We start from the raw sequence: 57,671 nt of genomic DNA, 5'->3' as shown, positions 1-57,671 counted from the left end.
TTCAATGACTCGCAGCTCATCTGAAAATGGCGTTCTAGCTCTTCGGTTACCACAGGAATGCTGGCGCCCTCGCCCATCAGCCAGATCCCTGAGATAGGTTGCTGCGCATTTCCCGAAGAATAGAGCTGCAATTGACGCTTGAGCTTCTCAATTAGGTTAACAATGAATTGATGAGTCTCTTCCATAGTACCGAACACGCTCTCGATATCACTCGGGTCATCTGAGCTGCGAAGATCTTGAGTGCCAAAGGTGATGTCTTTATAGAAAGGCGACGAATTCTGTGGGATAACCCCTAGCGACGTTTGGTCGACTCCAACATCCACCAGCAACCAGTTTTTCTTTTCGGGATACAGACGCGAGGCCAATTGCCAGATATTAAGTAGTCCATGCGCCTGTGTATCCACCACCACAGGTTTAAAGCCAGCCTTAGTTAGTGCATCCGCTCGGCTATCCACCACTTCCTTTCGAGTGGCGTATACCTGATAACTGCTTGTCGAACCTTTACCAAATCGTTTGTCTTCCAGCTTTACAAAATCTAAACTCAGCTCCTCGATAGGAAAGGGAGATTGATGGGCGAAGGTTTGATAGATAGAAAACTCTTTCTCTCTGTCTTCTAACTCACTCTCTATTTGCAGTACTTTGCTGATCACTGTGTTATCAGGTACCGAAATGGCGACGTTGCGACAGCCAAAAGGCAGTCCTTTCCTAAGTTCTTTAAGTTTCTTAACAGTTTTCTGATACTCCAAAGTATGGTTAGCTGTAAAAATGTCGTCCGAAATCGGCAGCTCTTTGTATCCCACTAGGGCATACAACTCCCCCACGGGTTTTAGTACCACAGCTTTGATGCTGTGATGATTTATATCTATACCTGTAATTAATGATGAACCCATGTGACCTAGCTCCTGAAGTGCCAAGCATTTCGTTGATTATCTAGGGGTTGTGATTATTAGTTAAATAAGCGTTAATAAACGAAAGCTAAGTTTTTAGCCTAGAGTACAAGGGTTTGCTGCTTATCAGCCTTAACTAATCAGGGATTATCCGGTGAAGTTCATAAAGCGATTATTCATATTTACATTGATTTGCATGATTCTTGGAGTCAGTACAATTTTCGGGTTTTATTATTACGTAAAACCAGAGTTGCCTGATGTTGCCACTTTGCGCGACGTAGAACTCCAAACGCCGATGCAAGTCTTCAGTCAAGACGGTAAGCTGATCTCTCAATTTGGTGAAAAGCGTCGTAATCCAGTGACTTATGACGAGATTCCTCGCCACTTAGTTGAGGCTCTGATTGCCACCGAAGATAGCCGTTTCTATGAACACCCAGGTATTGACCCAATCGGTATCACACGTGCCGCACTCGTGGTTGCCATGTCGGGTTCAGCAAAACAAGGTGCGAGTACTATTACTCAGCAGCTTGCGCGTAACTTCTTCTTATCTAATGAGAAAAAGATCATGCGTAAGATCAAAGAGATCTTCATTGCGATCCACATTGAGCAGCTTTTGAGTAAAGAAGAGATCATGGAGCTTTACGTCAACAAGATTTTCCTTGGTCACCGTTCGTATGGTTTTGGCGCGGCAGCACGTGTTTACTTCGGTAAGGATCTTCCTGATCTAACGCTAAGTGAAATTGCGACGCTTGCGGGTATGCCAAAAGCACCTTCGACAATGAACCCTATTTACTCTGTTGAGCGCGCGACTAACCGTCGTAACGTTGTATTGCGTCGTATGTTAGACGAGAAATACATCACTCAAGCAGAGTTCGATGACGCTCGTAGCGAAGAAATCATCTCGAAATACCACGGTGCAGAGATCGAACTAAGCGCACCCTATGTTGCTGAAGTTGCACGTGCTTGGATGGTAGAACGCTACGGTGAAGAAGCTTATACATCAGGCATGAAGGTCTACACGACCGTTGATTCGAAACTGCAAAAAGCAGCGAACCAAGCAGCGATTAAGAACCTACTTGGCTACGATGAGCGTCACGGCTACCGTGGTGCTGAAAAAGTATTGTGGCAGACTGCACAATCAGCGTGGGATCAAGAACAAATCGTTAAACACCTTAAGTCTCAACCAACCTACGGTGACTTAGTCCCTGCTGTTGTTACCGCAGTTGATTCGAAAAGTGCTCAAATTTGGGTTAAGAACCAAGGTGAAGGCACTATCGAATGGCAAGGCATGAACTGGGCGCGTAAATTCCTAACAGATAACCGCCAAGGACCAGCGCCTTCTCAAGCGAAAGAAATTCTGGCGGTTGGTGAACAAATCTGGGTTCGCCATGAAGCCGTTACCGGCGATGAAGTCTCTGAAGAGCCGACAGAAGAGTCAGTGACTGCAGAATCAGAAACACCGATTGTATGGCGACTAAGCCAAGTGCCGAATGCGAACACCGCATTTGTTGCAATGAACCCGAACAACGGCGCAGTATTGTCGATGGTGGGTGGCTTTAACTTTGTTCACAACAAGTTCAACCGTGCAACGCAATCTATTCGTCAGGTAGGTTCTGGTATCAAGCCATTTATCTACTCAGCAGCGATTGAGAAAGGCTTAACTCTAGCCTCACTGATCAACGATGCACCAATTAACCAATGGGATAAGAGCCAAGGTACAGCATGGCGACCGAAGAACTCACCACCGACTTATGTGGGTCCAACTCGTTTACGTATTGGCTTAGCTCAATCTAAAAACGTAATGGCGGTACGTGTACTGCGCGAAGTAGGCCTAGATGATACTCGTAACTACCTAACTCGATTTGGTTTTGATATTGACGAAGTACCGCGCTCTGAAACCATTGCTCTGGGTGCTGGCAGCTTAACGCCAATGAAGGTAGCTCAAGGTTACTCAGTATTCGCTAATGGCGGCTACTACGTTGAACCTTTCTACATCAGCCGCATTGAAACACCATTTGGTGAGACTGAATTTGAAGCGACACCGAAAGTGGTTTGTAAAGACGATTGCCAACAGCAAATGACCACAGACCCAATGGCGGACGAGTTTGCAGAGCAAGATGTGGATGCCAAAGTACAATACGCACCTCAAGTTATCTCTGAACAGAACGCATTCCTTGTTCGTGAAATGATGTACAGCAACATCTGGGGTGGCGGTGATTGGAGCGCAGGTACTGGTTGGAACGGTACAGGTTGGCGTGCACAGCCGTTGAAGCGTCGTGACATTGGCGGCAAAACGGGTACCACCAACGATTCGAAAGATACTTGGTACAGCGGTTACGGCCCTGGCATGGTTGCAACGGTATGGGTTGGTTTTGATAACCACAACCGAAACCTAGGCAGAACTAAAGCGAACTCAAACCTTGGTAAGAATCAGATTACTGGTGCAGAAGCTGGCGCGAAAACAGCAGAACCTGCATGGGTTGATTTCATGGGTACGGCGTTAGCGGGCGTTCCTGCTGAGCGTAAAGAGATTCCAGAGAACATCGTCCGTGTTCGCATCGACCGTGAAACTGGCTTACTGACCAACAAGTTCGATAGCTCATCAATGTTCGAGTACTTCGAAAAAGGCACTGAGCCAACCGAGTACATCACAGAACGTTTCAATGACGACATCTACTCAACCTCATCAGGTGAAGCAGTAGAAGAACTGTTCTAGCTAGGGTTTGTTGAACCTAGTAAGTTGAACCAACAAAAAGGGTTGATATGAATTCATATCAACCCTTTTTTTATATCTATACCTTACCAGCTTGGGCTCTGAGATCGAGTGTTAAGCTGTTTTCGCCAGTTGAGTTCGGATAGTCTCAGCCAATTGCTCGAAACGTCCCTTCAATGGAGAACCCGGACGGTAAGCCACGACAATTCTACGTGAAGGCGTTGGATTCACCGCAGGTACGTAACACACACCATCTTTCTGCTTCTCTTTCGGCACCGATAGCTGAGGAAGCAAGGTAATACCCGCCCCCGCCGCAACCATGTTACGCAGAGTTTCTAAGCTAGTCGCCTTAAAGCGCTCATCGTCTTTGGCGCCCGCAGCAAAACAGAAACCCAAGGCTTGGTCTCTTAAACAGTGACCGTCACCTAGCGCCAGTACGGTTTGTCCATTTAGCTGCAGCATATCGACAGTGTCTTGCTGCGCCCACTCGTGGTCACATGGAACAGCAACACTTAACGGCTCGTCATACACATCAATCTCTTTAAACACCGCCGTTTCATCAACCGCAGCCAGTACCAGGCAATCAAGCTTGCCGTCTTCAAGTTGACTCACTAACTGGTGGGTCTGAGCTTCATGCAGGTAAAGCTCAAGATCTGGGAAGCTCTCTTTAAGATGAGGAACAATCTTAGGCAAGATGTAAGGACCCACGGTTGGAATAAAACCAATGTGCATTGGTCCCGTCATCGCTTCACCGTGCCCACTCGCCATATCTTTAAAAGTTTTCACTTCATTGAGAATACGCTTGGCTTGTTCAACAAGTTGTAACCCTGATTCTGTAAATATTACCTTCCTTGGGCTACGCTCGGTTAACTGAAGTCCAATTTCATCTTCGAGTTTGCGTATTTGACCGCTTAGTGTCGGCTGACTGACAAAGCACGCTTCTGCCGCTTTTCGGAAGTGTTTATGCTCTGCGAGCGCCACCAAGTATTCAAAGTCACGAATGTTCATGATCAGTCTCTTACCTCAGGTTTTAATAAGAACAAGGGTTCTAATAGAAACATTTAAAAGAAAAATGCTCTTGATAGAATTTACCTATCAAAACCATAACATCAAACGATTAGAGCTATCAAAGGATTTATCTAATAATGGGCTCAACGAAACGAAACAGAGCAAAGAAAAACGTTAAGCTCTGATAGAACAAAATTAAAAATACTATTTAAGGAAATCAATATGTTTGCATCTAAAGAAGGTCAATCAATCCCTCAAGTAACATTCCCAACTCGCCAAGGTGATGCATGGGTTAATGTAACGACTGAAGAGCTATTCAAAGACAAGACAGTTATCGTATTCAGCCTACCAGGTGCGTTTACGCCAACATGTTCTTCAAGCCACCTTCCTCGTTACAACGAGCTACACTCTGTATTCAAGGAAAACGGTGTTGATGACATTCTGTGTGTTTCAGTAAACGACACATTCGTAATGAACGCTTGGAAAGCAGACCAAGAAGCGGAAAACATCACATTCATCCCAGATGGTAACGGTGATTTCACAAACGGCATGGGTATGCTAGTTGAGAAAAACGACATCGGCTTCGGCAAACGTTCATGGCGCTACAGCATGCTGGTTAAAAACGGCGTGGTAGAAAAAATGTTCATCGAAGAAGACGTACCAGGCGACCCGTTCAAGGTTTCTGATGCTGATACTATGCTTAACTACCTTGCTCCTGAGCACAAAGAGCAAGAGTCAATCACAGTATTCACTAAGCCAGGCTGTCCTTTCTGTATGAAAGCAAAACAGAACCTAATCGACAAAGGTCTGAACTACGAAGAAGTGGTTCTAGGTAAAGACGCAACAACAGTAAGCCTACGTGCAATCTCTGGTCGCACTACCGTTCCTCAAGTATTCATCGGTGGCAAACACATCGGTGGTAGCGAAGAACTAGAAACTTTCCTAGGCTAATCACTTCATCGCCGATATAGGCTTAGAAGTATAAGCTAACCCACCCTCTTGTGGGTTAGCCATTCCAAACACTCTTATCTGAGTTTTGGGAAAAAGAATATAGCTGGTGACTCGCCTGTCTTTTACTAACCTATAGTTAGCAATAAAAGCAGAGTCACAAGCTAAACCTAATAAAACAGAATCACAAAACTGACCCACTATCCTGACTCTCAAGAAATCACCAGAGTTGGAGGGGTTCGTTCAAACTAAATTTAGCCATTGCGAGAAAATTATTATGAAACAAGTCAATGTAGATGTAGCAGTTATCGGGGGCGGTACGGCAGGTTTAGGTTCTTACCGCGCTGCAAAAGCACACACTGACAGTGTCGTGATGATTGAAGGCGGCCCTTACGGTACAACCTGTGCTCGTGTTGGTTGTATGCCATCTAAACTGCTTATTGCAGCAGCGGAAAGCGTACACCAAATCGAGAAAGCTCCGGCTTTTGGCGTTCACCCACAAGGTGATATCGTGATTAACGGCCGTGAAGTGATGGACCGAGTGAAGTTTGAACGTGACCGTTTTGTTGGTTTTGTTTTAGAAGGTGTTGATGAAATTCCAGAGCAAGACAAGATCTCTGGCTACGCAAAATTTTTAGACGACAACACACTACAAATTGATGACCACACGGTTGTCACCGCTAAACGTATTGTTATCGCGACCGGTTCTCGCCCTGCTTACCCTGCTGTTTGGAATGAGCTTGGTGACCGTTTGATCATTAACGACGACGTGTTCAGCTGGGATGATTTACCAGAATCGGTTGCGGTATTTGGCCCTGGTGTTATTGGTCTTGAGCTTGGCCAGTCACTGCACCGCTTAGGTGTAAAAACCAAACTGTTCGGTTTAGGTGGTCAAGTGGGCCCAGTAACCGACCCAGAGATCATGGCTTACGCAGATAAAGCCTTCAATGAAGAGTTCTATCTAGATGCCGACGTGAAAATCGAAAGTATGAAGCGCATTACCACTGAATCGGGTGAGGCTCGCGTCGAAATCAAGTTCATCAATAAACAAGGTGAGCTAGAAACTAACATCGTTGAATACGTACTGGCAGCAACAGGCCGTCGCCCAAACACTGACAAGCTTGGCTTAGAGAATACCTCTCTAGCACTTGATGAACGTGGTGTGCCAATCGCAGACCACTACACGCTACAAACATCGCTACCATCAGTATTTATCGCTGGTGATGCGAGTAACCAACTGCCTCTACTGCATGAAGCAGCAGACCAAGCGCGTATTGCGGGTGACAATGCAGGTCGCTTCCCTGAGATTCGAGCAGGCCTACGCCGCTCTAAAATCTCGGCAGTATTCTCTGACCCGCAAATAGCGATGGTTGGTGAAACCTACAAAGAGATCACCACACGCTTAGGCACATGTGGCTGTTTCGCAACGGGTGAAGTGTCTTTCGAAAACCAAGGTCGTTCACGAGTGATGCTACGCAACAAAGGTATTCTGCACGTTTACGGCGAGCAAGGTACAGGCCGCTTCCTTGGTGCTGAAATGATGGGACCAAACGCAGAACACTTGGCGCACTTGTTAGCATGGGCACACCAGAAAAAGATGACGGTTTCTGAAATGCTAGACATGCCATTCTACCACCCAGTAATCGAAGAAGGTGTGCGAACAGCGCTACGTGACCTCAATGCAAAACTGCACCTAGGTCCAGAGATGGTGAAACACTGTCTGGATTGTGGCCCAGGTTGCTAATATCAGAATATTCTTAGGCAGTAAGCAAACGCTAGATACTAAAAAGGAAAGCCATTGGCTTTCCTTTTTGTTTTTGGCAACGAGCAAATAACAGGTTCCCGACTACGCTCCTTCGTCGCTATCGGGAATGACGCCGCTTTTAATACTGAGCAAATCCGAAGCCCAATAAGAACAACGCATAAACTAATCCAAGCTTTAACTCGTCATTCCAGAACTGAGGGACGAAGTATCTGGAATCTCAGCACACAAACAGAGATTCCCGATTACGCTCCTTCGTCGCTTTCGGGAATGACGCTGCTTTTAATACTGAGCAAATCCGAAGCCCAATAAGAACAACGCGTCAACTAAACCAAGCTTTAACTCGTCATTCCAGAACTGAGGGACGAGGTATCTGGAATCTCTTGAAGCAATTACCGGTTGTTAAAGACTTAGCTATTACTTCTCAGCAGCAATCACAGAGATCTCAACAAGTAGCGCTTCACGAGCCATGTCGCCAGTCACACATGCGCGAGCTGGAGCGCGACCTTCTGGAACCCATGCATCCCAAACTGCGTTCATTTCTTGGAAGTCTTTCATGTCTTTCAAGTAAATCGTTGCTGACAGCATGTGCTCTTTGTCGCTGCCAGCTTGCTCAAGTAGGGCTTCTACTTTATCTAGCATCGTTTGTGTTTGCTCAGTGATGTCTTTGGTTGCATCAGCACACACTTGGCCACATAGGTAGATAGTGCCGTTGTGTTTCACAATACGGCTCATGCGTTGTTTGGTTTCTTGGCGCTCAATCATCGACTTTCTCTCTGTGTCACCGTGATCCAATATCTTGTGACGTGTTATTATCAGGGCAACAAGCATAACGCGAATCAAACCCAAGATGACATGCATTCATTGCAATAAAAGTGAAAAAATCCGTAACAAGCTCGGTCGTTGCCAGCGTTGCATGAATCAGCTGATGGTGTTGTCGATTTTGAGTTGGGGAGTATGGTGGCTATTTTTCAGAGAAGACCCAAAAACCATCAATGCCATCGCTTTGATGATGGCCGCTTTCGCATTCAGTGGCTTGCTGTCGCTGCATTGGGTAATGAAGTTTGTGGTGCTGCCTTTAAGGAACAAAAAGCGTTAACAGAGAGACGTTGCTAGATAAGTGATAAAGGTTAGATAAGCGATAAAGGCTAGATGTCCAATTAAATAACTCGCCTTAGCAAGCCATCATTATTTCCCCAAACAGCAGATAGAAAAAAGCCCCAGAACCAATCGATTCTAGGGCTTTCTTAGAAAATTCTAAGAAAAAGCAGTGGTACTTTAATAGACCGGGCTTTTCTTAGTTTGTTCCCAAAAAAGATCATATTTTTGATCTTTTTTTTAGGGACTATAAAATCAATGCCTTATGCAACATTAACCTTAGCAATGATCTGCTCTACCAAGTTCACTTCCAACGCCACTTCATCACATGCATGTTGACGAGGACACTGGTCACAGTCTTTCAGTACCTTCTCTGGCAGTAGAGATTTCGATGTTGGTAAGAAATCATGCTTCATGAAGAACTCTGGTGTACGAGTCAGCACAAACACCTTCTTAATGGCCATTTGTCGCGCTTTCTCAACCAAATGCTGCACAATCGCGGTACCCTGCCCTTGACCTTGCCAGCCAGCCTCAACACCGAGCGAGCGAATCTCCGCTAAGCCAGAGTCATACACATAGAGTGATGCACAACCTGTCACCTCACCATGATGCTCTGCGACCGCAAACGAGCCAATATCACGCACCAGTTCATTACGAGAACGAGGTAGGTTTTCACCCATGTTCGCCCAGTAAGCGACCATGCCTTCCAACGCTTCAATATCGGTCAGACGAGCAGGACGAACCTTGACGATGGAAGTGTCACGCTGTGATAAACGTTTCTCAGCTTGGTCAACCGCGTAAGCCACTTGCTGTGGAGATACGCCACCTAGCGCGCTACGTTTTTCAAGACACGATTCAATGGTCAGGATGTCATACACATCCTCTTCAATCACCTCAGAGAACTCTTTCATCTCTGCGATGGTTAATTCTTCTAATGCACAGCCTTTAGCAATCGCCGCCACTACCGTCACACCAACAATATGGTGAGCTTCACGGAAAGGAATCCCTTTCGCTACTAGGTAATCAGCCAGTTCAGTTGAGTTCGCGTAGCCTTGTTTCGCGGCTTCAAGTGTACGTTCGCCGTTCACTTTAATGCCGTCAAAACAAAGTGCAGCCATTTCCATACAATCATTCCAAGTGTCTAAAGCGTCGAACAGACCTTCTTTATCTTCTTGCATGTCTTTGTTGTACGCCAAAGGCAGAGCTTTTACTGTCATCATCATTGCCGCTAATGAACCGTAAACACGGCCAGTTTTGCCACGAATAAGCTCTAGCGCATCTGGGTTTTTCTTTTGTGGCATCAGAGATGAACCTGACGTCACGGTATCCGCTAACTCGATGAAGTTTGATTCACCTGAGTTGTAGAAAATCATATCTTCTGCAAGACGCGAAAGGTGAAGCATAGAGATAGAAGCAATCGACATTAGCTCCATCACATGGTCACGGTCAGAAACTGAATCTAGAGAGTTGCGCGTTGCACGACGGAAACCTAAGTTGTGAGCTAACTCTTCACGGTCCATCGGGTAAGCTGTTCCTGCAAGGGCACCAGAACCCAGCGGACATGTATCTAGACGCTTAATCGCATCATTCAAACGTGAATAGTCACGCTCAAGCATTTCAACGTAAGCCAAGCACCAGTGAGCAAAAGTTACCGGCTGAGCACGTTGTAAGTGAGTGTAGCCAGGAAGCACGGTTTCTTGATGCTGAGAAGCAACGTTCACCATTTGGCTTTGTAGGCGATCCAGTGCCAGTAGCAGTTGGTTACCTTGCTGACGACACCATAGTTTCAGGTCGGTCGCCACTTGGTCGTTACGAGAACGGCCAGTGTGAAGTTTTTTGCCCAAGTCACCGACTTTGCCGATAAGTTGCTGCTCAACCCAGCTGTGAATATCTTCTGCATCAGAACGTAGAATCTGTTCAGGATCTTCCATCACCTCAAGTTTTAGCTCATTCAGTGCTAACTCAAGCTTCTGTTGCTCTTCTTCTGTTAATACGTTGACCGACAGTAGAGCTTTAGACCAGGCAATTGAGCCCACAATGTCTTGCTCAGCCAATCGGTAATCAAAACGAAGAGAATCGTTAAAATCTTTGAACCGGGTGTCTGCTGCTTGGGTAAATCTACCGCCCCATAATGCCATTGTGTATCTCCTAATTGCACAGTGCTCACTGTTTTTGCAAATGATAATTCTGATTAAGATTCAGTATTTTTCTGATGGTTTAAACTTACGGCAATTCAAAATGAAAATAAAGTATTAATTCATTATTTTCACATATTTATTCACCAACAGTTCAATCCATTGATTATTTTTAGCGTGGAGCGCGAATTATATGCCATCCGATAGGAAAAACCGAAGCTGATTTATTAGGCAAATAGAAAGTAAAAAGCCCACTCACTAATCAATAGTGAATGGGCTTTGCATAATAATGTCTGTTTACTGGCCTTCAACCTTTCGCTAAAGGCTAGCTCGCTAACTCATTGTTAGGATTACTTTTGGCTATTCAGAGCACGGATACGGCTTGATAGCGAGTAAAGACGGATGAAGCCTTCAGCGTGGCTTTGGTCGTAAACTTCATCTTCACCAAAGGTTGCAAACTCTTCTGAGTACAGGCTGTTGTCAGAACGCTTCTGAGTCACCGTTGCATGGCCTTTGTAAAGCTTGATAACCACTTCACCATTCACGTCTTGTGTTAGCTCTTCTGTCGCGGCAAGGATTGACTTACATAGTGGAGTGAACCAACGACCATCGTATACAAGGTGAGAAGCCTTAACACCTAGCTCTTCACGGAATTCGAATGCCGCTTTATCAAGAACCAGTTGCTCTACTGCACGCAGTGCTTCCATCATGATTGTGCCACCCGGAGTTTCGTAACAACCACGAGACTTCATGCCAACAAGACGGTTTTCTACGATATCGATACGACCAACACCGTGCTTAGCACCCTTCTCGTTTAGGTAAACCAGTGCGTTGTATGGCGTCATTGTTTCGCCATCAACCGCAACCACTTCGCCTTTTTCAACTTTAAGTGTCACTGTTTCAGATTCGTTTGGCGCTTGCTCAGGGTCTACAGTCCAAGCCCAGCAATCTTCGTTAGGTGCATTCCATGTGTTTTCTAGAACGCCGCCTTCTGTTGAGATGTGCCATGCGTTTGCATCACGCGAGTAAATCTTAGTAAGAGAAGCCGTACAAGGGATGTTACGCTCAGCTAGGTAATCTAGACACTCTTCACGACTCACTAGATCCCATTCACGCCATGGTGCAATTACGTGTAGATCAGGTGCGAGTGCAGCAAATGCGCCTTCAAAACGAACTTGGTCGTTACCCTTACCTGTACAACCGTGACATAGAGCGTCTGCACCTACTTTACGTGCAACTTCAACCTGTGCTTTCGCAATGATTGGACGAGCCATTGATGTACCTAGAAGGTATTTACCTTCGTAGTAAGCGCCAGTTTTTAGCGTTGGGTAGATGTAATCTGCCACCATCTCTTCTTTAAGGTCAGCGATGTAACACTCAGACGCACCAGAAGCTTTTGCTTTCTCTTCGATACCAACCAACTCTTCGTCGCCTTGACCAACATCCGCAACAAACGCAACCACTTCACAGTCATAGTTCTCTTTCAACCATGGAATGATTACTGATGTGTCTAGACCGCCAGAGTAGGCTACTACAACTTTCTTTACGTTAACTTTGCTCATTTTCTTTCTCCTAGTTTCCATACTGCACATGGCGGTCAGCGTTGGAAATGACTTCATAATTATATGTTTATTTAATTTGTCTAAATTCTTTAAGTAGTGACTCGTTGTGAGACCTACTGAGGTAAAAACTGTGTTCCTATGCTTTTACCTGAAAACAGTTGTGTTAGCTTTTCTGGGTATCGCCAAGTGGCAACTTCGATTGGTCGTCCAAGGTCGTTAGCGGCTTCTAGTGCAGCTTGAACCTTAACGATCATGCCGTCGGTAATCACTTTGCCGGCAATAAGGTCATCGGCTTGTTGTTGGTTAAGGCTTGGAATGAGGTGGCCTTTGCCATCCAACACACCACTTACATCAGAAAGCAGTACCAGTTCAGCATCAAGTGCGCCCGCAACGGCAACCGCAGCTTGGTCGGCATTGACGTTCATCAGTTGGCCTTGCTCAGTCAGACCAATTGAGCTGATGATTGGCAGTGCGCCCGCATTAAGAATCGCTTGCAGGACGGTTGAGTCGCCCGGCTCCGCTTTTCCTACCGCGCCCAGTTCAGGGTTCAGTTCGCTCACTTTGCATAAACCACCGTCAGCAAGGCTCAAACCAACGGCATTGATTCCGTCTTTAATTGCCTGACCTTGAAGTAGTTTATTGGCCGTGCCCGCTAGTGCACCAGCGATCACTGGGATCTGATCATAAGGAGTAACACGTAGCCCTTCTTTCTTAACGGTTTCGAGGTTCAACTTATTCATCAAATCATCAACAAGGTAACCGCCACCGTGAACAATCACGATTGGTCGTTGTGCCTGTTGTTGGTAAGCAGAGATAGCACCAAATAACTTGCTAAGTGTTTCACCACAAGATAGCGCAGCGCCACCTAACTTGATGATTAATGGTTGATTATTAAGGCTCATATCTAGGTTCCCTTACACTAACGCAGTTAATGGCGCAAAACCATAACGTAAATTTAAACACTGCATCGCTTGGCTAGATGCACCCTTTAATAAGTTGTCAATCGCTGAAACAACGATGATGTGCTGACCTTGAACCTTCCAACCTAAGTCGCAGAAAGGCGTCTGTTCTACATCTTGAATTCTTGGCAATGTATCTTCGAGTAGTCTCACTGCAGGTTTACCTTGGTAAGCTTGCTCGAAGGCATCTTGTATATGTTGTTCTGTCACGCCTTCAGCCAATTTCATGGTGATGGTCGCCAAAATACCGCGCTTAAAGTTGCCGAGGTGCGGAGTGAAAATTACATCGCATCCTAAATGTGCGGCCATTTCAGGTTGATGACGGTGATTGAATACGCCATAAGCTTGCAGGCTCACTTCGCAGAAGCTGTTAACCATCGTCGCCTTGCGGCCTGCACCAGTCACACCACTAGTTGCGTTAATCACTGGCCATTGGTTTTCATCCAGTAACTTGGCTTCAACCAAAGGTTTAATCGCCAGTTGTGATGCGGTTGGGTAACAACCCGCTACCGCAACAAGCTGAGCTTCTTTAATTTCTTGTTCGTTCCATTCCGCTAAACCGTAAGCCGCTTTGTCTAGCCATTGTTCGTGTTGATGTTCAAAACCGTAAAACTCTTGATAGAAGTTTTCGCCTTTAACTCTGAATGCACCCGATAGATCGAAGACTTGGCAATCGTTCTCTAGAAAGATTGGCGCTAGGTCATGACTGACTTCATGTGCCGTTGCTAAGAAAATCACATCAGACTGTTTAGCTACTTCTTCCGGATTTGTTAAAGGTTGTACTGGCATATCAATCAAACCAGCTAACTTACCGTGCAGTGCCGCAATAGGTTTACCTGCGTCTACACTATTGGCTGAGACATATAAACCTGATAGCGTGAGCTCAGGGTGTCTGTTTATCATTAGAGCCAGTTCTGCTCCTGTGTAGCCGCTTGCGCCAATGATCGTGGTTTTCAACATCTCAACACATCCATTTCTGAGGTAAGTTACATTTCAAATTTGACTATTCATACTTAATTTTTAGCTTTATTTGATTTCTTATGCATTAAATATGATTTAATATGTGTTTTACCGACTTATGGTTTTCCTGTCAATAGTAGAAGTGAAGTTATTATGCAATTACCGAGTTTTCTTGAGGTCTACAAAGGCCTAATTTCCACAGACTCTATTAGCTCGACCGATCCAAGCTGGGATCATGGCAACGAGAAAGTGATCGAAAAAATGGCTCAATGGTTTAAAGACGTAGGCTTTAGCGTTGAAGTCGTGGAAGTCGAGCCCGGCAAGCATAATATGGTCGCTAAGATGGGATCGGGCGAAGGTGGCTTGCTACTCGCAGGACACAGCGACACAGTGCCATTCGATGAAGGACGTTGGAACTTCGACCCTCACGCACTAACAGAACACAACAATCGCTTCTATGGATTAGGCACAGCCGACATGAAAGGCTTTTTCGCTTTCGTTTATGAAGCGGCAAAGAAGATGGATTGGAGCAAACAGACCAAGCCGCTATATGTATTGGCAACCTGTGACGAAGAGACCACCATGCTGGGTGCGCGTCATTTCACTGAAAATGCACCGTTTAAACCGGATTACTGCATTATTGGTGAGCCAACCAGCCTTGTGCCGATTCGTGGTCATAAAGGCCATGTTGCTAATGCTGTGCGAGTAACGGGTAAATCAGGTCACTCTTCTGATCCTGCATTAGGTGTCAACGCCATCGAGATCATGCATGAAGTGTTGTTCGCTTTAATGCAGCTGCGTGACAAGCTAGTCAAAGAGTATCACCACCCGGGTTTCGCAATTCCAAGCCCCACTCTAAACCTTGGCCATATTCACGGTGGCGACAGTGCCAACCGTATCTGTGGTTGCTGTGAGCTGCACTATGATGTGCGTCCTTTGCCAGGTATCAGCCTAGATGGCTTGGATAACATGCTGCGCAGCGCACTCAAAGAAGTGGAAGCAAAATGGCCGGGCAGAATTGAGATTACACCTTTGCATGAGCCTATCCCTGGTTACGAGTGCCAACACGACCATCCATTTATCGGTGGCATGGAATCAGTTTGTGAGATTGAATCACAAACCGTGAACTACTGTACTGAGGCACCTTTCCTTCAAGAACTTTGCCCAACCTTAGTTCTGGGTCCGGGCTCAATCGACCAAGCTCACCAACCAGATGAGTTCTTAAGCTTCGATTTTATCGATCCAACGATTGATGTTCTGGGTAAATCGATCCGTAAATATTGTTTCTAGTTATTACTTTTCTTCCAATATTTTCGTATAAAAGCCACCCAAAAAGGTGGCTTTTATTCTGCCATCCCTGACACAGCCTGATCTTGTAATTAAATTTCACTTTAATTCCGAACTATTGGAAAATTTACTTCTCCCGCATTTCGAAAACTAATAATTGCAAACTTAGAATGCTTTATTTGACTAGATACAGCACTTTTCGCTAGATTGTGTACTTAACAAGGAACAATGGATGTAATTTTTTTACGAGGCAGGATGACAATGAACGAGAAATACGCCGCTCTCAAGAGTAACGTAAGCATGCTGGGACGCTTGCTAGGTAACACAATCCAAGATGCACATGGTGACGTTATCTTAGAGAAAGTGGAGACTATCCGTAAACTTTCCAAATCCGCCCGCGCAGGCAACAAAGCTGACCGTGACAGCCTAGTTGAAGAAATCAAAAACCTGCCGAACGAACAACTCACTCCTGTTGCTCGTGCATTTAACCAATTTCTCAACCTCACCAACATGGCAGAGCAGTACCACACCATCTCTCGCCACTGTGAGGAGCATGTTTGCGAACCAGACGTGCTGCAATCTCTATTTTCCAAATTAAACCAGAATGACATCAGCAAGCTAGATGCGGCTCAAGCCGTTCGCGACCTGAACATTGAACTCGTTCTGACTGCACACCCAACAGAAATCACTCGTCGCACCATGATCAACAAGCTCGTTAAGATCAACGAGTGTCTGTCTAAATTAGAATTAAGCGACCTATCACACAAAGAGCGCGTGAAAACAGAACGTCGCCTAGAGCAACTTATCGCTCAAGGTTGGCACTCAGATGTGATTCGTCAGCAACGCCCTACGCCACTTGATGAAGCGAAATGGGGCTTTGCGGTTGTTGAAAACTCACTTTGGGAAGCTGTGCCAGATTTCCTACGTGAAATGGATGGCCGACTAAAAGGCTACCTTGGTGAAGGCCTGCCAATTGATGCGCGCCCGGTACACTTCTCATCTTGGATGGGCGGCGACCGCGATGGTAACCCATTCGTAACGCACACCATCACCAAAGAAGTGCTGCGCCTATCTCGCTGGAAAGCCGCTGACCTTTACCTAGGTGACGTAAACGAGCTGATTACCGAACTGTCGATGACTAAGTGTAATGATGCCGTTCGTGAACTAGCGGGTGATGAGCATGAAGCTTACCGTGCAATCCTAAAAAGCCTACGTACTCTGCTGAACAACACGTTAGAAGTGCTTGATGCAAAACTGCATGATGCTGAAGTACCGAAGAAAGAAACACTACAGAACATCGACCAACTTTGGACACCGCTGTACGCGTGTTACCAATCGCTGCACGAATGTGGCATGGGCGTAATCGCAGACGGCTCTCTACTTGATACCTTGCGCCGCCTAAAAGCATTCGGTGTACACCTAGTGCGTCTCGATGTTCGTCAAGAAAGTACACGTCACTCAGATGTGCTGTCTGAACTGACTCGCTACCTAGGCATTGGCGACTACGACCAGTGGAGCGAGCAAGACAAGATTGCTTTCTTAACCAATGAATTAAGCTCAAAACGCCCACTACTTCCTCGTGATTGGGAGCCATCTGAACAGGTTAAAGAGGTTTTAGACACCTGTAAGGTCATTGCTGCTCAACCGCGTGAAGCCTTCGGTGCTTACGTAATTTCTATGGCTCGTACTGCATCGGATGTACTGGCTGTTCACTTGCTTCTGCAAGAATGTGGTTGCCCGTACCGCATGGACGTATGTCCACTGTTCGAAACGCTAGACGACTTGAACAACTCAGAAGCGGTAATGAAGCAGCTAATGAGCATCGACTTGTACCGTGGCTTTATCCAAAACCACCAAATGGTGATGATTGGATACTCTGACTCAGCGAAAGATGCTGGCGTAATGTCTGCAGGCTGGGCTCAATACGATGCGATGGACAAGCTGGTTAAGGTTTGCGACGAAGAAGGCATTGAACTGACTCTATTCCACGGTCGTGGCGGTACAGTTGGTCGTGGTGGTGCTCCGGCGCACGCAGCCCTACTTTCTCAGCCACCGAAGAGCTTGAAAGGCGGCTTACGTGTAACTGAGCAAGGCGAAATGATCCGCTTTAAGCTTGGCTTGCCAGATGTTGCCGTAAACAGCTTCAACCTATACGCAAGTGCGATTCTAGAAGCGAACCTTCTGCCACCACCAGAGCCTAAACAAGAGTGGCGCGACCTAATGGAAGTGCTGTCTCAGGTCTCTTGTGAGGCTTACCGTAACGTGGTTCGTGGTGAAGAGAAGTTTGTACCTTACTTCCGTCAAGCGACGCCTGAACTGGAGCTAGGTAAACTGCCTCTTGGTTCTCGCCCTGCGAAACGTAACCCGAATGGCGGCGTAGAAAGCCTACGTGCAATTCCATGGATCTTCTCTTGGAGCCAAAACCGCTTGGTGCTTCCTGCATGGTTAGGCGCTGGTGAAGCGATTCAATACTCAGTAGACCAAGGCCATCAAGCGCTACTTGAAGAGATGTGTCGTGAGTGGCCATTCTTCTCAACTCGTCTGGGTATGTTGGAAATGGTGTACTCGAAGTGCAACATGGAAATCGCTAAGTACTACGACCAGCGCCTTGTTGATGAAGAGCTATTACCTCTGGGTGAGTTACTGCGTGAACAGCTACAAAAAGACATCAAAGCGGTACTGAATGTAGAAAATAACGAGAACTTGATGCAAAGCGACCCTTGGGGGCTTGAGTCAATTCGCCTACGTAACATCTACGTTGAGCCACTAAACATGCTTCAAGCAGAACTGCTTTACCGTACTCGTAAGTGTGAAACACCACCAGCAGAGCTAGAAGAAGCACTAATGGTGACGATTGCAGGTATTGCAGCAGGTATGCGAAACACTGGCTAATTAGTGATTCCTACTATAAAAAGAACAAAAGGTCGCCACGTGCGACCTTTTTATTTCGCAAAATGACCACTAATGAGTATTTTGTCAGTTTTTTGGGTTATTTTGTCCATGTATTCTACTTTATGCTTATTATTTAGATATACTACTGCTCCGCTGCGGAAGCACTCCAAAAAAATAATCTGCAGCAACTTGACCAATAAACTGGTCAACCTAGGTGATAAACGGCTTTGTAAGGTGACATAACCAACCGATGAGTTGGTGCTACTTAAACATAACCAATATAACGTGCCATTAGAAGCACACTTGTTGTTTAAGTATTTGTTTACTGTTTACCATTTGGATTTCAGACATGTCATTACCACACGTAATTCTAACCGTTTTAAGTACACGCGATGCTACTGGTTACGATATCACAAAAGAATTCTCCGCAAGCATTGGTTACTTCTGGAAAGCTAGCCATCAACAAGTTTACCGCGAGCTAAATAAAATGGCTCAGAACGACCAGGTAACTTGCGTGCTTGAGCCTCAAGAAGGCAAACCTGATCGTAAAGTTTACTCTATCACTGATGCTGGCCGTGGCGCGCTAGGTGAATGGTTTGAACAACCAACTGCACACCCAACCATTCGTGACGAGTTCTCAGCTAAGCTAATGGCTTGTGCTGTACAACCTTCTGACGCTTACCGTGTACAACTTGCTGAGCTAGTAGAAGAGTCTCGCAAACTGGTTTCTCACTACAAAGAAATCGAAGCAGCTTACTACGCAACGCCATCAACTCTAGACAAGCAAGCACGCCTTGAGCGTCTAACACTTCGTCGTAACCTACTTATCCGTGAAGCATGGATTGTATGGGCTGAAGAAGTACTGCTTGAACTTGGCGCTCTAGCTTAAGTTAAGCTAGAAGCTAGAAGCTAGAAGCTAGAAGCTAGAAGCTAGAAGCTAGAAAAGCAAAAGGCTTGAACTCTATGAGTCCAAGCCTTTTTTGTATCTATAGGATTTGAAATGTTACTGCCAGAGGCTTTTTACAAGCACTTAGGCTTTACTTCTTAGACTTTGCTTACAGCGCAGCGACTTGTGGACGAACACCTAGCGTATGGCAAAGTGCGTAAGTCATTTCTGCACGGTTTAGCGTGTAGAAGTGGAAATCTTTCACACCTTCACGGCTCAGCGTACGAACCATATCAATCGCTTGGCTAGCACCTACTAGCTGACGAGTGGTTGGATCATCATCCAAGCCTTCGAACTGCTTCGCCATCCAGCCAGGTACTTTTACGTTGTTCATCGCTGCAAAGCGCGACGCTTGCTTGAAGTTAGAAACCGGTAAGATGCCCGGTACAATCTCAACATCCACACCTGCCGCTACACAACGGTCACGAAAACGTAGGTAGCTTTCTACATCAAAGAAAAACTGAGTGATTGCACGGTTAGCACCCGCATCCACTTTACGCTTTAGGTTAATAAGATCAGATTGAGCGCTTTTTGCTTCAGGGTGAACCTCAGGGAATGCTGCAACTGAGATATCAAAATCGTGGCGAGATTTAAGTAGCTCAACCAAATCAGATGCGTACATCTCTGGCGCGCCGCCGCCTGCTGGAATGTCACCACGTAGCGCAACAATACTCTCGATACCATTTGCCCAGTAATCGTCGGCAATTTGAATCAGCTCTTCGCGACTCGCATCAATACACGTTAGGTGCGGTGCAGCCACTAGGCCAGTTTGGTTCTTAATTTCTTTAATGATTGAGTGGGTACGGTCACGTTCGCCCGAGTTTGCACCGTAAGTTACCGATACAAATTTTGGTTGAAGTGTTTTAAGACGGTGAACAGAGTTCCACAGGGTCTCTTCCATCTTCTCACTGCTCGGTGGAAAAAACTCAAATGACACATTGATGTTGTCAGAAAGCTCAGCGATATTCTGATTTAAAGCGTCGATATGACTAGCGTGTGTGTATCCCATCTTACTCTCCCTGTGGCAAAAGCAACCACTAAAAACTCAAATCCTTAAACGACGTTTAGACGTCTATATGTCTGTAGAATGTATTGAATACGATTTAATGTCAACAGATCCATTATGAATTTTTCTCAAGTAGATCGTGAGTAAAACTCAAGTCGTTAGGTGGGTCGCAAAGCAGAAATAATGTAGAAAAAAGGCTGAAAAACACATCGTGCTTTCAGCCTTATTTATCTTAGTGAATAGTATGCTATTTACGCGCTAAAACAATTGATCTGAGTATTAAACCAATCGCTCTGAACATCAAAACAGGCTAGACATTCTGTTTAAGTCAGATTGAATTGCGCCAGCAGTGACTTCACGTCCTGCACCTGGACCACGAATCACCAATGGATTATCTTTGTACCATTTGCTCTCAATCGCAAAGATGTTGTCGCATGGCAACAAGTTCGCCAGAGCATGTTCTTTAGACAGTGCTTCAACGCCTACGGTTGCCTTACCGTTCTTCTCCAAACGCGCTACGTAACGCAGAACTTTCTGTTGAGAGTGCGCTTTCTCTAAACGCTCAGCCAGCTCTTCGCTTAGAACAGAAGCTTTGTCGAAGAAGTCATCCACTGAAAGTTCTTGCAGCTCTGCAGGTACGAGAGATTCCACTTTTACGTTTTCAGGTTCGATACCTAAACCGGATTCACGCGCTAGAATCACCAGCTTACGCATGACATCTGAGCCATCTAGGTCAGCACGCGGGTCTGGTTCAGTCAGCCCTTGCTGCCACGCTAAGTCGACCAACTCACTGAATGGCACGGTGCCATCAAACTGTTGGAACAACCAAGACAAAGTGCCAGAGAAGATACCTGACAACGCAATGATGTCATCGCCGCTCTCACGCAGGTCTCGCACAGTGTGGTTGATAGGTAAACCAGCACCTACTGTCGCGTTGTACAACCAATGACGACTGATCTTCGCGAAAGCATCTTGTACTTGATGGTAATACTCGCTCGATGCAGAACCAGCCACCTTGTTCGCCGAAATCAGGTGGATACCTTGTTGTGCGATTTGCAGGTACTTTGCTGCAAGCACAGGGCTTGCGGTGACATCGAGTACCACAGCTTCATCGTAACCCTGAATAGAACCCAAACGCTCTAACCAGTCGTTACCATTGTTGGCAATCGCTTCATCGTCAAAGCGCTTGCTCACTGAGGTCGCATCAATGCCTTGATCGTCGAACCAATAGGTTTGACTATCAACCACCGCAACCAATTCAAAGTTCATTCCACGGCGCTTTTCAAGTTCCGCTTTTTGTTCAGCAAACAGACTTAACCAACTTGAACCAATGTTGCCCTTACCACACAAGGCAATCGCAACACGCTTCTGCGCTTGGAACAGTTGAGAGTGAATGCCTTTCACTAGGCTTGATGTTTCACTCTTACGAATCACAGCCACCAAGCTTAAGCCAGAGTTCGCTTCTGAGATGAACTCAACCGGCGAGCTCTTAAGCTGCTGGTAGAAACCGTAGCAATGGTTCGGGTTCTTAGTCACACCTGCACCCACTGCAGCAATCAGAGAGAAACCTTCTTTTAGCTTAATCTCAGCTTCAATCGCGTGGTCTTGTAGATATTCTAATGCACCACCAGCGATCTCTTCCGTGTAGGCAAGACGCAAACAGTGTTGATCCGGTTCAAGCTCATAAGCCAGTGGCTCAAGTTGAGCACGCTTAAGCCCTTCAAGCACTTCACTCTCTAAACGGTCGAAATCATGGCCGTGACCAAAGGTCAGCTGAACGATAAGCACTTCATCCAAAGAGGTTATGATTTTTGCGCCACGACCCGATGCCAGTACACGCTCTATCTGTGTAGAGCCCGCCTCCGGCTGATAGCTGCAGCGTAAGCTGAGATCCATAGCACTTTGAGCCACAGGCTGTAGCGTTCGGCTATGAAGCACTGGTGCGGCAAGGCGAGCCAATTCACTCGCTTCATCAAGGCGAAGTAGAGGCAATAGACACGCATCTGAAACCAGACGAGGGTCAGCGCTGTAAACGCCCGCCACATCACTCCAAATCGTCACACGTTCAACTTCAGCCAAAGCACCAATCACGGTTGCTGAGTAATCCGAACCGTTGCGACCAAGCAGTACCGTTTCACCCTCGCAGTTCTGAGCCATAAAGCCCGTAATCACCACGCGGCAATGTGCATGCTGCGCCAGAGCTTCTTTGATCAGAGGGTAAGAACGTGCGCGGTCAACTTCAGGCTGAGCACCCACTTCTGCACGTAAAAAAGCACGCGCATCTTGAGCAACGGCTTGTAAATCATGCTGGCACAACAAAGCCGCGAGTAGACGTGAAGACCAAACCTCACCATGTCCAAGCACTTTTGCTTTTTGTGCTTCGCTCAAGGGAGCCGTTAGCTCACCCAAAGCGGTAAATTCTTGTTGAATGGTTGCAGTAAGTTGTGCGGCTGATTCACCCTCAAGCAGTGCTTCAATCAGATCGAGTTGGAACTGACGAAGTGCTTGTAGGCATTCATGGGCAATACGACCATCTTTGTCGAGCGCTTCAACGAACTCAATTAAACGGTTAGTTGTTTTGCCTGCTGCCGATACCACCACCAAATCAGTTGCTGATGAGTATTCTCTAAGAATGTTGACCACGCGTTGGTAACATTCAGGGTTTGCTAAACTGCTGCCACCAAATTTATGTAGCTGGCGAAAGGTTGCCATTATTAACCCTCCCCTTCAGCGATAAAGCGCTGTGTTCTTTCAAACGCTTGCTTGAGGTCATCGATTAGGTCTTCTGCATCTTCCAGGCCAACAGATAGACGCAGTAGTTGCTGAGAAACACCCGCTTCTGCTAATGCTTCTTCGCCCATCGCGCGGTGAGTCATCGACGCAGGGTGACAAATCAGGCTTTCAACACCGCCCAATGATTCTGCCAAAGAAAACAGCTCTAACTTATCAACAAAGTATTTAAGCGCCTCGAATGAGCCCGCAAACTCAAAGCTGAGCATTGAGCCAAAGCCCGATTGCTGTTTCTTCGCGATATCATGACCCGGATGTTCAGGAAGGCTTGGGTGGTAAATAGTGCCGACGAGATCTTGTTGCTGCAGAGACGCTAGAATCTCACGTGAGCTTTCTTCGTGAACTCGCATACGCGCACCTAGCGTACGAATACCACGTAAAGTCATGTAGCTATCAAATGGTGTGCCGGTCGCACCAATACAGTTGCCCCACCATGCTAGCTCTTCAGCGTGCTCTTCTGTCTTAGTGACGACAACTCCACCAATGACATCTGAGTGTCCATTGATGTACTTGGTTGTAGAGTGGATAACAAAATCCGCACCCAGCTCTAAAGGCTTTTGGAACACAGGTGTCAAAAACGTGTTGTCGACAGCAACCAGAGCACCAACCTCTTTCGCTTTGCGGCAAGTTTCTGCAATATCAACCACACGAACCAGTGGATTCGATGGGGTTTCAATTAAGATCAACTTTGGCTTAAGCGCGATCGCCGCATCCAGTGCCGCTTGATCCGATTGATCAACGAACAGAACTTTGAAGTCACCTTTTAGCGAGCGAGTGTTAAACAGACGGTAAGTACCGCCGTAGCAGTCGTGCGGTGCAATAATAAGATCATCGCCGCCTAAGAAAGCCGAAACCCATAAGTTAAGCGCCGAAGTACCGCAGTTAGTCACAACCGCGCCTTTGCCTGATTCAAGCTCAAACAGTGCCGTCTCTAATAAACCGCGGTTTGGGTTACCAGAACGGGTGTAATCGTACTTTGGCACTTCACCAAAAGCGGGAAACCCATAGTTAGTCGAAAGATAAATGGGTGGGACAACGGCATGGTGTTGCGTGTCTGACTCGATACCAGTACGTACTGCGATTGTTGCTGGCTTCCGGCTGCTCATAGGTGCTTCCTTACAAGTTTTGCGTCTGAGAATCACAGCTGCTTGTCGGCATTTTGCGGCTGTGTTAGATATATGTTATTCACTTTACTTTCATAAACGTGAGACGTCAACACTTCTAGACGTCTATATGTCTTTGCTTATGGCAGTAAATCCCGCTAAAATCACCACTATTAATTTATTCTAACAACTAAAGTGATGAAGGTACGCAATGGCCGACTGGAATGGTGAATACATAAGCCCATATGCTGAGCATGGAAAGAAAAGCGAACAAGTAAAGAAAATTACAGTTTCTATCCCTCTAAAAGTGTTAAAGGTTCTTACTGACGAGCGTACTCGCCGCCAGATTAATAACCTACGCCATGCAACAAACAGTGAGCTACTGTGCGAAGCCTTTCTACATGCGTACACAGGCCAACCACTACCAACGGATGAAGACCTTCGTAAAGATCGTCCTGACGATATCCCTGCTGAAGTGAAAAAACTGATGACAGAAATGGGTATCGAGTTCGAAGCGTTTGACGAAGAATAAAAACAACTCAGTCACTGCCTTCATTATTGATTCGCTATAGCTGACCCTATTTATCACATCACGCATTGCGTTTTTATGACTGCGCTGTGAATGATAGACATAAAAAAACCGACTCCAGATGAGTCGGTTTTTTATTATCCTTTTTCGCTCAATAGAGCAACAGCTATTAAGCCATATAGTTAGCAGGCATCTCGATACGAGCTACGCCAGATTCAACAGCCGCTTCCGCAACTGCTCGTGCTACGCGAGGAAGTAGACGTGGGTCCATTGGCTTAGGAATGATGTAACCCTTACCGAACTCCAGTGCAGTCTCGCCCGCAGCTGCTAGTACTTCAGCTGGAACTTCTTCTTTCGCTAGTTCACGAATCGCTTTAACCGCCGCCAGCTTCATTTCGTCATTGATTTCGCTCGCACGCACGTCTAGTGCACCACGGAAAATGAATGGGAAACAAAGTACGTTGTTTACTTGGTTAGGGTAATCACTACGGCCTGTACCCATGATTAGGTCAGAACGAACTTCGTGTGCAAGCTCAGGCTTGATCTCTGGATCTGGGTTTGAACATGCAAACACAACAGGCTTATCAGCCATCAGCGTTAGTGCTTCAGCAGGCAGTAGGTTAGGACCCGATACACCCAAGAACAGGTCAGCGCCTTCGATAACATCTTCAAGCGTGCGCTTGTCAGTGTTATTTGCGAACAGCTCTTTGTATTCGTTTAGGTCATCACGACGAGTGTGGATCACACCTTTACGGTCAAGCATGTAGATTTTTTCACGCTGAGCGCCACACTTAATCAGCAGTTCCATACAAGCAACCGCTGCTGCGCCAGCACCTAAACAAACGATCTTACACTCTTCAAGTTTCTTACCTTGAAGCTCGATCGCGTTCAGCATACCCGCTGCAGTTACAATCGCTGTACCGTGTTGGTCATCGTGGAATACCGGAACATCACAACGTTCAATCAGGCGACGTTCAATCTCAAAACAGTCTGGTGCTTTGATGTCTTCTAGGTTAATACCGCCGAATGTATCTGCAATATTCGCAACCGTATCAACGAACTCATCGATTGTGCGGTGTTTTACTTCAATATCGATAGAATCTAAACCAGCAAAACGCTTAAACAGGAGCGCTTTACCTTCCATAACTGGTTTAGAGGCAATAGGGCCAAGGTTACCTAGGCCAAGAATCGCTGTACCGTTAGAGATAACTGCAACCATGTTGCCTTTACCTGTGTACTTATAAACGTTATCAACGTTCTGTGCGATCTCGCGAACAGGCTCAGCCACGCCTGGGCTGTATGCAAGTGCTAGGTCTTCTGCAGAGTTTGCAGGCTTCGTCAGTTCTACGGCAATTTTGCCTGGAATTGGGAACTCATGGTAATCAAGAGCTTGCTGACGGAATTGTTCTTGAGGTGATAATTCTTGAGAGGATTGAGCTTGGCTGCTGTCTTCAGACATAGGTGTAGGTTCCTAGGATATTATTATTTGGGGGATCTTGTTCATGTTAATGGATGTACTTCAAAGTTCCTAGGTGGTTGAAGCCTCTGTCTCATTAAAAAACGAGATTTCACTACTAATAAGACCAGTGAGCAGTTGAAATTACTATCGCTTGTTGAACTTTCGAGCTGAATTTTGGTGCAGAGAGATACGCAAGGAATTGCCCTGCAATAGAAAGGTCGGAAACTTATCGTTAGGCGGGATTGAAGCTTGAATGAAAGTCAGTGCTTTCTCAAATTGCAGGCAACAAAAAAGGACACCGAAGTGTCCTTTTTCATGTCTAAATAGCGAGAATTACTTCTTGCTAGAAAGAGCACCGAAACGCTTGTTGAAGCGATCAACACGGCCGCCAGTATCTACGATACGTTGCTTACCAGTGTAGAACGGGTGACATTTATCACATACGTCTAGGTGGATTGATTCTTTTGCTAGCGTTGAGTTGAACTCAAATGTGTTGCCGCAAGAACAAGTTGCAGTAACTGCTTTGTATTCTGGGTGGATTCCAGCTTTCATGGGATAACCTCAAGTAGGCCGTGTCGCTATACGATTCTAAGCCGCACACCACACGTAGTTTAAAAAAAGAAATAAAGACACCGCATCGACACAAAAGAGTGATGAAGCCATACCTTTAAGGCGCAGTATAGTAATGAATCTATAAGGCAGGATCAACCGATTTGATACATTTTTCACCAATTCTCTCTTTATTTCCTTTATCGGCCTGAGATTTCGGGCTGTCGTTGTCGGTATACGCTAACTCGCCGCCTTCATCCAAACTGCTTCTCGAATTTAACCGCCTTATCCTTTAGACTGTTCGCTCTCGTCAACTCAGATAAAGCCGTCCCTTTATGCGTCCAATGATTGCCCGCGTGGCACTGCCGGTTCCACTCGACAAGCAGTTCGATTACAAGATTCCAAGCCACCTATTTCCGATTATTGGTGGACGAGTCTCTGTGCCTTTTGGACGACAAACCTTAACCGGTATTGTCACGGCTCTGGTTAACGAATCTGAATTCGAGCTAGACAAGCTCAAACCCATTAAAGCCTTGTTAGACAATCAGCCTGTTTGGCCGGAATCTGTCTATTCACTGTTAATGTGGTGCAGTCAATTTTATCAGTACCCTCTTGGCGAAACCTTTGCTAACGCCCTTCCGAGCGCTCTAAGAAAAGGCAAAGCCGCCGACTTCGCGACGCTGGTTGAGTGGCAGTTAACGCCATCTGGCAAAGACCAACTGATGCAAGGTTTTGGTCGCGCGGTAAAGCAAGCCAAAGTAATGCACATGCTTGAGCACGGCCCGGTTCCTCATCAAGAGTTCATTGATGAAGAAGTTGGCAGCGCCGTACTCAAAACGCTAGAAGAGAAAGGCTGGATTGAATCGGTAGAGAAAAAGCCGAAACGTCAGCCGTGGCCAGTTGATCTTGAAAACGACCAAGACAAACCTAAGCTCAATGCCGAACAAGCCATCGCGATTGCGACCGTAAATAGCCAAACCGACTTTGGTTGCTTCCTGTTAGAGGGCGTTACTGGCTCAGGTAAGACCGAGGTTTACCTGAATATGATTAAGCCGATTCTCGACCAAGGTAAACAAGCGTTAGTGCTCGTGCCTGAAATTGGTCTCACCCCTCAAACGATTAACCGCTTTAAGCGACGCTTTAATGTGCCTGTTGAGGTTATCCACTCAGGTTTAAACGATTCTGAGCGACTGAATGCTTGGTTATCGGCGCGCGATAAAATAGCGGGCATCGTAATTGGTACCCGTTCGGCTCTGTTCACGCCATTTGCTGACCTAGGCATTATCATTGTCGATGAAGAGCACGACGCGTCTTATAAACAACAAGATAGCCTGCGCTACCACGCTCGCGATGTGGCGATCATGCGTGCTCATAAAGCGCAGATTCCAGTCGTTTTAGGCTCGGCGACTCCGGCCTTTGAAACACTGCACAACGCTCAGATCGGCAAATACAGTTATCTCACCCTGACTTCACGTGCGGGTGTCGCACTGCCGACCACCAATAAGGTGTTGGATGTTAAAGGTGAATATCTAGAAAGTGGTTTGTCTGCGTCGTTAATTGCAGAGATGCAAAGACACCTCAAAGCTGGCAACCAAGTGATGCTGTTCCTCAATCGCCGAGGGTTTTCTCCGGCATTGATGTGTCACGATTGTGGTTGGACTGCCGAATGTAAACGTTGTGATGCTTACTACACCTATCACCAATACAGCAATGAGATGCGCTGCCACCACTGCGGCTCTCAGCAGCATATCGTGCACAACTGCCAAGGTTGTGGGTCTGCAAACTTGGTGACAGTGGGTGTCGGTACCGAGCAGTTAGAAGCTCAGCTTGGCCAACTATTCCCGGAATACAAAACCATTCGTATTGACCGCGACAGCACCCGCCGTAAAGGCAGCTTAGAAAGCGCACTAGAGTCGATTCGTAAGGGTGAATTCCAAATTCTTATCGGCACGCAGATGCTTGCTAAGGGTCACCATTTCCCTGACGTGACACTTGTGGCGTTATTGGATGTGGATGGCTCTTTATATAGCAGTGACTTCCGAGCGTCTGAACGTCTTGCCCAGCTATTCATCCAAGTAGCGGGACGCGCAGGTCGTGCTAGCAAGCCCGGAGAGGTGATCTTACAGACCCACCATCCAGAACATGGGTTGCTGCAAGCCTTGCTACACAAAGACTACAACCATTTTGCTCAGACGGCACTGGCAGAGCGTAAGCAGGCAATGTTACCGCCCTATACCTTTATGACGCTGTTTAGAGCAGAAGCGAATGACACCCGCTTGGTGGAAGAGTTCTTGCGTCAGGTCCGTCACACATTGGAATCACATCCACTGTTTGACCAATATTGCATGGTGTTAGGGCCAACTCCGGCTCCGTTAGCAAAACGGGCGGGCAAATCGCGCTGGCAGTTAATCTTACAAACTCAGACGCGCTCGTTAATGCAGAAGCTATTAATGAGTGCCAAGCCGGCCATCAATATGTTACCTGCTGCGAAAAAAGTTCGCTGGTCACTCGATATTGAGCCGCAAGATTTGAGCTAAACCCACTTGGGTTAAAACTAATGATAAGTTTGTTCACAAATATTTCATATTTCTCGTGAGCAACTTCACACTAGTCATGTGATTTTTGTTAATCTAGCCGTAACTTTACACGGATTAAACGAATAAAATATTGCAATAAAAAAAGTGTTAGCAACACTTTCATAATATCTATTCGATTACATTTATTATTCACGCCTTATATACTTAGGCGACAAAGGAACTTAAAAGAGGGTTTAATTTATGGCGACAATGAAGGATGTTGCCCAGCTAGCAGGCGTCTCAACAGCCACGGTATCACGTGCATTGATGAACCCTGAAAAAGTCTCAGTTTCGACTCGCAAACGAGTGGAAACAGCAGTACTTGAAGCTGGATACTCACCCAATACATTAGCTAGAAACTTACGTCGCAACGAATCAAAAACCATCATCACTATTGTTCCTGATATCTGTGACCCTTATTTCGCCGAGATCATTCGTGGTATCGAAGATGCCGCAGTAGAAAATGATTACCTTGTTCTACTGGGTGATAGCGGCCAGCAAAAGAAGCGCGAGTCTTCATTTGTTAACTTAGTTTTCACCAAACAAGCCGACGGCATGCTTCTGCTGGGCACTGACCATCCGTTTGATGTCAGCAAGCCTGAACAAAAGAATTTACCGCCGATGGTAATGGCATGTGAGTTTGCCCCTGAGCTTGAACTGCCTACGGTACACATCGATAACCTGACCTCTGCCTTTGAAGCGGTTAACTACCTCGCTCAGTTAGGTCATAAACGTATTGCTCAAATCTCAGGCCCCGTATCGGCAACGCTGTGTAAGTTCCGCCAACAAGGCTACCAACAAGCACTGCGCCGCGCTGGAGTCTCTATGAATCCAGCCTACAGCACGGTTGGTGACTTCACCTTTGAAGCGGGCGCTCAAGCGGTTCGTCAATTGCTGGCTCTGCCTGAACAGCCAACCGCTATTTTCTGTCACAACGATGCGATGGCGATTGGTGCGATTCAAGAAACGAAGAAGCTGGGCTTGCGCGTTCCTCAAGACCTATCGATTGTCGGCTTCGATGACATCCAATTCGCTCAATACTGCGATCCACCGCTAACCACTATTTCTCAGCCTCGTTATGAGATTGGACGCCAAGCGATGTTGATGATGCTTGATCTATTGAAGGGCAACGATGTGCAAGCAGGTTCGCGTCTGCTTGAAGCTAAATTAGTGGTTCGAGGCAGTACAGCGCCACCTCGAATGTAACCCTCAGAAATACCCTTATAAATCTGCGGCACATTTTGATGTGCCGCTTCCATTTCTGCACTATTATCCTCGCGCAATCTGGATTACCATGAGGGCAGAATCAGCAACTATTGAATTGTCTTGTGGCTAATAGAGATTATGTAAAGCGTGGTCGTGGCACGAAAAAACCGACCAAAAAACAAGCCCCTCGCCGTAAACCTTGGCGCAGTGGTCTTTTGGCGATCCTCCTTGCCGGTGGTTTTGGTTACGGACTTTACCTATTGAGTAATGATCCTGAGCCGCCAGCACCAACGCCTGTGGCAACCAAACCAAAACCTAAGCCAAAACCAGCGAAAGTGATTCCGCCGCCTCCTGAAGAGAAGTGGGACTACGTTGAAACGCTACCAAGCCGCGAGATTGAGGTAAAAGCCAAAGAGCAACAGATCTCTAAGATCCCTTACATCATGCAGTGTGGCGCTTACAAAACCTCGTCGCAGGCAGAAGCACGTAAGTTGGATATTGCCTTCCAAGGTATCTCAAGTGAGATCCGCAAGAAAGATGGCAGTAGCTGGTACCGTGTGGTTCTAGGACCATACAAGTTAAAGCGTGACGCAGAACGCGATCGCCATAAGCTGCAACGAGCGAAAATCGAACCTTGTGCTATTTGGAAAGACACCGATTAGTTTTAAGTTCAGCGGCAGTATCTATCTTAGTAAAAGCCGAAAACAAACACCGAAAGCCTCCCATTGTGGAGGTTTTCTTTTATCCCCCTCCCCTTTAACCAAATTTCCTTACAACTTCCGCCGATAAGTTTGCACGACATCACCCACCCTTCCTTGAATTATCCGAGCACCATCCTCATATACTTTTTATACCCAAAGATAAGAAATATTAAGAGGCCCTACTCGTGACTACCATTGTATCTGTACGTCGTAATAATAAAGTCGTCATCGCGGGTGATGGACAAGTATCTCTAGGCAATACTGTAATGAAGGGCAATGCCCGTAAAGTACGTCGCCTATACAACAACAAAGTACTGGCAGGTTTTGCTGGCGGTACTGCTGATGCTTTCACGCTATTCGAAAAATTTGAAAGCAAGCTGCAAATGCACCAAGGCCACCTGACCAAAGCTGCCGTTGAGCTAGCGAAGGATTGGCGTAGCGACCGTGCTCTACGTAAGTTAGAAGCACTGTTAACAGTAGCGGATGAGACCGCTTCACTGATCATCACAGGTAACGGTGACGTAGTTCAACCAGAGAACGACCTGATTGCGATCGGTTCGGGCGGTAACTTCGCTCAAGCAGCAGCTACTGCACTATTAGAAAATACTGATTTAGATGCGCGTGAAATCGCAGAAAAGTCGCTGAACATTGCAGGCGATATCTGTGTATTCACCAACCATCACCACACTATTGAAGAACTAGAAAGCACCGTTGAGCTGCCAAAGCCAGAGTAACGACCGCTTCCATCAATAACGTTGTATTCAACAGTGATTAAAGAATTAAGGAAAAACCATGTCTGAGATGACTCCTCGCGAAATTGTTCACGAACTCAATCGCCACATTATCGGCCAAGACAACGCTAAGCGTTCAGTGGCTATCGCTCTGCGTAACCGCTGGCGTCGTATGCAGCTTGAAGAAAGCCTGCGTGTTGAAGTATCACCAAAGAACATCCTAATGATTGGCCCAACGGGTGTCGGTAAAACTGAGATTGCTCGCCGTCTAGCGAAACTAGCAAACGCGCCTTTCATCAAGGTAGAAGCGACTAAGTTCACCGAAGTTGGCTACGTTGGTAAAGAAGTAGAGACCATCATCCGTGATCTAACGGACGTTGCAATCAAGATGACACACCAACAAGCGATGGAAAAAGTACAATACCGCGCTGAAGAACAAGCTGAAGAACGTATTCTTGATGCCCTTCTACCACCAGCACGTGATGCTTGGGGTCAGAACGAGCAATCAACTGAAGACACCACATCTTCAAACACTCGTCAGATTTTCCGCAAGAAACTGCGTGAAGGTAAGCTAGACGACAAAGAGATCGAAGTTGATGTAGCCGCGCCGCAAATGGGCGTTGAAATCATGTCACCTCCAGGCATGGAAGAGATGACAAACCAGCTGCAAGGCATGTTCCAAAACCTAGCAGGCGACACCAAGAAAAAGCGTAAGATGAAAATCAAAGACGCATTCAAAGCACTGACGGAAGAAGAAGCTTCAAAGCTTGTGAATCAAGAAGAGCTAAAAGAGAACGCGATCTTCAACGCTGAAAACAACGGCATCGTATTCATCGATGAGATCGACAAAATCTGTAAGCGTGGCGACAGCTCTGGCCCAGACGTATCTCGCGAAGGTGTTCAGCGTGATCTACTGCCTCTTATCGAAGGCAGCACAGTATCAACCAAGCACGGCATGGTTAAAACTGACCACATCTTGTTTATCACATCAGGCGCATTCCAAGTGGCTAAGCCATCTGACCTGATCCCTGAACTGCAAGGTCGTCTACCAATCCGCGTAGAACTTGAAGCACTATCAGCACATGACTTCAAACGTATCCTGACGGAACCAAAAGCATCTCTAACAGAGCAATATATTGCCCTGATGAAAACAGAAGATGTCAGCATTGAGTTCACTGAAGATGGCATCAATCAGATTGCTGACGCAGCATGGCGCGTAAACGAAACCACTGAGAACATCGGTGCACGTCGTCTACACACGGTGATGGAGCGTCTAATGGATGAGATTTCATTCGAAGCAACAGACAAAGCTGGCAGCAAGCTAGTGATTGATGAAGCTTACGTAACATCGAAACTTGGCGAATTCGTTGAAGACGAAGACCTAAGCCGTTTCATCCTGTAGCACACGAAACTCCAACTTATTGCTCTATCTCAAAGAAATAGCAGCTAATAAGCGAATTCAAGGCCCACTTTCGAGTGGGCTTTTTATTACCCGAAAAATGGGCGTATACTCAAATCACAGTATGAAACGAAGACTTACAAAGAATTAGACCTACGATGAAACAATCTCTACTGATCTGGCTTGATGCCGCACGACCAAAAACTCTGCCTCTCGCACTTGTCTCTATTCTTACAGGAAGTAGTTTAGCGTTCGCCGGTGGTCAGTTTTCTTTATCGATAGCCCTACTGGCATTTTTAACCGCCACCCTATTACAGATTCTGTCGAACCTAGCCAATGACTATGGCGACGCCGTAAAAGGCACAGACAACGAAAATCGTCTGGGGCCAACACGTGCCATGCAATCTGGTGCGGTGACGGCGAAAACCATGAAGCAAGCCATCATCCTCAACATCGTGTTTACCATGGTCGCTGGGCTGATTCTTATTTTTCATGCCTTAACCTCGATTGAAAGTATCTTATCTTTCATTGCGTTAGGCGTATTAGCCATTATTGCAGCTATCGCTTACACCGTCGGTAATAAGCCTTATGGCTATATCGGCCTTGGCGACTTGTCGGTGTTTATCTTCTTTGGTTTGTTAGGTGTTTCAGGGACTTACTTCTTGCACACTGGCCATGTTGAACCAAGCCTATTCCTTCCGGCATTGGGCTGTGGCTTGATGGCGGTTGCGGTACTCAATATCAACAACATGCGTGATATCGAAAATGACAGCGAATGCGGTAAGCGCACCATGGCGGTTCGCCTTGGACAACGCAAAGCCAAACACTATCATTTTGCTCTGCTTGGTCTCGCCCTTGCGTCTTTCGCTATCTACCTGCTTATTCAAGAAAAACCGGTCTGGATCAGCCTGCCGTTTTTGCTGAGCATTATTATTGTTTACAAGCATGGCAAAGCCGTTTGGGAAACCGAAAAGCCAGCGCAGATTGCACCAATGATGCCTGTGATTGTGAAATGCTCACTGGTCACTAACCTATTGTTTGCAGGGGTTGTCGTAGCTCAAACTCTATTGAGTTAAATGAGACTAATCATTGCAAAGGGATCAAGCGCCGATATACTCAAAGTAAGCTCATTGTTCAAAAGGTATACTAATGGAATACAACACTTCAGCACTGTGCGACATATATTTGGATCAAGTTGATGTCGTGGAGCCAATGTTCAGCAACTTCGGTGGACGTGCATCCTTCGCAGGACAGATCACGACATTAAAGTGTTTTGAAGACAACGCTTTAATTCGCTCTGTACTAGAGCAAGACGGTCTGGGGCGTGTGTTGTTAATCGATGGTGGCGGCTCACTGCGTAAAGCGCTGATCGATGCTGAGATTGCCCTACTTGCCGAAGACAATGAGTGGGAAGGGATTGTGGTTTACGGCTGCGTTCGTGAAGTCGATGAGCTTGAAGACATGAACCTAGGCATCCAAGCCTTGGCTTCTATCCCTGTTGGTGCGAGCCAAGAAGGTGTTGGTGAATTAGACGTTCCAGTGAACTTTGGCAGCGTGACCTTCTTACCAGAAGATTACCTCTACGCAGACAACACCGGCATCATTCTTTCTGCCGAACCTCTAGATGTAGAACTTGATCTGGATGTTGAAGAAGAAGAGGTCGATTAACTCTCACTCAGCTTCAAATCATAAGAACACAAACAAAAACGCCCGCTACTGAGTAGCGGGCGTTTTTTTAAATCTGAAGAGTCGATTACTCTACTTCATCCATTTTACCAAGAAGGTTACGGATGCGATCTTGCCATGCTGAATGCTCTTCCTGCATTTGCTGAGTTTTTTGCTCTAGCTCGTGACGGCTTGCTTTAAGCTCACCAGCTTCTGTTGCTAGTGCTTGTTTCTCTTCTTTAAGCTCTTCCACTTCCATTTGAAGAAGTGCAATTGTATCTACTGCTGTTTGAATTTTTGCTTCTAGCTGCTCTAGTACTTCAAAAGACATTCTGGCCTACCTTTAAGTTATCCGTTTGATGGTGAAGGTTCACTCCACTTATTTCCCCATTCTACTCAGCAGAGCAAGGATAAACACTCAATATATTCGATATTTTGCGCCATTCGATGAAAAAAACAGCGCTTTTTACCGAATATTGACGTGAACGATTACCACCACAACGGCAAACCGATTATTTTGATGAATAATAACTGTTTTCCACTGCTAATTGATCGAGAGCAATCTCCAAAAAACAAAAAGGCAAACGTTTCCTTTTGGATATGGTAAAATTCGCCGCGAAATTTCTATTCCCCCTTTGAAAATTTTGGAGTCCGCATGAAACGCGATTTAGCAATGTCATTCTCTCGTGTCACAGAAGGTGCAGCACTAGCTGGTTACAAGTGGCTTGGCCGTGGCGATAAAAACGCTGCAGATGGCGCTGCTGTAGAAGTAATGCGTAGCCTATTAAACAAAACCGAAATTAGCGGTGAGATTGTTATCGGCGAAGGTGAGATCGATGATGCACCTATGCTGTACATCGGCGAAAACGTAGGTGTGGGCGGCGACGCTGTCGACATCGCAGTTGACCCAATTGAAGGGACACGCATGACAGCAATGGGCCAATCAAATGCATTGGCTGTATTGGCGGCAGGCGAAAAAGGCAGCTTCCTTAAAGCACCTGATATGTACATGGAAAAGTTGGTTGTTGGCCCTGGCGCTAAAGGCGTGATTGACCTAGAACTGCCACTAACAGAAAACCTAGAAAACATCGCTAAAGCACTAGGTAAAACACTCGATACTCTAGTCGTAACTACACTTGCTAAGCCTCGTCATGATCAAATCATCGCCGACATGCAAGCAATGGGCGTTCGTGTATTTGCTGTGCCAGACGGTGATGTTGCGGCTTCTATCTTAACCTGTATGCCAGACAGCGAAGTAGACGTCATGTACTGCATCGGCGGCGCACCTGAAGGTGTGGTTTCAGCTGCGGTAATTCGCGCACTCGACGGCGACATGCACGGTCGTCTTCTACCTCGTCATGAAGTTAAAGGCGACACAGAAGAAAACCGCAAGCACGGTGAACTTGAACTTGAGCGCTGCGCAGAAATGGGCGTAACGGCGGGTATCGTGTTGAAGATGGAAGACATGGCACGCAGCGACAACGTTGTATTCTCAGCAACAGGCATCACTAAGGGTGACTTGCTAGAAGGTATTTCTCGTCAAGGCAATATCGCAACCACAGAAACTCTGCTTATCCGTGGCCGCTGCCGTACGATTCGCCGCATCAAATCTATCCACTACCTAGAGCGTAAAGATCCAGAAGTAGTAGGTCATATCCTGTAAGCCAAAACTCGGTGAAACAGAATATTCGAAGGCTGATACCAAGTATCAGCCTTTTGTTTTATTAGCGCCCCAGAATCTCACCATGGCTGCCAATAGAGTAAAACGCTATCTATCGGGTAAATTACTATCAATATAGTAAATGGTTTGCTTTATAAACACCTTGCCTCATAATAGTAAGGTTCATGAGGTAGGGATAGTATGAAAACAAGCGACAAAATCTTACAGACCATTAAGCGTCAAGGCGCGGTAACCGCGAAACAACTGTCAGAAGAATTTGGCATGACGACAATGGGTGCAAGGCAACATCTGCAAAGCCTGGAAGATGACGGTATTCTTGCGTTTCATGATGTGAAAGTGAAGGTGGGTCGCCCGACTCGCCACTGGTCCCTAACTCAACAAGGCCATAGCCAATTTACAGACCGACATGGTGAACTCACTATTCAAGTGATTGATGCTGTGGAGAATCTATTTGGTAAAGAAGGGCTGGCTAAGGTTGCTGCCGAGCGTGAACAACACACTCTTAAGCAGTATCAAACTGCGCTGTCTGGCTGTGATTCACTCATCAGCAAGCTTAAAAAACTCACCCAGCTTCGTGAAAACGAAGGCTACATGGCTGAGCTTCAAGAGCATGATGATCACTACATCTTGATTGAGAACCACTGCCCTATCTGTAAGGCTGCAACTCGCTGCCCTAGCCTGTGCCAATCTGAGCTCAACGTGTTTACTGAGTTACTAAAAGATGAGTGCCACGTGAGCCGTACAGAGCACATCATTGCTGGCGAACGACGCTGCACTTACACCTTAACACCCGCCCTTTGATTGCAAAGGTAATCGGCTAATACCGTCTCAATATTGAGAAAATACAAATAGATTAAAATTTGTACAGATTTCTTTCTTAAGCTTAGAGCATATGAAACACGCTTAATGCTAAGGAAGGAATGATGGCGCATCCACAACCCGCTCAAAAACTGCCACCCTTTGATGAACTTGTCCAACTCGCGAAAAGCGATCCGAAAGCATTCAATCAATTCAAACACGAGATGTGCGAACAGATGATTTGTTCGGCTTCAGAGACCATGCAAGGTAGGCTTCGCGCTCAACAAAGTCACATCGACTTAGTGGTTAGTCGCTGTAAAAACCCACACCATGCCAATGTCGTGCTCATGCAAGAGTTGCGCTGTCAGGTCTGTAAGTTCCAAGATGCACTCGAAGGGCGCAGCGGCTTTGAAGAATCTCTGCCTGAAAATGTCGTGCCTTTTAAGCCGAATACCGAACCTAAAATGTACTGAAAGTAGCAAGGCATTAAAAAGAAAAAAGGGAGCCTAATGCTCCCTTCTTATTGATTCGCTGTTCAATATTTACATGGGTCTTCGCCGTAGTCATTACGGCCTTCTGTGCCTTTCAACAAGCCACACTCAATCAGAATCCATAAGCCACACACTAATGCCGCGACGGTTGCCGCCATATGAATTGGCGATACAGGCTCTGTGGTAGTCGCAGCCATTGGCGAAGCTAAACGACCCAGTACTAGCGGCACATTTAGCAATAGCCAGTAATTCGACTTATTGCGGTCGTGCCAGCGCTTAGCGGTGACCGCAAGATCTGGGATCACAAGCATCAATAGGAAGATTGGTAGCAGGATATACGAATAAGCAGGGAACAACACAGAGATACCAGAAGCAAAACCAGTAATCGCTATGTAGTAGAAAATATTCCAAATCCAGTAAGTCTTACGACCAATTCTCCCCTTGAAAGAGAGCAGTAAATCTTTCATCGACATCTTAAATACTCAAATTTATACGCCGCTAAAAGTCAGCAGCAATGGTTAGTTTATTACTTTTTGAAAACAACTTTTATCCATATCACGAATATTCACCGTTAAGCTTCTTACATGACTCGCTTGCTCTTGCAGGATCTGCATTAACGATCGTGACAATTCTCGCTTTTGCTCTTCCGTTCGTCCCGAAAGTAACTCAAAGCTGATATGAATAAAGTCTACACTATCTTCCTCATCACCGACCAACCAATTATGGCAACGCAGTGAACGAGACTTCACTGATGGCACATCAAACAAGCCACATGTGAGAGCGACTTGGTGGAGATCTTCCAGTAAGCCTTGGATATTCACTCGCTCATCCACTGAATTGGAGTACTCTAGAACTAGATTCGGCATTGTTACTTCCTGTTGTTAACGCAATCGTTTGTCCCTTAATAACAACTAACGATGAAAAATCCGAGAAGTTAGCTATTATTCTGTCTGCCGGATCACTGATATATGCTCAAAATCTACTCTGACCATTGAGTAAGATCCAAGAAAGTCATGACCACAGTCATGATCTGTTGATATTAATCTGTTATATTATTTCGTAATAAAGTTTACTTTTTTACATTCGATTTATTTAAATACTTTGGAGATATTCCTATGCGTCATCCTGTAGTTATGGGTAACTGGAAACTAAACGGCAGCAAAGAAATGGTTGTTAATCTACTAAACGGTCTTAACGCTGAACTTGAAGGCGTAACAGGCGTAGACGTAGCAGTTGCTCCACCAGCACTTTTCGTTGATCTAGCAGAGCGTACGCTTACTGAAGCGGGCAGCGCGATCATCCTAGGTGCTCAAAACTCTGACCTAAACAACAGCGGTGCATTCACTGGCGACATGTCTCCAGCAATGCTTAAAGAGTTCGGCGCATCTCACATCATCATCGGTCACTCTGAGCGTCGTGAATACCACAACGAATCAGATGAGTTCGTAGCTAAGAAATTCGCATTCCTAAAAGAGAACGGCCTAACTCCAGTTCTTTGTATCGGTGAATCTGAAGCACAAAACGAAGCAGGCGAAACTGTTGCAGTATGTGCTCGTCAACTTGACGCTGTTATCAACACTCAAGGTGTTGAAGCTCTTGAAGGCGCTATCATCGCTTACGAACCAATCTGGGCTATCGGTACTGGTAAAGCAGCTACAGCTGAAGATGCACAACGCATCCACGCTCAAATCCGTGCACACATCGCAGAGAAATCTGAAGAAGTTGCTAAGAAAGTTGTTATCCAATACGGCGGTTCTGTTAAGCCAGAAAACGCAGCAGCTTACTTCGCACAACCAGACATCGACGGTGCTCTAGTTGGCGGCGCAGCGCTAGACGCGAAAAGCTTCGCAGCTATCGCTAAAGCAGCAGCTGAAGCAAAAGCTTAATTTAAACGTCACCGTTTAGATTAGATGAAAGGTCAACTTAGGTTGGCCTTTTTTGTTGCCTGTCATTCCAGAAACCTCAAACGGCAGGCACAAAAAAACCGCTGAACAATCAGCGGTTTTTAAATTCTTTAAGCGAACGCTAGGCGTGGCTTAGAACAACTCTTCTGCAACGCGGAACAGCTCAGAACGGTCTGGGTTCTGCATGTTCTCGATACAGTCGATGATGTCGTGGTGAACAAGTTCTTCTTTCTCGATACCAACACAACGACCACCGTGACCTTCTTGAAGAAGGTGAACAGCGTAGTTACCCATGCGAGAAGCCAGTACACGGTCAAATGCAGTAGGACGACCACCACGTTGGATGTGACCAAGAACCGTTGCACGAGTTTCACGACCAGTTGAAGATTCGATCTCTTTAGCCAGTTCGTTCGCATCCATCATTAGCTCAGTTAGAGCGATGATTGCGTGCTTCTTACCTTTAGCAATACCATCTTGGATGTTGCTGATAAGCTGTTCTTTATCTAGGCCAGTCTCTGGAGTAATGATGTACTCACAACCACCCGCGATTGCTGACATAAGCGTAAGGTCACCACAGTGACGGCCCATGATTTCAACAATAGAAATACGTTGGTGAGAAGAAGACGTGTCACGTAGACGGTCAATTGAATCAATAACAGTGTTAAGCGCTGTTAGGTAGCCGATTGTGTAGTCAGTACCCGCGATATCGTTATCGATTGTGCCTGGAAGACCGATACATGGGTAACCCATTTCAGTCAGTTTTTTAGCACCCATGTAAGAACCGTCACCACCGATAACAACAAGTGCTTCGATGCCGTGCTTCTTAAGGTTCTCAATGCCTTTCTCACGAACAGCAACGTCTTTGAACTCAGGGAAACGTGCAGAACCTAAGAAAGTACCACCACGGTTGATCACGTCAGATACGCTTGAACGGTCAAGCTTTTCGATACGGTCTTCAACAAGGCCTTGGTAGCCGTCGTAAATGCCGTAAACTTCAATGCCAACTGATAACGCAGTACGAACAACGCCGCGAACTGCTGCGTTCATACCTGGAGCGTCACCACCACTGGTCAAAACACCGATCTTCTTAATCATGCTCACCCTCGATTTTTGGGAATCTATTATTCAATTCTTGTACTTGCTGATTGTATATCAACAAGATTTTAAATCTGTATTTGTGCTTATGTTACATTTCCTCAAAGGGAATAGCACTTAAATCGCGTAAATTTATGTAACATTTCTACTTCTGTAAGAGTATTACAGTTTTACTCAGTAACTTTGTTGATTCACATCAGAATCAACATTAATTGTTACTAAGGTGTTTTTTGAATCACGAAAGAGTTAGTAATTTTTACTCACTTTAGTTCAAAAGCCACCCACTTACCATTTGCCAGCTAATTTTTAGCACGCATTACCACGAGTGGAATTTCTGCTGCTTCTCTGGTCCAAATACGACCGAATACGGGTCTTGGTGAATTAATACATCAGCATCAGGGAACACCGAGATAAGCTTAGCTTCTACTTCGTCTGAAATGCGATGCGCTTCAATAAGTGGGATATTATCTTCTAATTCTAGATGCAGTTGAATGAAGCGAATTGGCCCCGAACGACGCGTTCGTAATTGATGCACACCTAACACGCCTTCCACGCTCAATGATGTCTCTTTTATCTGCTTTAGTTCTTCATCAGGCAGCTTATGATCAAGCAGAGATTGAACCGCTTCCATCGCCATTTGATAAGCGCTGTACAGAATGTAGATACCAATACCGACCGCAAATACAGAATCCGCTTGGCCAAGCCCAAACCAACTCAATGCCAGTGCTAGCATAATCGCGGCGTTCATATAAAGGTCTGATTGATAGTGCAATGAATCGGCTGCAATAGCTTGGCTACCCGTTTTGTTGACCACATGTTTTTGGAAGCGAACCAGACCAAAGGTCATCACTATCGCGAACAGGCTGACGTAGATACCAATTTCTGGAGAGTTCAGTTCATGAGGTCGGAAGAAGCGCTCAATACCATTGAGAATAAGGAAACATGCTGAGCCTGAAATAAACATCGCTTGCGCTAATGCAGCAAGGGATTCGGCCTTACCATGACCAAAGGTGTGCTCTTTGTCGGCAGGCTGCAGAGAGTAGCGAACCACGATAAGGTTAACGACAGAGGCTGCGATATCAAGCATGGAGTCCACGACGGAAGCCAACAGACTCACAGAACCTGTCACCCACCACGCTGCGACTTTCACTATCAATAAAATAGTGGCGATGGTTGTGGCTGCCCAAGCGGCGAGCGTAACTAAACGTGCGTATTCTTGTTTCATAACTTGGCTATAAAGTGACTGATAGCACAAAGTATAACCTGCAAACAACCAATTGAATATGACAGCCATGATGTAAAACATTCATTTTTAAGGATCAAAAAAAGCGGCACACGGCCGCTTCTTTCTAAACACTTTCATGCAACGCTGATTTCTCAAGCAATGAATTACTTGTCTTTGTTCATGCGTTTTTCCATTTTGTCAGCACACTTAATCATACGCTCTTGTTGGATTTCTTTCAGTTGAGTCTTTTGCTCAGGTGTTAGTACGCTCATCATTTGATGTTGTTTCTTAAGCATTGCTACGCGACGCTCAGTTTGCTTCTCAACCATTTGGCTTGCTAGGTCGTTTGCTGCTGCTTCATCGAAGTTGTCAGCCAGTACCAATGCTTGAACTTTCTCTTGATGCGCTTTCATTTTCGCCATCTTGTCAGCTTTATTGCCTGAGTGTTTTTCTTTCATCTCAGCGCGGTTCGCTTCACGCATCTCTTTTAGTTCTGCTTTTTGAGCATCAGTCAGGTCTAGCTGACGCATCACTTTCTTATCGAAGCCGCCACATTTACCGTGCATGCCTTTGTGGTCGCCTTTATCACCACCACCGTAAGCATATGCGCTTGCTGTACCAAAAATAAGTGGAAGTGCCGCAGCTGCTAGTACAAGTTTCTTAGTCATTTTCATAATTGTTGCCTCAATTCGGTATAATAAGTCATGTGTTGCGTCTGTTTCTCAGCGCTTGAATATAGATTAGTCTTTCCCTCGTAAAGTGGCGTTTAGAAAGCGTAAAGAATCGTAAAGAGTGAAAGTTGACGAATAATTAGCAGTATTATTAACCTGTAAATAGCAGATAACCGATTAAGGCTTCCCAATGGCGAACATTCTTCTTATTGATGACGACACCGAGTTAACCAGCTTACTCAAAGACATTCTGAGCTTTGAGGGCTTCACTGTTTCCGAAGCCAATGATGGCTATGCGGGACTTGACGCTATCAATGATGAGATTGACCTGATTCTTTTGGATGTGATGATGCCGCGTCTTAATGGCATGGAGACACTAAAGAAACTGAGAGAAAATTGGGAAACGCCCGTGCTGATGCTGACCGCAAAAGGCGAAGAGATCGACCGTGTAATTGGTCTTGAACTTGGCGCAGACGATTATCTACCTAAGCCTTTCAGTGACAGAGAGTTGTTAGCGCGTATTCGTGCCATTTTGCGTCGGACTCAAACCACCACTGCACCTAAAGCGGCCAGTGACAAGGTTCAATATCAAGACATCGAAGTCTTCCCTGGTAAACAAGAAGCCTACTGCAATGGTCAGCTCATCGACCTCACCACAACCGAGTTCGCACTACTGAGTCACCTTATCCAAAATCCAGGACAAGTGATCACCAAAGAAGCATTGAGCCTAGATGTGTTAGGTAAAAGGCTTGCGGCGTTTGACCGCGCAATTGATATGCACATCTCCAATCTGCGTAAAAAGATTCCTGAGCGCAGCGACGGCAAATCTCGCATCAAAACCTTACGAGGCCGTGGTTACTTGTTGGTAGAGGAAGATTAATGCGTATCCCTAAAATCACCAGCTTATATGGACGTATCTTTGCTATCTTTTGGTTCACCATGTTACTGGTGCTTTTGTCGGTGCTGTCACTTCCCCATTTAGATCCACGTGTAGCACGTGATGTGCCCGCGGATCATCTCAATAAATTAGAGCGTATCGCTAAATTCACAGAGAAACGCTACGCCAAAGAACCGAATCTGGGCAAAATTGTGTTCCAACTTGAGGCACCACGTAGCCGCAAGGATTCTCGCGCCCGCATCTACTTAACCGACCTTGAAGGAGCTGTCCTTACCTCTAAGAGACATTCAGACTACAAGTTGAAGGCAATTCGAAACTTTGTGACCTCAATTGAGAACCCTGAAGTGCCGAAGCAGAAGCTATACGGGCACTACATGGTGGCTGGGCCTGTGCCTATTACGCTTGCCGGTGAAGAGTTGCTGATGTACGCAGGAGTGAAATGGAATCAACCACCGCCATTCTTGTTACGCCTGTTTGATAAACCTCTGCAGCTTTTGCTTGCCGTGATGTTAGCCAGTACCCCGCTATTATTATGGTTAGCTTGGGCATTGAGCCAACCTGCTCGCAGGCTCGAACGCGCAGCCCAGCGCGTAGCGAAAGGTCAATTTGAAGTCGATCCAACACTTGAAAAAGGCACTTCAGAGTTTAGACAAGCAGGTGAAAGCTTTAACCAGATGGTAGAAGCTGTGAACCAAATGATTTCGGGGCAACAGCGACTGCTCTCTGATATATCACACGAGCTCCGCTCCCCACTGACACGTCTTCGTATGGCCAATGCACTAGCGATTCGTAAACAAGGCGAGAGCCAAGAGTTAGAACGCATTGACACCGAAGCACAACGTTTGGAACAGATGATCAGTGAGCTACTGACGCTATCTCGTATGCAGGTCGACAGCCACATTACTCGTGAGGTTCAACCTATCTCGAGCCTGTGGGAAGAGATCTTGAAAGACGCACAGTTTGAAGCCGAGCAGATGGGTAAACAGCTGACGTTCTCGGAGATCCCCGAGCGTTCTATTTCGGGTAACCCTAAGCTACTGATGAGCGCGCTAGACAATATTACGCGTAACGCCATCTACTACGGCAAAGACCAAGTCGATGTGCAGTTCCACGTGGTGCAAGATCAGCTAACAATTTGCGTCAATGATAATGGTGATGGTGTACCTGATGATGAATTAGATTCTATCTTCAGACCTTTCTATCGCGTTTCAACTGCCCGTGATCGCAATACCGGAGGTACTGGGCTTGGGTTAACCATTACTGAGAGTGCGATTCGCCAACACAGCGGCACCATCACGGCAAGCCGAAGCCAGTTAGGTGGATTACAACTCGAAATCACCCTACCTATCTTACCGGTGTAATACCCCCACAAAGATCGCAGTTGATAATGATTGTTATTATCATTATGGTAAATCCTCTAATTAAGGAGGATTTACCATGTCTCACATTTTCCCTGAACTGCCCTACGCTTACGATGCCCTAGAACCTTACATTGATGCTAAAACGATGGAAGTGCATTACAGTAAACACCATAGAACCTACTACGATAAGTTTGTTGCGGCGGTGTCTGGCAGCGAACTAGAACAGCAATCTCTGACCGAGATATTCGCAAACATCTCACAGCACAGCCCGGCAGTTCGCAACAATGGTGGCGGCTACTACAATCACATCTTGTATTGGAACTGCATGTCGCAAGACGGCGGTGGAGAACCGACAGGCGAACTTGGTGATGCTATCAAGAGCGCATTCGGAGATTTCGAGACGTTCCAAGAACAGTTCGCTCAAGCGGCAATCAATACCTTTGGTTCAGGCTTTGCGTGGTTAGTAGTAGAACAAGGACAACTGAAAATCATCTCAACCTCGAACCAAGACAATCCGTGGATGGATACCGTTGCCAGTGATGGCGAACCAATTCTTGCGCTCGATGTTTGGGAACACGCCTACTACATCAGCTACCAAAACCGTCGCCCAGATTACATCAACGCATGGTGGAACGTGGTGAATTGGAATGCCGTATCTGAAAACTACGCGCAAGCACTAGCGAACCAAGCTTAAGCGAATGGTGACGGTGGCGAACTGTACTCACTCAGCTTGCCACCGTATACTCGGGCTATCTTTGATTATTCTTGTGAACCAACATGTTTGATATCGCTCTATACGAACCAGAAATTGCACCCAACACGGGTAACATCATCCGCCTATGTGCTAACTGCGGCGCAAACCTGCATCTTATCGAACCGCTTGGCTTTGATTTTGAAGAGAAGAAGGTTCGTCGTGCTGGCTTGGATTACCACGACCTTGCACGAGTTAAGCGTCACAAGAACCTAGAAGCTTTCCTTGAGTATCTAGAGAATGAACGCGAGGGTGACTTCCGCATCTTCGCTTGCACCACTAAAACGACAGGCCACCACGTTGATGCAAAATTCCAACAAGGTGATGTGTTGATGTTTGGCCCAGAGACTCGCGGCCTGCCTGCTGAATTCATCGAAAGCATGCCAATGGAACAACGCATTCGTATTCCAATGATGCCAGATGCACGCAGCCTGAACCTGTCTAACGCAGTGGCAATCATTGCTTTTGAAGCATGGCGACAAATGGGTTTTGAAGGCGCGGTATAACCGAACGCTCAAACTTATCTGTTATTTGTTATCTGTTATCTGTTATCTGTTATCTGTTATCTGTTATCAACAGTAAAAAGTAAGTAACAGCAGGCGACAGACAATAAAAAAGGCTCTTACCATTATCACTTTCTTGCGAAGGATAAAGGTAAGAGCCTTTTCTGTTTTCCCTCTAAATAAAGAGAGAGAAAAGATTAATTAGTTTAAGCGATTACGATCGTTGTCGTCGTCTTTCTTCTCAAACTCACCTTCAAAGGTGTTGCCGTCTTTTGATTGGTCAGATGGATCGCGATTGAATGGATCTTGTCCAAATGGACTCTGGCCAAAACCAGCTTGTCCACCCGCATGGAAACCGCCAGACATATTGGTCACCACCATTTTTTCCATCATTTTCTTGGCAATCATCGCTCTTGGTGCTGGCAATAATACCAACATACCGAGTGCGTCCGTCATAAAGCCCGGAGTCAGCAGCAATACACCGGCAACTGCAAGCATCACGCCTTCAAGAATCTGTTGTGCTGGCATTTCGCCTTGTTGCAAGCGACCTTGCACAGACATAAGTGTCTGAATGCCTTGGCTACGAACCAGCGATGCACCCACAAATGCAGTGATCAAAACCAACGCAATAGTTGGCCACAACCCTAAGAAGCCACCAACTTGAATAAATAGCCCAATCTCAATGATGGGTACGAAGATAAATAGTAATAATAAGATAGGAAACACACGCCCTCCTTTGTTACTTGCAGTTTACGCTGAAAGCTCTATCAATCTCAAATTTATCCTGTAAATAAGCGTGTTTATTGACCAAGAATAACTTTGCAAAATATTGACTAAACAAAACCGAAAAAGGTGATCCACTTAATATTTTTATGCGCTAAGTACAGTATCATGTGCCACATAAGTCAGGACGGATTTATCAGCCCAATATTCTAGCGAACGGAGTATTTGCACACAGAATAGGCTAATAACTAACTATATAATCAGAATAATTCTCTAAGGATCCTGTTATGGCTACTCAATCAGAAGCTCAAGTTGAAGCTCCTCAAGCTACTCGTCTCGAAGAAGATCTATTAGGTCAACGTCATGTTCCGGCTGATGCTTACTACGGCATCCACACTCTACGCGCAGTTGAAAACTTCAACATCTCAAATGTAACGATCTCAGATGTACCTGAATTCGTTCGCGGTATGGTGATGACTAAGAAAGCGGCGGCTTTAGCAAACAAAGAGTTAGGTGTAATTCCAAGCGAAGTGGCTAAATACATAATCCAAGCTTGTGACCTAATTCTAGACACGGGTAAGTGCATGGATCAGTTCCCATCGGACGTTTTCCAAGGTGGTGCTGGTACTTCTGTAAACATGAACGCAAACGAAGTTATTGCGAACGTGGCTCTTGAACTTATGGGCAAAGAAAAAGGCCAATACGAGTTCATCAACCCGAATGACCACGTAAACCGCAGCCAATCTACAAACTGTGCTTACCCAACTGGCTTCCGTATCTCTGTTTACAACAGCGTTCGTAAACTGATTGATGCGATCGAATACCTAAAAGGTGCATTCGAGCTTAAGAGCCAAGAATTCAACACGATTTTGAAGATGGGTCGTACTCAACTTCAAGACGCAGTTCCAATGACGGTTGGCCAAGAGTTCCACGCTTGGGCTGTAACCATCAATGAAGAAATCAAAAACCTAGAATACACTTCAAAACTACTGCTTGAAGTTAACCTAGGCGCAACGGCTATCGGTACAGGTCTGAACGCAGCACCGGGTTACCAAGGCCTAGCAGTGAAACACCTAGCAGAAGTAACTGGCCTAGAGTGTGTAGCGGCTGAAGATTTAATCGAAGCAACATCTGACTGTGGCGCATACGTAATGACACACGGCGCACTTAAGCGTCTAGCTGTGAAACTGTCTAAAATTTGTAACGATTTGCGTCTGCTTTCTTCTGGCCCACGTACTGGTCTGAACGAGCTAAACCTACCTGAACTGCAAGCAGGTTCTTCAATCATGCCTGCTAAAGTAAACCCAGTTGTGCCAGAAGTAGTAAACCAAGTTTGCTTTAAAGTTCTAGGTAACGACAACACGGTTTCTTTCGCTGCGGAAGGTGGTCAACTGCAACTGAACGTAATGGAACCCGTTATTGCACAAAGCATGTTTGAGTCTCTAGACATCCTAACAAACGCTTGTGTGAACCTACGCGACAAGTGTGTAGACGGCATTACGGTGAACAAAGAAGTATGTGAATCACACGTATTTAACTCTATCGGTATCGTTACTTACCTAAACCCATACATTGGCCACCACGAGGGTGACATTGTTGGTAAGATCTGTGCTGAGACAGGTAAGAGCGTGCGTGATGTGGTTCTAGAGCGCGGTTTATTAACCGAAGAAGAACTTGATGACATTTTCTCTGTTGAAAATTTGATGCATCCTCAGTATAAAGCGAAGCGCTACGAATAAAGTTAGCGAGAAAGGGCTCCAAACGGAGCCCTTTTTTAGGCTCCAATACGGTTAACCATGATTATTTTGTGGATTTCTGTTGGTTGCGCTTTTGCCAAATTGAATCTAAACCATAGAACTATTATGTGAACATTCCAGCGGCGAATGTTCACATAATAAAATCTAAATGAGGTGTTACTTATGATTGCAGTAGAACTGTTTGTCGTCCTGCTCTTTATCTTTTTGGGGGCCAGAATTGGCGGTATCGGTATTGGTTTTGCCGGTGGTGCTGGTGTTATTGCCCTTTCACTTATTCTTGGCGTTCCAACAAGCCAATCTTTCATCCCGATCGACGTAATCTTGATCATCATGTCAGTTATCACCGCAATTGCTGCAATGCAAGTTGCTGGCGGTATGGACTGGTTGGTACAAATTGCAGAAAACTTTTTGCGTAAACACCCTGAACGCATCACCTTTTACGCGCCGATTGTGACCTTTGTAATGACACTGATGGCGGGTACTGGTCACACAGCATTCTCTACGCTTCCTGTTATTGCAGAAGTAGCGAAAGGCCAAGGCGTTCGTCCTTCTCGTCCACTGTCTATCGCAGTTGTCGCTTCTCAAATTGCTATCACCGCTTCGCCAATCTCGGCTGCAGTTGTCGCTTTCGCAGCAATGCTGGCACCATTTGGTGTTGATTACCTAACGCTATTGATGGTTTGTATCCCAACAACCTTCATCGCTTGTATGGTTGGTGCGGTTGTTGCGAACTACATGGGTAGCGAACTGAAAGACGATCCTGTTTACCAAGAACGTCTAGAGAAAGGTCTAATCAAGCTAGCAACAGAAGAGAAACGCGAAATTCTGCCAACGGCGAAGAAAGCAACGTACATCTTCCTAGCAGCAATTGGTTTCGTGGTTTGTTACGCAGCGGCTATCTCTAGCTCTGTTGGCCTAATTGAAAACCCAGCGCTAGGTCGTAACGAAGCGATCATGTCTGTAATGTTGGCAGCAGCAGCGGCTATCGTGATGTTCACTAAGATTGATGCAGCGAAGATTTCTTCAGCGCCAACGTTCCGTTCTGGTATGACGGCATGTGTATGTGTACTTGGTGTGGCTTGGTTAGGTTCAACGTTTGTAAACGCACACGTAGCTGAAATCAAAGACGTTGCTGGTGCTTTACTTGCTGACTACCCTTGGATGCTGGCTCTTGTTCTGTTCTTCGCTTCTATGTTGCTTTACTCTCAAGGCGCAACAACGGTTGCACTGATGCCTGCAGCACTAGCGATTGGCGTAGCACCACTAACAGCCGTTGCTTCTTTTGCTGCGGTAAGTGCTCTGTTCGTACTTCCAACTTACCCTACGCTACTAGCAGCGGTTGAGATGGATGACACAGGCTCAACGCGTATCGGTAACTACGTATTCAACCACCCATTCTTCATTCCAGGTGTGGTAACAATCAGTACTGCGGTAGCTCTAGGCTTCGCATTCGGCGGTCTGTTTATCTAACATTCGCTGGTGATTGAACATTAAAAAGGAAGCTTCGGCTTCCTTTTTTGTTTTCTGCTCAATGTGTTATTTGATACGCATCAAATAACCATTATAAACTTTAAAAACCGCCTAAAAATAAAGTTTGAATAAAATTCCAAGATTATTCACACCAATCATAAACAACACCTACCAAATCAATCTCCTCCCACTTCTAGTTAATCCACAACGAATATTAATCCAAGCTAACTAACCAAAAAACCTAGGCGATTTTCTGCCATTTTCCAGCCCGTTCATTAGCCATTATTTTTGTGAACAGCACCAAACTTAAATACCAAAGTAAGGAATAAAATAACCGCAGCTAAATTAAATCTAACTTCATTTGGATTAGTAAATATAAAAAACAACCTTAATTTAAAGTCAGCAACTTTATATCGTTGAGTGCTTTATAAGTGTCCGTGTATTTACAATCTATAAATCATTAGTCGCTAATTCACATCACTTCTATTTAAGATGATGTAAGGAGATAGCCATGACAACTCAAACGATACCAAGCGAGAAAAAAAAGGGCGGCTTCTTTGCCAACTTTAAATTCCCTTCTGCCTACACCATTCTATTTATTCTGATTGCGTTCGTCGCTCTGCTTACCTGGATTGTTCCAGCAGGCCAATACGACCGTGCAATGAATGAAGAGCTAGGCCGAGAAGTACCCGTAACCGGAACCTATCAAGCGGTAGAAGGTAACCCTCAAGGCGTGATTGATGTACTGCTAGCGCCTATTGACGGCTTCTACGACCACAATAGCTATGAAGCGGCGGCTATCGACGTTTCGCTGTTTATCTTAATCATCGGTGGCTTCTTAGGGCTAGTAACCAAAACGGGTGCCATTGATGCCGGTATCGAGCGCGTCACCGCCCGCTTAGAAGGGCGAGAAGAATTGATGATACCAATACTGATGGCGCTATTTGCCGCAGGTGGTACTGTCTACGGCATGGCGGAAGAATCACTGCCCTTCTATACATTGCTAGTGCCGGTAATGATGGCAGCTCGCTTTGACCCTCTTGTTGCCGCTGCGACCGTACTGCTTGGCGCAGGTATTGGGGTGCTGGGTTCAACGATTAACCCATTCGCAACCGTGATCGCTGCCAACGCCTCTGGTATTCCATTTACAGACGGTATCGTGTTGCGCATTGCTATGTTGATTATTGGTTGGGGTATTTGTGTTGCCTACGTGATGCGTTACGCAAGAATGGTTCAAGCCGATCCAACAACATCAATTGTCTACGACAAATACGAAGAAAACAAAGCACACTTCTTAGGTAATGCGAGCGGCGAAAAACTTGAATTCACCGCGACTCGTAAACTGATTCTGACCATTTTTGGTGGCTCGTTCGCTGTAATGATTTACGGTGTATCCGTTGCTGGATGGTGGATGGCTGAGATCTCAGCGATGTTCTTAGCGGCGACAATCATCGTCGGTATTGTGGCTCGCATGAGCGAAGAAGAGTTTACCACCAGCTTCATTGATGGTGCCCGCGACCTACTTGGCGTTGCGCTTATCATAGGTATTGCACGTGGTATCGTGGTGGTGATGGACCGCGGTATGATCACCGATACTATTCTGTTCTCTGCAGAACAAATGGTAACGGGGCTTTCTTCGGTTATCTTCATTAACGTGATGTTCTTCTTAGAGATTCTACTGTCGTTCTTAGTGCCATCGACCTCTGGCTTAGCGGTACTTACCATGCCAATCATGGCGCCATTGGCTGACTTTGCTGGCGTAGGTCGTGACCTGGTTATCACTGCGTACCAATCAGCATCTGGCTTGGTGAACCTAATCACCCCAACCTCAGCGGTGGTGATGGGTGGCTTGGCGATTGCTCGCGTCCCTTACGTGCGCTGGGTTAAATGGGTGATGCCACTAGTCGGTATCTTGATGGTGTTCTGCATTGTTGTACTGAGTATTGGTGCGCTTATCTAACTACCAGCACTTACTCCTTTCTCATCCAAAGCCGCTTCTCACAGCGGCTTTTTTATTGCAGCCTCTCCCAATGAACCCTCTGCTACTGAAACAGCTCCTCAAAGCCATACACGCGATATTCAAGGTATCTTCTGTTCGTAGTAAAGCTCAGCCAAACCCAAAGCACTCGCAATAGAAGAATCAACCCTACTTTTAAATATCCAATTTTCTTGATGAAATAACACTCTATTTTCAACCGTGATGTTTAAACAAATAGTTAGTCACTTATTAGCGTTAATTATATTTAAAGTAATTTATATCCTAATAGATAGACGAGGTTTAATGCCCTTTTTTATCAAAAAACACACTTAAACAGCCGATTTTAAAATGTGATCACAACAGCTTTATTCGCATTTACTTTGTTAATAAATAATTAATTCCACATCCAAAATTAAATATCTAAATAAAAACACTGCATACTTCCAAGCTAAGTACACTCTTATCAATAAAACTATTCTGCATATAATCTCTCGTAAATTAGATTCTAGTAAGTTTCGTCAAAAAAGCGTGCATAAAGTTCCCTAACGGCTAACTATTTAGAATGTATTAGTCATGACTGAAAGTGCATAAAGTTTGTTAAAACCCTTAATTTTAAAGGGCTGTGGGATAAAAAACGATTTGTGATAGATCTCTAAGAATACCTGACTAGCAGGCGTAATATTAATTCCAGACAAGAGATATGAATAAAATAATTCATTCTTCTCAACTGAAAATAAATAATTACTCTTAGCGATAAAAGTAATTCAAATATATAAGAGAGAGACGATCATGAGTAAGTTCTATGTAGGTTCTGAAATAGGTCAATTACGCCGCGTTCTAGTTCACCGTCCACGACGCGCACTGACTCACCTAACACCCTCTAACTGTCACGATTTACTATTTGATGACGTACTGGCTGTTGAGCGTGCAGGTAAAGAGCATGACGCATTTACTCAAACGCTACGTGATCAAGGTGTTGAAGTTCTTCTTCTTACTGACCTATTAGCAGACACGCTAGCAGTGCCAGAAGCGAAAGATTGGCTTTTGAATCATCAAGTTTCTGATTACCGCTTAGGCAAAACTTTTGCTAACGACGTGCGTTGCTACTTGGGCGACTTACCAAACCTAGAGCTAGCAAAAATCCTAACGGGCGGTCTTTCTTACGCTGAGATGCCAATGAAATCATCTTCAATGATGCAAGGCATGCACGCACCAACCGACTTCATTATCGAACCGCTACCAAACCACCTATTTACTCGTGACACATCTTGCTGGGTATACGGTGGCGTATCCATCAACCCGATGGCGAAACCTGCTCGTCAACGTGAAACCAACCACGTTCGCGCTATTTACCGCTGGCACCCAACATTCGCAGGCCAAGACTTCATTAAATACTTCGGCGATGAAGAAAACATCAGCTATGACAACTCAACGATTGAAGGCGGTGACGTTCTTGTAATCGGTCGCGGCACGGTGCTTATCGGTATGTCTGAGCGTACAACAGCACAAGGTGTTGAGCACTTAGCATCTAGCCTATTCAAACACGGTCAAGCGAAACAAGTTATCGCAATGCAGCTACCAAAACACCGCTCTTGCATGCACTTAGACACCGTGATGACGCACATGAACGAAGATACGTTCTCTGTTTACCCTGAAGTGGTGAGTAAAGACGTGCAGTGCTGGAACCTAACTGGCGATGAGTCTGGCGCAGTGAAAGTGAAAGAAGAAGGCTACTTCGTAACGGCTATCGAAAAAGCACTTGGCGTAGACAAGCTAAACCTAATCACGACCGGTGGTGACAACTTCCATGCAGAACGTGAGCAGTGGAACGATGCAAACAACGTTCTAACGGTTAAACCTGGTGTCGTGATTGGCTACGAAGGCAACACATACACCAATGAAAAATACGACAAAGCAGGCATCACGGTTCTTCCGATTCCAGGAGACGAACTTGGCCGCGGTCGCGGTGGCGCACGCTGCATGAGCTGCCCAATTGAGCGTGATGGTATCTAATCACTAAGACGAAAACGGCCAAGCTGAACGATCTTAAATAATCTCAGCTTGGCCAAAATGAGAGAACACAATTATGACTAAGCAAACTGTTGTTGTTGCACTCGGCGGTAACGCCCTACTTCGTCGCGGTGAACCGTTAGAAGCCGATGTTCAACGCCGTAATATTGAAACTGCGGTTAAAACCATCTCTGAAATCGCAAAAGTGTACAACGTGGTTCTAGTGCACGGTAATGGCCCACAAGTTGGTCTACTTGCTCTGCAAGGTTTGGAATACAAAAAAGTAAATCCATATCCGCTAGATGTATTGGGCAGTGAGACTCAAGGCATGATCGGCTACATGCTGATGCAAGAGTTCAAGAACTATCTGCCTAACCGCAACATCTCGTGCATGTTGACGCAAATGACGGTTGATCCAAACGATCCTGCATTCGCAGATCCAACTAAGCCGATTGGCCCGATCTACGAAGAAGCAGAAGCACGTGAATTGGCGGAGAAATTCCACTGGATCGTCAAACCAGACGGCCAACACTTCCGTCGCGTTGTGCCAAGCCCACGCCCGACTGGCATTGTTGAACACGAAGCGATCACCCAACTTATCGATGCAGGCCACCTCGTAATTTGTACTGGCGGCGGCGGCATCCCAGTGAAAAAAGAGAACGGCAAATTAGTCGGTGTTGAAGCTGTTATCGACAAAGACATGTCTGCGGCTTTCTTAGCGAAACAACTGGATGCGGATGCACTGCTTATTTTGACCGACGCGGACGCTGTTTACCTTGATTGGGGCAAACCGACTCAACATGCACTGCGCAGCACCACACCAAGCGAACTGGCGCAATTCGAATTTGATGCAGGCTCAATGGGGCCAAAAATTGAAGCATCGTGCGAGTTCATTCAGCAAGGCGGCAAAGTCGTCGGTATTGGTGCACTCGAAGATGGTTTGCAAATCCTGCAAGGCTTGGCGGGCACCAACATCACCAAAGATTAATCTACTCGCGAGCTTTTCAAACCTTGCGAGAAAACTGAATCACCGTTTGAACTGAAATTAATACACAAAAATTGAATCGCGCTTTCTTGAATTTTCTTTCCCTGTAACAAGAAAGCGCCTAAATCTAAGAAGGAATACATCATGGCTTTTAACCTACGCAATCGTAACTTCCTAAAACTACTAGATTTCACTCCACGCGAAATTCAACACTTGTTAGATCTTTCTATGGAGCTAAAAAAAGCGAAGTACAACGGTTACGAACAGCCAACACTGACTGGCAAAAACATTGCGCTTATCTTTGAGAAAACCTCAACTCGTACTCGCTGCGCATTTGAAGTTGCCGCATTCGACCAAGGCGCTCGAGTATCTTACTTAGGCCCATCTGGCTCTCAAATTGGCCACAAAGAATCAATGAAAGATACCGCTCGCGTTCTAGGCCGTATGTACGATGGCATTGAATACCGCGGCTTCGGTCAAGAAATCGTTGAAGAGCTCGGCGCTTACGCTGGAGTTCCAGTATGGAATGGTCTGACTGACGAATTCCACCCAACACAAATCCTAGCTGACTTCCTAACCATGACGGAATACGGCCGTGGTAAACAACTGCATGAAATCAGCTTTGCTTACCTAGGTGATGCTCGCAACAACATGGGTAACTCTCTAATGGTTGGCGCTGCGAAAATGGGTATGGACATTCGCCTTGTTGCTCCAAAACAATTCTGGCCACAAGAAGAGCTACTGGCTCAATGTCGTGAAATCGCAGAACACACTGGCGGCAAAATCACGCTAACAGAAGATGTTCAAGAAGGCGTGCAAGGTTGTGACTTCCTATACACCGACGTTTGGGTATCGATGGGCGAAGCAAAAGAAGCATGGGCTGAGCGTATCAACCTAATGATGCCTTACCAAGTGAACATGGAAATGATCAAAGCAACAGGCAACCCACATGTGAAATTCATGCACTGCCTACCGGCTTTCCACGGCGAAGATACAACAGTCGGCAAACAACTTGCTGCTGAATATCCGCAGCTTAAAGATGGCGTAGAAGTGACGGATGAAGTGGTCGAGTCTGAATACTCAATCGTATTCGATGAAGCAGAAAACCGCATGCACACCATCAAAGCAGTAATGGTTGCGACACTAGGCAGCTAATAAGTTAAGCAGTTAAGCACGCACTTGTTCGCAATAAATTGACAAGCTAAGTGCAATAACAGGGAAATGCGGGTGGCGTTCTTGGGATTTTGACCTTGGATAAAACCCGCATTTTTTTTCATGTCCTTGAAAAGATTATTACCTGAAAAAGCCTGAGATTCGCAGTTCCAACAAAGGCTTAAATGGAAACTAGAAACGGACGTAAATTCGCATAAAAATCCATTAAATGAATACTTTACGGAAAGTGTTGCATGGCCTTTTTATCTGAGTATAATCCTCCGCAATTTGTCTAAAGAGAGCAAAAAATGAACCGCAATTCTGTCGCACATAATTGTCAAACTACACGCCAAAGAGTGGCGGTGGTGTCATTTTTATTTTGCTCTATTGATCGTTTCGAAGCCTCCTATTTTTAGGGGGCTTTTTTTTGTCCGCAATTTGACTGTATGCATAGAAAAAGGAAGACCCGTTATGGCGCATTCGTTATTTAACAAGCACATCATCTCCATTCCAGAACTCTCTCGTGATGAACTGGAGCTTATCGTCGATACTGCAGCAAGACTCAAAGCAGAGCCAAATCCAGAGCTGCTGAAAAATAAGGTGGTGGCGAGCTGTTTCTTTGAGCCGTCAACTCGAACTCGCCTTTCATTTGAAACCGCAGTTCAACGCCTAGGTGGCACGGTCATCGGTTTTGATAATGGCGGTAACACATCGCTGGCGAAAAAAGGCGAAACACTTGCCGATTCGGTGCAGGTTATCTCTTCTTACGTTGACGCCTTTGTAATGCGTCACCCACAAGAAGGCGCAGCACGTTTAGCCTCTGAGTTCTCTAACGGTGTACCAATTGTGAATGGTGGCGACGGTGCCAATCAGCACCCAACGCAAACCTTGTTGGATCTGTTCTCGATTTACGAGACGCAAGGCACGCTCGACAACCTCAATGTGGCATTTGTTGGCGACCTAAAATATGGCCGCACCGTACACTCATTGACGCAAGCACTATCAAAATTCAACAACGTGCGTTTCTTCTTTATCGCGCCAGAAGTGTTAGCGATGCCGGATTACATCTGTGAAGAACTGGAAGAGATGGGCATCCAATACAGCACCCACAGCAGCATTGAAGAAGTGGTGCCTGAGCTTGATGTTTTGTACATGACTCGCGTACAGAAAGAACGCTTTGATGCGTCAGAATACGCGCACATGAAATCGGCTTACATTCTAACCGCCGATACCCTGAAAGACGCTCGCCAAAACATGAAGGTGCTTCACCCACTACCACGTGTCGATGAAATCACCACCGACGTAGATAAAACGCCACACGCTTACTACTTCGAGCAAGCTGAAAAC

General features: G+C 45.9%; 50 protein-coding genes (2 of these 50 cut by a window edge). 31 read left to right on the top strand and 19 right to left on the bottom strand.

All coding sequences use genetic code 11. The annotated features are described in order from the left end of the window. Positions 1-890 carry the 5' portion of a type IV pilus assembly protein PilM gene (gene pilM, locus HRQ85_RS23305; RefSeq protein WP_172380700.1) on the bottom strand. The gene continues 136 nt to the left of window position 1, outside the view, so 890 of the gene's 1,026 nt are visible here — the first part of the coding sequence; its start codon is at positions 888-890; the stop codon falls past the left edge of the window. Between the two features lie 151 nt (positions 891-1,041). Here pilM and HRQ85_RS23300 point away from each other — a divergent pair, with 151 nt between their 5' ends. Further along, the gene (locus tag HRQ85_RS23300) at positions 1,042-3,603 is read left to right on the top strand and encodes a penicillin-binding protein 1A (RefSeq protein WP_172380699.1); all 2,562 of its coding nucleotides are present in this window, start codon (positions 1,042-1,044) and stop codon (positions 3,601-3,603) included. Positions 3,604-3,714: 111 nt separating this feature from the next. On the opposite strand, the gene oxyR is transcribed toward HRQ85_RS23300, so the two are convergent. Then, a complete protein-coding gene (oxyR, locus tag HRQ85_RS23295; RefSeq protein WP_048663004.1) occupies positions 3,715-4,608 on the bottom strand; it encodes a DNA-binding transcriptional regulator OxyR in 894 nt (297 codons plus the stop codon). On the opposite strand from oxyR, the gene HRQ85_RS26475 reads away from it, so the two are divergent. The 3 genes from HRQ85_RS26475 to HRQ85_RS23285 all read left to right on the top strand — a co-directional run bounded on the left by HRQ85_RS26475 (position 4,607) and on the right by HRQ85_RS23285 (position 7,300). Further along, entirely contained in the window at positions 4,607-4,786 is a 180-nt protein-coding gene (locus HRQ85_RS26475; protein WP_017099997.1) for a hypothetical protein, read from the top strand. The two genes, oxyR and HRQ85_RS26475, sit on opposite strands and share 2 nt — an antisense overlap. A gap of 44 nt (positions 4,787-4,830) precedes the next feature. Beyond that, a complete protein-coding gene (locus HRQ85_RS23290; RefSeq protein ID WP_172380698.1) occupies positions 4,831-5,559 on the top strand; it encodes a glutathione peroxidase in 729 nt (242 codons plus the stop codon). A 274-nt stretch (positions 5,560-5,833) separates the two neighbouring features. Then, positions 5,834-7,300 carry a dihydrolipoyl dehydrogenase gene (locus HRQ85_RS23285; protein WP_172380697.1) on the top strand — a complete coding sequence of 489 codons (1,467 nt, stop codon included), beginning with the start codon at positions 5,834-5,836 and terminating at the stop codon, positions 7,298-7,300. Between the two features lie 435 nt (positions 7,301-7,735). Here HRQ85_RS23285 and HRQ85_RS23280 read toward each other — a convergent pair whose 3' ends face one another. Then, entirely contained in the window at positions 7,736-8,083 is a 348-nt protein-coding gene (locus HRQ85_RS23280) for a RidA family protein (protein WP_172380696.1), read from the bottom strand. A gap of 85 nt (positions 8,084-8,168) precedes the next feature. Here HRQ85_RS23280 and HRQ85_RS23275 point away from each other — a divergent pair, with 85 nt between their 5' ends. Beyond that, entirely contained in the window at positions 8,169-8,417 is a 249-nt protein-coding gene (locus tag HRQ85_RS23275) for a DUF3624 domain-containing protein (protein WP_172380695.1), read from the top strand. Positions 8,418-8,679: 262 nt separating this feature from the next. Here the strand turns inward: HRQ85_RS23275 and argH are convergent, their stop codons facing one another. From argH to argC, 4 genes are all read right to left on the bottom strand, one after another. After that, positions 8,680-10,554, bottom strand: a complete 1,875-nt coding sequence (gene argH / locus HRQ85_RS23270; protein ID WP_017061136.1) for an argininosuccinate lyase — start codon at positions 10,552-10,554, stop codon at positions 8,680-8,682. Positions 10,555-10,901: 347 nt separating this feature from the next. Next, the gene (locus HRQ85_RS23265) at positions 10,902-12,113 is read right to left on the bottom strand and encodes an argininosuccinate synthase (RefSeq protein ID WP_172380694.1); all 1,212 of its coding nucleotides are present in this window, start codon (positions 12,111-12,113) and stop codon (positions 10,902-10,904) included. A gap of 113 nt (positions 12,114-12,226) precedes the next feature. Beyond that, positions 12,227-13,015 carry an acetylglutamate kinase gene (argB, locus tag HRQ85_RS23260; RefSeq protein WP_017063686.1) on the bottom strand — a complete coding sequence of 263 codons (789 nt, stop codon included), beginning with the start codon at positions 13,013-13,015 and terminating at the stop codon, positions 12,227-12,229. A 12-nt stretch (positions 13,016-13,027) separates the two neighbouring features. Then, a complete protein-coding gene (gene argC / locus HRQ85_RS23255) occupies positions 13,028-14,032 on the bottom strand; it encodes an N-acetyl-gamma-glutamyl-phosphate reductase (RefSeq protein WP_172380693.1) in 1,005 nt (334 codons plus the stop codon). A 153-nt stretch (positions 14,033-14,185) separates the two neighbouring features. Between argC and argE the strand changes: the two genes are divergently transcribed. The 3 genes from argE to HRQ85_RS23240 all read left to right on the top strand — a co-directional run bounded on the left by argE (position 14,186) and on the right by HRQ85_RS23240 (position 19,100). Beyond that, positions 14,186-15,322 (top strand): acetylornithine deacetylase, encoded by a 1,137-nt coding sequence (gene argE, locus HRQ85_RS23250; RefSeq protein WP_172380692.1) that lies wholly within the window; start codon positions 14,186-14,188, stop codon positions 15,320-15,322. 252 nt (positions 15,323-15,574) lie between these two features. After that, the gene (gene ppc / locus HRQ85_RS23245; RefSeq protein WP_017063683.1) at positions 15,575-18,211 is read left to right on the top strand and encodes a phosphoenolpyruvate carboxylase; all 2,637 of its coding nucleotides are present in this window, start codon (positions 15,575-15,577) and stop codon (positions 18,209-18,211) included. Between the two features lie 349 nt (positions 18,212-18,560). Further along, positions 18,561-19,100, top strand: coding sequence for a PadR family transcriptional regulator (locus tag HRQ85_RS23240; RefSeq protein ID WP_172380691.1), 540 nt, complete (start codon positions 18,561-18,563; stop codon positions 19,098-19,100). A gap of 166 nt (positions 19,101-19,266) precedes the next feature. Here HRQ85_RS23240 and metF read toward each other — a convergent pair whose 3' ends face one another. The 3 genes from metF to HRQ85_RS23225 all read right to left on the bottom strand — a co-directional run bounded on the left by metF (position 19,267) and on the right by HRQ85_RS23225 (position 24,059). Then, entirely contained in the window at positions 19,267-20,166 is a 900-nt protein-coding gene (gene metF / locus HRQ85_RS23235; RefSeq protein WP_004729683.1) for a methylenetetrahydrofolate reductase, read from the bottom strand. 297 nt (positions 20,167-20,463) lie between these two features. Further along, entirely contained in the window at positions 20,464-22,875 is a 2,412-nt protein-coding gene (locus HRQ85_RS23230; protein WP_172380690.1) for a bifunctional aspartate kinase/homoserine dehydrogenase II, read from the bottom strand. 2 nt (positions 22,876-22,877) lie between these two features. After that, a complete protein-coding gene (locus HRQ85_RS23225) occupies positions 22,878-24,059 on the bottom strand; it encodes an O-succinylhomoserine (thiol)-lyase (RefSeq protein WP_017061143.1) in 1,182 nt (393 codons plus the stop codon). 208 nt (positions 24,060-24,267) lie between these two features. Here HRQ85_RS23225 and metJ point away from each other — a divergent pair, with 208 nt between their 5' ends. Then, positions 24,268-24,588: a met regulon transcriptional regulator MetJ gene (gene metJ, locus HRQ85_RS23220; RefSeq protein WP_004415993.1), complete on the top strand. Its 321-nt coding sequence runs from the start codon at positions 24,268-24,270 to the stop codon at positions 24,586-24,588. Between the two features lie 166 nt (positions 24,589-24,754). On the opposite strand, the gene HRQ85_RS23215 is transcribed toward metJ, so the two are convergent. Together HRQ85_RS23215 and rpmE are read right to left on the bottom strand one after the other, a co-directional pair. Further along, on the bottom strand, positions 24,755-26,044 hold the full coding sequence (locus HRQ85_RS23215; RefSeq protein ID WP_017061144.1) for a malic enzyme-like NAD(P)-binding protein: 1,290 nt from the start codon (positions 26,042-26,044) through the stop codon (positions 24,755-24,757). 333 nt (positions 26,045-26,377) lie between these two features. Continuing rightward, on the bottom strand, positions 26,378-26,596 hold the full coding sequence (gene rpmE, locus HRQ85_RS23210) for a 50S ribosomal protein L31 (protein WP_004737142.1): 219 nt from the start codon (positions 26,594-26,596) through the stop codon (positions 26,378-26,380). Between the two features lie 332 nt (positions 26,597-26,928). On the opposite strand from rpmE, the gene priA reads away from it, so the two are divergent. The 7 genes from priA to rraA all read left to right on the top strand — a co-directional run bounded on the left by priA (position 26,929) and on the right by rraA (position 34,874). Continuing rightward, positions 26,929-29,130 (top strand): primosomal protein N', encoded by a 2,202-nt coding sequence (gene priA / locus HRQ85_RS23205; protein ID WP_050647096.1) that lies wholly within the window; start codon positions 26,929-26,931, stop codon positions 29,128-29,130. 240 nt (positions 29,131-29,370) lie between these two features. Continuing rightward, on the top strand, positions 29,371-30,375 hold the full coding sequence (gene cytR, locus HRQ85_RS23200) for a DNA-binding transcriptional regulator CytR (protein WP_048605405.1): 1,005 nt from the start codon (positions 29,371-29,373) through the stop codon (positions 30,373-30,375). Between the two features lie 122 nt (positions 30,376-30,497). Then, the gene (locus HRQ85_RS23195; protein ID WP_048605407.1) at positions 30,498-31,037 is read left to right on the top strand and encodes an SPOR domain-containing protein; all 540 of its coding nucleotides are present in this window, start codon (positions 30,498-30,500) and stop codon (positions 31,035-31,037) included. 224 nt (positions 31,038-31,261) lie between these two features. Beyond that, a complete protein-coding gene (hslV, locus tag HRQ85_RS23190) occupies positions 31,262-31,810 on the top strand; it encodes an ATP-dependent protease subunit HslV (protein WP_172380689.1) in 549 nt (182 codons plus the stop codon). Between the two features lie 58 nt (positions 31,811-31,868). Next, complete coding sequence (gene hslU, locus HRQ85_RS23185; RefSeq protein ID WP_048605412.1) at positions 31,869-33,209, top strand: HslU--HslV peptidase ATPase subunit; 1,341 nt, start codon at positions 31,869-31,871, stop codon at positions 33,207-33,209. A 155-nt stretch (positions 33,210-33,364) separates the two neighbouring features. Beyond that, on the top strand, positions 33,365-34,282 hold the full coding sequence (locus HRQ85_RS23180; protein ID WP_050619834.1) for a 1,4-dihydroxy-2-naphthoate polyprenyltransferase: 918 nt from the start codon (positions 33,365-33,367) through the stop codon (positions 34,280-34,282). A 73-nt stretch (positions 34,283-34,355) separates the two neighbouring features. Beyond that, the gene (gene rraA, locus HRQ85_RS23175; RefSeq protein ID WP_172380688.1) at positions 34,356-34,874 is read left to right on the top strand and encodes a ribonuclease E activity regulator RraA; all 519 of its coding nucleotides are present in this window, start codon (positions 34,356-34,358) and stop codon (positions 34,872-34,874) included. 85 nt (positions 34,875-34,959) lie between these two features. Here rraA and zapB read toward each other — a convergent pair whose 3' ends face one another. Continuing rightward, entirely contained in the window at positions 34,960-35,202 is a 243-nt protein-coding gene (gene zapB, locus HRQ85_RS23170) for a cell division protein ZapB (RefSeq protein ID WP_008219652.1), read from the bottom strand. Positions 35,203-35,526: 324 nt separating this feature from the next. Between zapB and glpX the strand changes: the two genes are divergently transcribed. From glpX to HRQ85_RS23155, 3 genes are all read left to right on the top strand, one after another. After that, positions 35,527-36,534, top strand: coding sequence for a class II fructose-bisphosphatase (gene glpX, locus HRQ85_RS23165; RefSeq protein WP_048605418.1), 1,008 nt, complete (start codon positions 35,527-35,529; stop codon positions 36,532-36,534). A 198-nt stretch (positions 36,535-36,732) separates the two neighbouring features. Continuing rightward, positions 36,733-37,353 carry a helix-turn-helix transcriptional regulator gene (locus HRQ85_RS23160; RefSeq protein ID WP_172380687.1) on the top strand — a complete coding sequence of 207 codons (621 nt, stop codon included), beginning with the start codon at positions 36,733-36,735 and terminating at the stop codon, positions 37,351-37,353. 122 nt (positions 37,354-37,475) lie between these two features. Continuing rightward, entirely contained in the window at positions 37,476-37,823 is a 348-nt protein-coding gene (locus HRQ85_RS23155) for a DUF3135 domain-containing protein (RefSeq protein WP_123287409.1), read from the top strand. A 62-nt stretch (positions 37,824-37,885) separates the two neighbouring features. Here the strand turns inward: HRQ85_RS23155 and HRQ85_RS23150 are convergent, their stop codons facing one another. Both HRQ85_RS23150 and HRQ85_RS23145 read right to left on the bottom strand, forming a co-directional pair. Then, a complete protein-coding gene (locus tag HRQ85_RS23150; RefSeq protein WP_048659188.1) occupies positions 37,886-38,314 on the bottom strand; it encodes a DUF805 domain-containing protein in 429 nt (142 codons plus the stop codon). Between the two features lie 45 nt (positions 38,315-38,359). After that, positions 38,360-38,707, bottom strand: coding sequence for a 5-carboxymethyl-2-hydroxymuconate Delta-isomerase (locus HRQ85_RS23145; RefSeq protein ID WP_017061157.1), 348 nt, complete (start codon positions 38,705-38,707; stop codon positions 38,360-38,362). Positions 38,708-38,956: 249 nt separating this feature from the next. Between HRQ85_RS23145 and tpiA the strand changes: the two genes are divergently transcribed. Continuing rightward, on the top strand, positions 38,957-39,727 hold the full coding sequence (gene tpiA / locus HRQ85_RS23140; protein WP_172380686.1) for a triose-phosphate isomerase: 771 nt from the start codon (positions 38,957-38,959) through the stop codon (positions 39,725-39,727). 150 nt (positions 39,728-39,877) lie between these two features. On the opposite strand, the gene pfkA is transcribed toward tpiA, so the two are convergent. The 3 genes from pfkA to HRQ85_RS23125 all read right to left on the bottom strand — a co-directional run bounded on the left by pfkA (position 39,878) and on the right by HRQ85_RS23125 (position 42,739). Then, positions 39,878-40,840 carry a 6-phosphofructokinase gene (pfkA, locus tag HRQ85_RS23135; protein WP_017061160.1) on the bottom strand — a complete coding sequence of 321 codons (963 nt, stop codon included), beginning with the start codon at positions 40,838-40,840 and terminating at the stop codon, positions 39,878-39,880. Between the two features lie 316 nt (positions 40,841-41,156). Then, positions 41,157-42,065, bottom strand: coding sequence for a CDF family cation-efflux transporter FieF (gene fieF, locus HRQ85_RS23130; RefSeq protein WP_048659217.1), 909 nt, complete (start codon positions 42,063-42,065; stop codon positions 41,157-41,159). 164 nt (positions 42,066-42,229) lie between these two features. Then, the gene (locus tag HRQ85_RS23125) at positions 42,230-42,739 is read right to left on the bottom strand and encodes a CpxP family protein (RefSeq protein ID WP_172380685.1); all 510 of its coding nucleotides are present in this window, start codon (positions 42,737-42,739) and stop codon (positions 42,230-42,232) included. Positions 42,740-42,926: 187 nt separating this feature from the next. On the opposite strand from HRQ85_RS23125, the gene HRQ85_RS23120 reads away from it, so the two are divergent. The 4 genes from HRQ85_RS23120 (at position 42,927) to trmL (ending at position 46,252) form a co-directional block, all read left to right on the top strand. After that, positions 42,927-43,616 (top strand): response regulator, encoded by a 690-nt coding sequence (locus HRQ85_RS23120; protein WP_123310820.1) that lies wholly within the window; start codon positions 42,927-42,929, stop codon positions 43,614-43,616. Continuing rightward, on the top strand, positions 43,616-44,995 hold the full coding sequence (cpxA, locus tag HRQ85_RS23115; RefSeq protein WP_123285411.1) for an envelope stress sensor histidine kinase CpxA: 1,380 nt from the start codon (positions 43,616-43,618) through the stop codon (positions 44,993-44,995). The genes HRQ85_RS23120 and cpxA overlap by 1 nt, the downstream gene beginning before the upstream one ends. Positions 44,996-45,071: 76 nt before the next feature. Further along, positions 45,072-45,689, top strand: coding sequence for a superoxide dismutase (locus tag HRQ85_RS23110; protein WP_172380684.1), 618 nt, complete (start codon positions 45,072-45,074; stop codon positions 45,687-45,689). Positions 45,690-45,772: 83 nt separating this feature from the next. Next, a complete protein-coding gene (gene trmL / locus HRQ85_RS23105) occupies positions 45,773-46,252 on the top strand; it encodes a tRNA (uridine(34)/cytosine(34)/5-carboxymethylaminomethyluridine(34)-2'-O)-methyltransferase TrmL (protein ID WP_009844716.1) in 480 nt (159 codons plus the stop codon). A gap of 198 nt (positions 46,253-46,450) precedes the next feature. Here trmL and HRQ85_RS23100 read toward each other — a convergent pair whose 3' ends face one another. Beyond that, positions 46,451-46,975 (bottom strand): FxsA family protein, encoded by a 525-nt coding sequence (locus HRQ85_RS23100; RefSeq protein ID WP_012604974.1) that lies wholly within the window; start codon positions 46,973-46,975, stop codon positions 46,451-46,453. A gap of 284 nt (positions 46,976-47,259) precedes the next feature. Between HRQ85_RS23100 and aspA the strand changes: the two genes are divergently transcribed. From aspA to pyrB, 7 genes are all read left to right on the top strand, one after another. Continuing rightward, complete coding sequence (aspA, locus tag HRQ85_RS23095; RefSeq protein ID WP_048612383.1) at positions 47,260-48,711, top strand: aspartate ammonia-lyase; 1,452 nt, start codon at positions 47,260-47,262, stop codon at positions 48,709-48,711. 180 nt (positions 48,712-48,891) lie between these two features. Next, on the top strand, positions 48,892-50,199 hold the full coding sequence (locus HRQ85_RS23090) for an anaerobic C4-dicarboxylate transporter (RefSeq protein ID WP_017061168.1): 1,308 nt from the start codon (positions 48,892-48,894) through the stop codon (positions 50,197-50,199). A 511-nt stretch (positions 50,200-50,710) separates the two neighbouring features. Continuing rightward, positions 50,711-52,159: a YfcC family protein gene (locus HRQ85_RS23085; RefSeq protein WP_017062726.1), complete on the top strand. Its 1,449-nt coding sequence runs from the start codon at positions 50,711-50,713 to the stop codon at positions 52,157-52,159. Between the two features lie 807 nt (positions 52,160-52,966). Then, entirely contained in the window at positions 52,967-54,190 is a 1,224-nt protein-coding gene (gene arcA / locus HRQ85_RS23080; protein ID WP_017062724.1) for an arginine deiminase, read from the top strand. Between the two features lie 73 nt (positions 54,191-54,263). Further along, positions 54,264-55,175 carry a carbamate kinase gene (gene arcC, locus HRQ85_RS23075; protein WP_019821541.1) on the top strand — a complete coding sequence of 304 codons (912 nt, stop codon included), beginning with the start codon at positions 54,264-54,266 and terminating at the stop codon, positions 55,173-55,175. Between the two features lie 141 nt (positions 55,176-55,316). Continuing rightward, the gene (locus HRQ85_RS23070) at positions 55,317-56,327 is read left to right on the top strand and encodes an ornithine carbamoyltransferase (RefSeq protein ID WP_017063666.1); all 1,011 of its coding nucleotides are present in this window, start codon (positions 55,317-55,319) and stop codon (positions 56,325-56,327) included. 468 nt (positions 56,328-56,795) lie between these two features. Continuing rightward, a protein-coding gene (gene pyrB / locus HRQ85_RS23065; RefSeq protein WP_004729720.1) for an aspartate carbamoyltransferase crosses the window boundary here: on the top strand, positions 56,796-57,671 show its 5' portion. Its footprint extends 54 nt past the window's final position; 876 of the gene's 930 nt are visible here — the first part of the coding sequence; its start codon is at positions 56,796-56,798; the stop codon falls past the right edge of the window.

The organism is Vibrio sp. Vb339 (genome assembly GCF_902751245.1).
In the GTDB taxonomy this organism is placed as follows: Bacteria; Pseudomonadota; Gammaproteobacteria; order Enterobacterales; family Vibrionaceae; genus Vibrio; species Vibrio coralliirubri.
This window is presented reverse-complemented; position numbering and strand designations above follow the sequence as displayed.

What these genes read in the sequence shown, in the direction of transcription:
- HRQ85_RS26475 (WP_017099997.1), top strand. Translation starts at nt 4,607, where the DNA reads ATGATCAGTCTCTTACCTCAGGTTTTAATAAGAACAAGGGTTCTAATA.
- oxyR (WP_048663004.1), bottom strand. Translation starts at nt 4,608, where the DNA reads ATGAACATTCGTGACTTTGAATACTTGGTGGCGCTCGCAGAGCATAAA.
- HRQ85_RS23290 (WP_172380698.1), top strand. Translation starts at nt 4,831, where the DNA reads ATGTTTGCATCTAAAGAAGGTCAATCAATCCCTCAAGTAACATTCCCA.
- HRQ85_RS23285 (WP_172380697.1), top strand. Translation starts at nt 5,834, where the DNA reads ATGAAACAAGTCAATGTAGATGTAGCAGTTATCGGGGGCGGTACGGCA.
- HRQ85_RS23280 (WP_172380696.1), bottom strand. Translation starts at nt 8,083, where the DNA reads ATGATTGAGCGCCAAGAAACCAAACAACGCATGAGCCGTATTGTGAAA.
- HRQ85_RS23275 (WP_172380695.1), top strand. Translation starts at nt 8,169, where the DNA reads ATGACATGCATTCATTGCAATAAAAGTGAAAAAATCCGTAACAAGCTC.
- argH (WP_017061136.1), bottom strand. Translation starts at nt 10,554, where the DNA reads ATGGCATTATGGGGCGGTAGATTTACCCAAGCAGCAGACACCCGGTTC.
- HRQ85_RS23265 (WP_172380694.1), bottom strand. Translation starts at nt 12,113, where the DNA reads ATGAGCAAAGTTAACGTAAAGAAAGTTGTAGTAGCCTACTCTGGCGGT.
- argB (WP_017063686.1), bottom strand. Translation starts at nt 13,015, where the DNA reads ATGAGCCTTAATAATCAACCATTAATCATCAAGTTAGGTGGCGCTGCG.
- argC (WP_172380693.1), bottom strand. Translation starts at nt 14,032, where the DNA reads ATGTTGAAAACCACGATCATTGGCGCAAGCGGCTACACAGGAGCAGAA.
- argE (WP_172380692.1), top strand. Translation starts at nt 14,186, where the DNA reads ATGCAATTACCGAGTTTTCTTGAGGTCTACAAAGGCCTAATTTCCACA.
- ppc (WP_017063683.1), top strand. Translation starts at nt 15,575, where the DNA reads ATGACAATGAACGAGAAATACGCCGCTCTCAAGAGTAACGTAAGCATG.
- HRQ85_RS23240 (WP_172380691.1), top strand. Translation starts at nt 18,561, where the DNA reads ATGTCATTACCACACGTAATTCTAACCGTTTTAAGTACACGCGATGCT.
- metF (WP_004729683.1), bottom strand. Translation starts at nt 20,166, where the DNA reads ATGGGATACACACACGCTAGTCATATCGACGCTTTAAATCAGAATATC.
- HRQ85_RS23230 (WP_172380690.1), bottom strand. Translation starts at nt 22,875, where the DNA reads ATGGCAACCTTTCGCCAGCTACATAAATTTGGTGGCAGCAGTTTAGCA.
- HRQ85_RS23225 (WP_017061143.1), bottom strand. Translation starts at nt 24,059, where the DNA reads ATGAGCAGCCGGAAGCCAGCAACAATCGCAGTACGTACTGGTATCGAG.
- metJ (WP_004415993.1), top strand. Translation starts at nt 24,268, where the DNA reads ATGGCCGACTGGAATGGTGAATACATAAGCCCATATGCTGAGCATGGA.
- HRQ85_RS23215 (WP_017061144.1), bottom strand. Translation starts at nt 26,044, where the DNA reads ATGTCTGAAGACAGCAGCCAAGCTCAATCCTCTCAAGAATTATCACCT.
- rpmE (WP_004737142.1), bottom strand. Translation starts at nt 26,596, where the DNA reads ATGAAAGCTGGAATCCACCCAGAATACAAAGCAGTTACTGCAACTTGT.
- priA (WP_050647096.1), top strand. Translation starts at nt 26,929, where the DNA reads ATGCGTCCAATGATTGCCCGCGTGGCACTGCCGGTTCCACTCGACAAG.
- cytR (WP_048605405.1), top strand. Translation starts at nt 29,371, where the DNA reads ATGGCGACAATGAAGGATGTTGCCCAGCTAGCAGGCGTCTCAACAGCC.
- hslU (WP_048605412.1), top strand. Translation starts at nt 31,869, where the DNA reads ATGTCTGAGATGACTCCTCGCGAAATTGTTCACGAACTCAATCGCCAC.
- HRQ85_RS23180 (WP_050619834.1), top strand. Translation starts at nt 33,365, where the DNA reads ATGAAACAATCTCTACTGATCTGGCTTGATGCCGCACGACCAAAAACT.
- rraA (WP_172380688.1), top strand. Translation starts at nt 34,356, where the DNA reads ATGGAATACAACACTTCAGCACTGTGCGACATATATTTGGATCAAGTT.
- zapB (WP_008219652.1), bottom strand. Translation starts at nt 35,202, where the DNA reads ATGTCTTTTGAAGTACTAGAGCAGCTAGAAGCAAAAATTCAAACAGCA.
- glpX (WP_048605418.1), top strand. Translation starts at nt 35,527, where the DNA reads ATGAAACGCGATTTAGCAATGTCATTCTCTCGTGTCACAGAAGGTGCA.
- HRQ85_RS23160 (WP_172380687.1), top strand. Translation starts at nt 36,733, where the DNA reads ATGAAAACAAGCGACAAAATCTTACAGACCATTAAGCGTCAAGGCGCG.
- HRQ85_RS23155 (WP_123287409.1), top strand. Translation starts at nt 37,476, where the DNA reads ATGGCGCATCCACAACCCGCTCAAAAACTGCCACCCTTTGATGAACTT.
- HRQ85_RS23150 (WP_048659188.1), bottom strand. Translation starts at nt 38,314, where the DNA reads ATGTCGATGAAAGATTTACTGCTCTCTTTCAAGGGGAGAATTGGTCGT.
- HRQ85_RS23145 (WP_017061157.1), bottom strand. Translation starts at nt 38,707, where the DNA reads ATGCCGAATCTAGTTCTAGAGTACTCCAATTCAGTGGATGAGCGAGTG.
- tpiA (WP_172380686.1), top strand. Translation starts at nt 38,957, where the DNA reads ATGCGTCATCCTGTAGTTATGGGTAACTGGAAACTAAACGGCAGCAAA.
- pfkA (WP_017061160.1), bottom strand. Translation starts at nt 40,840, where the DNA reads ATGATTAAGAAGATCGGTGTTTTGACCAGTGGTGGTGACGCTCCAGGT.
- fieF (WP_048659217.1), bottom strand. Translation starts at nt 42,065, where the DNA reads ATGAAACAAGAATACGCACGTTTAGTTACGCTCGCCGCTTGGGCAGCC.
- HRQ85_RS23125 (WP_172380685.1), bottom strand. Translation starts at nt 42,739, where the DNA reads ATGAAAATGACTAAGAAACTTGTACTAGCAGCTGCGGCACTTCCACTT.
- HRQ85_RS23120 (WP_123310820.1), top strand. Translation starts at nt 42,927, where the DNA reads ATGGCGAACATTCTTCTTATTGATGACGACACCGAGTTAACCAGCTTA.
- cpxA (WP_123285411.1), top strand. Translation starts at nt 43,616, where the DNA reads ATGCGTATCCCTAAAATCACCAGCTTATATGGACGTATCTTTGCTATC.
- HRQ85_RS23110 (WP_172380684.1), top strand. Translation starts at nt 45,072, where the DNA reads ATGTCTCACATTTTCCCTGAACTGCCCTACGCTTACGATGCCCTAGAA.
- trmL (WP_009844716.1), top strand. Translation starts at nt 45,773, where the DNA reads ATGTTTGATATCGCTCTATACGAACCAGAAATTGCACCCAACACGGGT.
- aspA (WP_048612383.1), top strand. Translation starts at nt 47,260, where the DNA reads ATGGCTACTCAATCAGAAGCTCAAGTTGAAGCTCCTCAAGCTACTCGT.
- HRQ85_RS23090 (WP_017061168.1), top strand. Translation starts at nt 48,892, where the DNA reads ATGATTGCAGTAGAACTGTTTGTCGTCCTGCTCTTTATCTTTTTGGGG.
- HRQ85_RS23085 (WP_017062726.1), top strand. Translation starts at nt 50,711, where the DNA reads ATGACAACTCAAACGATACCAAGCGAGAAAAAAAAGGGCGGCTTCTTT.
- arcA (WP_017062724.1), top strand. Translation starts at nt 52,967, where the DNA reads ATGAGTAAGTTCTATGTAGGTTCTGAAATAGGTCAATTACGCCGCGTT.
- arcC (WP_019821541.1), top strand. Translation starts at nt 54,264, where the DNA reads ATGACTAAGCAAACTGTTGTTGTTGCACTCGGCGGTAACGCCCTACTT.
- HRQ85_RS23070 (WP_017063666.1), top strand. Translation starts at nt 55,317, where the DNA reads ATGGCTTTTAACCTACGCAATCGTAACTTCCTAAAACTACTAGATTTC.